Annotated in this window: 61 protein-coding genes, 1 pseudogene and 1 riboswitch (1 of these 63 running past the window's edge); of the genes and pseudogenes, 34 read left to right on the top strand and 28 right to left on the bottom strand. The window is 64.3% G+C overall.

Translation table 11 applies throughout. The features are described from left to right. Positions 1 to 726 carry the start of a tripartite tricarboxylate transporter permease gene (locus NKI15_RS09235; RefSeq protein ID WP_352886041.1) on the bottom strand. It extends 1,233 nt beyond the left edge of the window, so the window shows 726 of its 1,959 coding nt (coding positions 1-726); it begins with the start codon at positions 724 to 726; its stop codon lies off the left edge, out of view. Next, on the bottom strand, positions 726 to 1,778 hold the full coding sequence (locus NKI15_RS09230) for a Bug family tripartite tricarboxylate transporter substrate binding protein (RefSeq protein ID WP_023754659.1): 1,053 nt from the start codon (positions 1,776 to 1,778) through the stop codon (positions 726 to 728). Before NKI15_RS09230 ends, NKI15_RS09235 begins: the two co-directional genes overlap by 1 nt. Positions 1,779 to 1,988: 210 nt before the next feature. Here NKI15_RS09230 and minC point away from each other — a divergent pair, with 210 nt between their 5' ends. The 8 genes from minC (at position 1,989) to NKI15_RS09190 (ending at position 8,618) form a co-directional block, all read left to right on the top strand. Continuing rightward, positions 1,989 to 2,828: a septum site-determining protein MinC gene (gene minC / locus NKI15_RS09225; RefSeq protein WP_352514257.1), complete on the top strand. Its 840-nt coding sequence runs from the start codon at positions 1,989 to 1,991 to the stop codon at positions 2,826 to 2,828. A gap of 49 nt (positions 2,829 to 2,877) precedes the next feature. Further along, entirely contained in the window at positions 2,878 to 3,693 is an 816-nt protein-coding gene (gene minD, locus NKI15_RS09220) for a septum site-determining protein MinD (RefSeq protein ID WP_023670342.1), read from the top strand. After that, complete coding sequence (minE, locus tag NKI15_RS09215; protein WP_023684809.1) at positions 3,690 to 3,962, top strand: cell division topological specificity factor MinE; 273 nt, start codon at positions 3,690 to 3,692, stop codon at positions 3,960 to 3,962. The genes minD and minE overlap by 4 nt, the downstream gene beginning before the upstream one ends. Before the next feature lie 337 nt (positions 3,963 to 4,299). Then, a complete protein-coding gene (locus tag NKI15_RS09210) occupies positions 4,300 to 4,731 on the top strand; it encodes an ArsR/SmtB family transcription factor (protein WP_023749879.1) in 432 nt (143 codons plus the stop codon). Then, positions 4,728 to 5,264, top strand: coding sequence for an SRPBCC family protein (locus NKI15_RS09205; protein ID WP_023749880.1), 537 nt, complete (start codon positions 4,728 to 4,730; stop codon positions 5,262 to 5,264). The genes NKI15_RS09210 and NKI15_RS09205 overlap by 4 nt, the downstream gene beginning before the upstream one ends. Before the next feature lie 165 nt (positions 5,265 to 5,429). Continuing rightward, the gene (locus tag NKI15_RS09200; protein ID WP_031209893.1) at positions 5,430 to 6,011 is read left to right on the top strand and encodes a dihydrofolate reductase family protein; all 582 of its coding nucleotides are present in this window, start codon (positions 5,430 to 5,432) and stop codon (positions 6,009 to 6,011) included. 405 nt (positions 6,012 to 6,416) lie between these two features. After that, entirely contained in the window at positions 6,417 to 7,298 is an 882-nt protein-coding gene (locus tag NKI15_RS09195; protein WP_023693874.1) for an EamA family transporter, read from the top strand. Positions 7,299 to 7,442: 144 nt separating this feature from the next. Continuing rightward, positions 7,443 to 8,618, top strand: a complete 1,176-nt coding sequence (locus NKI15_RS09190) for a hypothetical protein (protein WP_023749882.1) — start codon at positions 7,443 to 7,445, stop codon at positions 8,616 to 8,618. A 90-nt stretch (positions 8,619 to 8,708) separates the two neighbouring features. Here NKI15_RS09190 and NKI15_RS09185 read toward each other — a convergent pair whose 3' ends face one another. The 4 genes from NKI15_RS09185 to dinB form a co-directional block, all read right to left on the bottom strand. Next, the gene (locus NKI15_RS09185) at positions 8,709 to 8,801 is read right to left on the bottom strand and encodes a hypothetical protein (RefSeq protein ID WP_023689018.1); all 93 of its coding nucleotides are present in this window, start codon (positions 8,799 to 8,801) and stop codon (positions 8,709 to 8,711) included. Positions 8,802 to 8,874: 73 nt separating this feature from the next. Continuing rightward, positions 8,875 to 8,973 (bottom strand): putative RiPP precursor, encoded by a 99-nt coding sequence (locus tag NKI15_RS09180; RefSeq protein ID WP_352515341.1) that lies wholly within the window; start codon positions 8,971 to 8,973, stop codon positions 8,875 to 8,877. A gap of 59 nt (positions 8,974 to 9,032) precedes the next feature. After that, positions 9,033 to 9,131, bottom strand: coding sequence for a hypothetical protein (locus NKI15_RS09175; RefSeq protein ID WP_023670351.1), 99 nt, complete (start codon positions 9,129 to 9,131; stop codon positions 9,033 to 9,035). A gap of 289 nt (positions 9,132 to 9,420) precedes the next feature. After that, entirely contained in the window at positions 9,421 to 10,662 is a 1,242-nt protein-coding gene (gene dinB / locus NKI15_RS09170) for a DNA polymerase IV (protein WP_023749883.1), read from the bottom strand. Between the two features lie 233 nt (positions 10,663 to 10,895). Between dinB and NKI15_RS09165 the strand changes: the two genes are divergently transcribed. From NKI15_RS09165 to NKI15_RS09155, 3 genes are all read left to right on the top strand, one after another. After that, positions 10,896 to 11,132, top strand: coding sequence for a hypothetical protein (locus tag NKI15_RS09165; RefSeq protein ID WP_023670353.1), 237 nt, complete (start codon positions 10,896 to 10,898; stop codon positions 11,130 to 11,132). Between the two features lie 153 nt (positions 11,133 to 11,285). After that, the gene (locus NKI15_RS09160; protein ID WP_023705174.1) at positions 11,286 to 11,690 is read left to right on the top strand and encodes a heme-copper oxidase family protein; all 405 of its coding nucleotides are present in this window, start codon (positions 11,286 to 11,288) and stop codon (positions 11,688 to 11,690) included. 266 nt (positions 11,691 to 11,956) lie between these two features. Continuing rightward, positions 11,957 to 12,178, top strand: a complete 222-nt coding sequence (locus tag NKI15_RS09155) for a hypothetical protein (RefSeq protein ID WP_023670355.1) — start codon at positions 11,957 to 11,959, stop codon at positions 12,176 to 12,178. A gap of 390 nt (positions 12,179 to 12,568) precedes the next feature. Here NKI15_RS09155 and NKI15_RS09150 read toward each other — a convergent pair whose 3' ends face one another. Continuing rightward, on the bottom strand, positions 12,569 to 12,898 hold the full coding sequence (locus NKI15_RS09150) for a hypothetical protein (protein WP_023705173.1): 330 nt from the start codon (positions 12,896 to 12,898) through the stop codon (positions 12,569 to 12,571). Positions 12,899 to 13,058: 160 nt separating this feature from the next. Between NKI15_RS09150 and NKI15_RS09145 the strand changes: the two genes are divergently transcribed. The 4 genes from NKI15_RS09145 to NKI15_RS09130 all read left to right on the top strand — a co-directional run bounded on the left by NKI15_RS09145 (position 13,059) and on the right by NKI15_RS09130 (position 14,676). After that, positions 13,059 to 13,361, top strand: coding sequence for a hypothetical protein (locus NKI15_RS09145; protein ID WP_023684824.1), 303 nt, complete (start codon positions 13,059 to 13,061; stop codon positions 13,359 to 13,361). A gap of 340 nt (positions 13,362 to 13,701) precedes the next feature. Continuing rightward, on the top strand, positions 13,702 to 14,031 hold the full coding sequence (locus tag NKI15_RS09140) for a DUF1236 domain-containing protein (RefSeq protein WP_023670359.1): 330 nt from the start codon (positions 13,702 to 13,704) through the stop codon (positions 14,029 to 14,031). Between the two features lie 97 nt (positions 14,032 to 14,128). After that, entirely contained in the window at positions 14,129 to 14,344 is a 216-nt protein-coding gene (locus NKI15_RS09135) for a hypothetical protein (protein ID WP_023670360.1), read from the top strand. A gap of 92 nt (positions 14,345 to 14,436) precedes the next feature. Beyond that, a complete protein-coding gene (locus NKI15_RS09130; protein WP_023705172.1) occupies positions 14,437 to 14,676 on the top strand; it encodes a DUF2934 domain-containing protein in 240 nt (79 codons plus the stop codon). Positions 14,677 to 14,832: 156 nt separating this feature from the next. On the opposite strand, the gene NKI15_RS09125 is transcribed toward NKI15_RS09130, so the two are convergent. Together NKI15_RS09125 and NKI15_RS09120 are read right to left on the bottom strand one after the other, a co-directional pair. After that, on the bottom strand, positions 14,833 to 15,084 hold the full coding sequence (locus NKI15_RS09125; RefSeq protein ID WP_023684826.1) for a hypothetical protein: 252 nt from the start codon (positions 15,082 to 15,084) through the stop codon (positions 14,833 to 14,835). 249 nt (positions 15,085 to 15,333) lie between these two features. Then, positions 15,334 to 15,723 (bottom strand): annotated as a pseudogene (locus tag NKI15_RS09120) (GSU2403 family nucleotidyltransferase fold protein); the annotation flags it as partial. Between the two features lie 210 nt (positions 15,724 to 15,933). Further along, positions 15,934 to 16,046, top strand: a riboswitch (TPP riboswitch). Here NKI15_RS09120 and NKI15_RS09115 point away from each other — a divergent pair. The 4 genes from NKI15_RS09115 (at position 16,037) to NKI15_RS09100 (ending at position 19,526) form a co-directional block, all read left to right on the top strand. Continuing rightward, a complete protein-coding gene (locus tag NKI15_RS09115) occupies positions 16,037 to 16,645 on the top strand; it encodes a YkoF family thiamine/hydroxymethylpyrimidine-binding protein (protein ID WP_023705169.1) in 609 nt (202 codons plus the stop codon). Its footprint overlaps the riboswitch before it by 10 nt. Positions 16,646 to 16,900: 255 nt before the next feature. Next, on the top strand, positions 16,901 to 17,743 hold the full coding sequence (locus tag NKI15_RS09110) for an ABC transporter permease (protein ID WP_023705168.1): 843 nt from the start codon (positions 16,901 to 16,903) through the stop codon (positions 17,741 to 17,743). Further along, the gene (locus tag NKI15_RS09105) at positions 17,740 to 18,522 is read left to right on the top strand and encodes an ABC transporter ATP-binding protein (RefSeq protein ID WP_023705167.1); all 783 of its coding nucleotides are present in this window, start codon (positions 17,740 to 17,742) and stop codon (positions 18,520 to 18,522) included. The genes NKI15_RS09110 and NKI15_RS09105 overlap by 4 nt, the downstream gene beginning before the upstream one ends. Then, a complete protein-coding gene (locus NKI15_RS09100) occupies positions 18,519 to 19,526 on the top strand; it encodes an ABC transporter substrate-binding protein (RefSeq protein WP_023705166.1) in 1,008 nt (335 codons plus the stop codon). Before NKI15_RS09105 ends, NKI15_RS09100 begins: the two co-directional genes overlap by 4 nt. 167 nt (positions 19,527 to 19,693) lie before the next feature. Here NKI15_RS09100 and NKI15_RS09095 read toward each other — a convergent pair whose 3' ends face one another. From NKI15_RS09095 to NKI15_RS09085, 3 genes are all read right to left on the bottom strand, one after another. Next, positions 19,694 to 20,356: a LexA family transcriptional regulator gene (locus tag NKI15_RS09095; protein WP_023689008.1), complete on the bottom strand. Its 663-nt coding sequence runs from the start codon at positions 20,354 to 20,356 to the stop codon at positions 19,694 to 19,696. A gap of 260 nt (positions 20,357 to 20,616) precedes the next feature. Continuing rightward, on the bottom strand, positions 20,617 to 20,817 hold the full coding sequence (locus tag NKI15_RS09090; RefSeq protein WP_023709399.1) for a hypothetical protein: 201 nt from the start codon (positions 20,815 to 20,817) through the stop codon (positions 20,617 to 20,619). An 88-nt stretch (positions 20,818 to 20,905) separates the two neighbouring features. Next, on the bottom strand, positions 20,906 to 21,151 hold the full coding sequence (locus NKI15_RS09085; RefSeq protein WP_352886040.1) for a hypothetical protein: 246 nt from the start codon (positions 21,149 to 21,151) through the stop codon (positions 20,906 to 20,908). A gap of 230 nt (positions 21,152 to 21,381) precedes the next feature. On the opposite strand from NKI15_RS09085, the gene NKI15_RS09080 reads away from it, so the two are divergent. Next, positions 21,382 to 21,588, top strand: coding sequence for a hypothetical protein (locus NKI15_RS09080; RefSeq protein WP_352886038.1), 207 nt, complete (start codon positions 21,382 to 21,384; stop codon positions 21,586 to 21,588). A 272-nt stretch (positions 21,589 to 21,860) separates the two neighbouring features. Then, a complete protein-coding gene (locus NKI15_RS09075) occupies positions 21,861 to 22,460 on the top strand; it encodes a DUF6456 domain-containing protein (RefSeq protein ID WP_023705164.1) in 600 nt (199 codons plus the stop codon). Between the two features lie 67 nt (positions 22,461 to 22,527). Here NKI15_RS09075 and NKI15_RS09070 read toward each other — a convergent pair whose 3' ends face one another. Continuing rightward, positions 22,528 to 22,836, bottom strand: a complete 309-nt coding sequence (locus NKI15_RS09070) for a hypothetical protein (RefSeq protein WP_023708679.1) — start codon at positions 22,834 to 22,836, stop codon at positions 22,528 to 22,530. Between the two features lie 203 nt (positions 22,837 to 23,039). On the opposite strand from NKI15_RS09070, the gene NKI15_RS09065 reads away from it, so the two are divergent. Further along, complete coding sequence (locus NKI15_RS09065; RefSeq protein ID WP_352886037.1) at positions 23,040 to 23,924, top strand: NmrA family NAD(P)-binding protein; 885 nt, start codon at positions 23,040 to 23,042, stop codon at positions 23,922 to 23,924. A 57-nt stretch (positions 23,925 to 23,981) separates the two neighbouring features. On the opposite strand, the gene NKI15_RS09060 is transcribed toward NKI15_RS09065, so the two are convergent. Together NKI15_RS09060 and NKI15_RS09055 are read right to left on the bottom strand one after the other, a co-directional pair. Then, a complete protein-coding gene (locus NKI15_RS09060; protein ID WP_156933462.1) occupies positions 23,982 to 24,749 on the bottom strand; it encodes a COG3904 family protein in 768 nt (255 codons plus the stop codon). 147 nt (positions 24,750 to 24,896) lie between these two features. After that, on the bottom strand, positions 24,897 to 26,171 hold the full coding sequence (locus NKI15_RS09055; protein ID WP_352886036.1) for a DUF763 domain-containing protein: 1,275 nt from the start codon (positions 26,169 to 26,171) through the stop codon (positions 24,897 to 24,899). Between the two features lie 243 nt (positions 26,172 to 26,414). Between NKI15_RS09055 and NKI15_RS09050 the strand changes: the two genes are divergently transcribed. Next, a complete protein-coding gene (locus tag NKI15_RS09050) occupies positions 26,415 to 27,407 on the top strand; it encodes an HNH endonuclease (protein ID WP_023727021.1) in 993 nt (330 codons plus the stop codon). Between the two features lie 50 nt (positions 27,408 to 27,457). On the opposite strand, the gene NKI15_RS09045 is transcribed toward NKI15_RS09050, so the two are convergent. Next, a complete protein-coding gene (locus NKI15_RS09045) occupies positions 27,458 to 29,413 on the bottom strand; it encodes an acyltransferase family protein (RefSeq protein ID WP_352886035.1) in 1,956 nt (651 codons plus the stop codon). 461 nt (positions 29,414 to 29,874) lie between these two features. Here NKI15_RS09045 and NKI15_RS09040 point away from each other — a divergent pair, with 461 nt between their 5' ends. Then, the gene (locus NKI15_RS09040; RefSeq protein ID WP_023824440.1) at positions 29,875 to 30,228 is read left to right on the top strand and encodes a cupin domain-containing protein; all 354 of its coding nucleotides are present in this window, start codon (positions 29,875 to 29,877) and stop codon (positions 30,226 to 30,228) included. A 715-nt stretch (positions 30,229 to 30,943) separates the two neighbouring features. Here NKI15_RS09040 and NKI15_RS09035 read toward each other — a convergent pair. The 4 genes from NKI15_RS09035 to NKI15_RS09020 all read right to left on the bottom strand — a co-directional run bounded on the left by NKI15_RS09035 (position 30,944) and on the right by NKI15_RS09020 (position 34,821). Continuing rightward, positions 30,944 to 31,771 (bottom strand): metal ABC transporter permease, encoded by an 828-nt coding sequence (locus NKI15_RS09035; RefSeq protein ID WP_352515350.1) that lies wholly within the window; start codon positions 31,769 to 31,771, stop codon positions 30,944 to 30,946. Beyond that, the gene (locus NKI15_RS09030) at positions 31,755 to 32,549 is read right to left on the bottom strand and encodes a metal ABC transporter ATP-binding protein (protein WP_352515351.1); all 795 of its coding nucleotides are present in this window, start codon (positions 32,547 to 32,549) and stop codon (positions 31,755 to 31,757) included. The genes NKI15_RS09035 and NKI15_RS09030 overlap by 17 nt, the downstream gene beginning before the upstream one ends. A 26-nt stretch (positions 32,550 to 32,575) precedes the next feature. Continuing rightward, positions 32,576 to 33,457 (bottom strand): metal ABC transporter solute-binding protein, Zn/Mn family, encoded by an 882-nt coding sequence (locus NKI15_RS09025; protein ID WP_352515352.1) that lies wholly within the window; start codon positions 33,455 to 33,457, stop codon positions 32,576 to 32,578. Between the two features lie 302 nt (positions 33,458 to 33,759). Next, positions 33,760 to 34,821, bottom strand: a complete 1,062-nt coding sequence (locus NKI15_RS09020; protein ID WP_352886034.1) for a maleylacetate reductase — start codon at positions 34,819 to 34,821, stop codon at positions 33,760 to 33,762. A gap of 309 nt (positions 34,822 to 35,130) precedes the next feature. On the opposite strand from NKI15_RS09020, the gene NKI15_RS09015 reads away from it, so the two are divergent. From NKI15_RS09015 to NKI15_RS08990, 6 genes are all read left to right on the top strand, one after another. Beyond that, positions 35,131 to 36,015, top strand: a complete 885-nt coding sequence (locus NKI15_RS09015; protein WP_352515354.1) for an AraC family transcriptional regulator — start codon at positions 35,131 to 35,133, stop codon at positions 36,013 to 36,015. A gap of 229 nt (positions 36,016 to 36,244) precedes the next feature. Continuing rightward, entirely contained in the window at positions 36,245 to 37,309 is a 1,065-nt protein-coding gene (locus tag NKI15_RS09010; RefSeq protein WP_023672498.1) for an ABC transporter substrate-binding protein, read from the top strand. A gap of 151 nt (positions 37,310 to 37,460) precedes the next feature. Continuing rightward, entirely contained in the window at positions 37,461 to 38,285 is an 825-nt protein-coding gene (locus NKI15_RS09005) for an ATP-binding cassette domain-containing protein (protein WP_352510886.1), read from the top strand. After that, on the top strand, positions 38,282 to 39,541 hold the full coding sequence (locus tag NKI15_RS09000) for a sugar ABC transporter permease (protein ID WP_023672500.1): 1,260 nt from the start codon (positions 38,282 to 38,284) through the stop codon (positions 39,539 to 39,541). Before NKI15_RS09005 ends, NKI15_RS09000 begins: the two co-directional genes overlap by 4 nt. Before the next feature lie 28 nt (positions 39,542 to 39,569). Next, on the top strand, positions 39,570 to 40,298 hold the full coding sequence (locus tag NKI15_RS08995; protein ID WP_023685460.1) for an SDR family oxidoreductase: 729 nt from the start codon (positions 39,570 to 39,572) through the stop codon (positions 40,296 to 40,298). A 133-nt stretch (positions 40,299 to 40,431) separates the two neighbouring features. Beyond that, on the top strand, positions 40,432 to 42,039 hold the full coding sequence (locus NKI15_RS08990; protein ID WP_023693833.1) for an FGGY-family carbohydrate kinase: 1,608 nt from the start codon (positions 40,432 to 40,434) through the stop codon (positions 42,037 to 42,039). Positions 42,040 to 42,049: 10 nt separating this feature from the next. Here the strand turns inward: NKI15_RS08990 and NKI15_RS08985 are convergent, their stop codons facing one another. From NKI15_RS08985 to NKI15_RS08960, 6 genes are read right to left on the bottom strand one after another with little or no spacing between them, the layout of a single operon-like run. Continuing rightward, entirely contained in the window at positions 42,050 to 42,979 is a 930-nt protein-coding gene (locus NKI15_RS08985) for a phosphatidate cytidylyltransferase (RefSeq protein WP_031201228.1), read from the bottom strand. Between the two features lie 39 nt (positions 42,980 to 43,018). Then, complete coding sequence (locus NKI15_RS08980) at positions 43,019 to 43,687, bottom strand: lysophospholipid acyltransferase family protein (protein WP_023672504.1); 669 nt, start codon at positions 43,685 to 43,687, stop codon at positions 43,019 to 43,021. Between the two features lie 3 nt (positions 43,688 to 43,690). Further along, positions 43,691 to 44,125, bottom strand: coding sequence for a hypothetical protein (locus NKI15_RS08975; protein WP_023693832.1), 435 nt, complete (start codon positions 44,123 to 44,125; stop codon positions 43,691 to 43,693). 10 nt (positions 44,126 to 44,135) lie between these two features. Beyond that, complete coding sequence (locus NKI15_RS08970) at positions 44,136 to 45,491, bottom strand: phosphatase PAP2/dual specificity phosphatase family protein (RefSeq protein ID WP_023807771.1); 1,356 nt, start codon at positions 45,489 to 45,491, stop codon at positions 44,136 to 44,138. Between the two features lie 4 nt (positions 45,492 to 45,495). Continuing rightward, complete coding sequence (locus tag NKI15_RS08965) at positions 45,496 to 47,277, bottom strand: bifunctional alpha/beta hydrolase/class I SAM-dependent methyltransferase (RefSeq protein WP_031208640.1); 1,782 nt, start codon at positions 47,275 to 47,277, stop codon at positions 45,496 to 45,498. A 41-nt stretch (positions 47,278 to 47,318) separates the two neighbouring features. Beyond that, the gene (locus tag NKI15_RS08960; protein WP_023703071.1) at positions 47,319 to 47,921 is read right to left on the bottom strand and encodes a CDP-alcohol phosphatidyltransferase family protein; all 603 of its coding nucleotides are present in this window, start codon (positions 47,919 to 47,921) and stop codon (positions 47,319 to 47,321) included. Positions 47,922 to 48,159: 238 nt separating this feature from the next. On the opposite strand from NKI15_RS08960, the gene NKI15_RS08955 reads away from it, so the two are divergent. From NKI15_RS08955 to NKI15_RS08945, 3 genes are read left to right on the top strand one after another with little or no spacing between them, the layout of a single operon-like run. Beyond that, positions 48,160 to 49,143, top strand: coding sequence for a sugar phosphate isomerase/epimerase family protein (locus NKI15_RS08955; RefSeq protein WP_023695492.1), 984 nt, complete (start codon positions 48,160 to 48,162; stop codon positions 49,141 to 49,143). Between the two features lie 13 nt (positions 49,144 to 49,156). Next, positions 49,157 to 50,032, top strand: coding sequence for a MurR/RpiR family transcriptional regulator (locus NKI15_RS08950; protein WP_023730361.1), 876 nt, complete (start codon positions 49,157 to 49,159; stop codon positions 50,030 to 50,032). Then, positions 50,029 to 50,919, top strand: coding sequence for a ribokinase (locus tag NKI15_RS08945; protein WP_023695490.1), 891 nt, complete (start codon positions 50,029 to 50,031; stop codon positions 50,917 to 50,919). The genes NKI15_RS08950 and NKI15_RS08945 overlap by 4 nt, the downstream gene beginning before the upstream one ends. 140 nt (positions 50,920 to 51,059) lie before the next feature. Here NKI15_RS08945 and NKI15_RS08940 read toward each other — a convergent pair whose 3' ends face one another. Next, positions 51,060 to 51,560 (bottom strand): hypothetical protein, encoded by a 501-nt coding sequence (locus NKI15_RS08940; protein ID WP_023713519.1) that lies wholly within the window; start codon positions 51,558 to 51,560, stop codon positions 51,060 to 51,062. 95 nt (positions 51,561 to 51,655) lie between these two features. Next, on the bottom strand, positions 51,656 to 52,603 hold the full coding sequence (locus NKI15_RS08935) for a LysR family transcriptional regulator (RefSeq protein WP_352515355.1): 948 nt from the start codon (positions 52,601 to 52,603) through the stop codon (positions 51,656 to 51,658). Between the two features lie 106 nt (positions 52,604 to 52,709). On the opposite strand from NKI15_RS08935, the gene NKI15_RS08930 reads away from it, so the two are divergent. Continuing rightward, entirely contained in the window at positions 52,710 to 53,720 is a 1,011-nt protein-coding gene (locus NKI15_RS08930) for a zinc-dependent alcohol dehydrogenase family protein (protein ID WP_352515356.1), read from the top strand. The last annotated feature ends 306 nt before the right edge of the window (positions 53,721 to 54,026 follow it).

Below are 54,026 nucleotides of genomic sequence, written 5' to 3'. Positions count from 1 at the left end.
GATCGAGTCGTTCGCGTTTTCCAGGCCAGCCGCTTTTTCAAGCTGCAATCTTTTTCGCCACGAGATGATTTCAGAAACGGTGAAAAAGCCAAGCAGCAGCGCGACCATGTCGACGCCGTCGAAGAGAGCGATGCTCCCAAACGTCCAGCGTGGTTGGCCATAGGTCGGATCAGTTCCGACAAGACCGACCAAAAGCCCCAGCAGCGCCATCGCCAGCGCTTTCAGACGGGACGCGCTTGGAACCGCAATGATCGTCGACAGGCCCCACACGCCGAGCAGCACGTATTCAAACGGTCCGAATTGCAGGATGAACGGCCGAATGATCGGCATGAGCGCTATGAGGACGAGGACGCCAAAAAACGATCCGACGGCCGAGGCCGTTGCCGCGGCGGCTATCGCGGTGCGAGGCAGGCCGGCCCTGGACATCGGATGGCCGTCGAGCAGGGTTGCCGCGCTTGGCGCATTGCCCGGTATGTTGAAGAGGATAGCCGTTATAGATCCCATGAAGGTCGCGCCGCCGGTAAGGGCGCCAAACAGCAACAACACCGATACCGGATCCCAATGCACGGTTGCGACCAGCAGAAGGGTTGCAAGGCTGGCGCCGCCAATCCCTGGAAGAAAGGACGTAGCCATGGCAACCAAGGTGCCAAGCACCGGGATCAGTATGTTCGGCCAGGAGAATACATTGCCCAGTCCAGTGCCGAGGGCAGCCCAATATCCGGTCATCAGCGCGTTGCTCGCGCATCCCGCTCGAGTTCCGGGTGTTTTTTCAGATACGCTTCCGCCTCATGGAAGGCACTGAGCATATCGTTGATCACGATGACGGTCTGGTCAGCGTCGCGCGGCTCGATTGGACGTTTCTGAGCTTCAAGCGCCACCTTGAACCCATCGCTCTTGACCGCGGCGGAGACGGCGTCACGAAGACAACCTAGCGATTTCTGCTCCATGTCGGCAGGGGCAAAAAATCCCCGCGCTGTCGCCGAAGCTTTCGCGACGGCGATGGCCAACCGCAATCGTTCTTCCTGCTTCTCCTTGGAAAGGCCTTGGCTGCGCTGCCACACCAACCCTCCTTCACCCGCCAGGAAAGCCACGCCTGGCGCGTTCGGGTCAGGTCCCTCCGTGAGAACCAGACCGACTTTGGCTTCGCCTGCGGCGGTCGAGCGCAAGCCTGTCGTCAATGAATTGGATGTCATATCGCCTTCGCCACGCAGGAGCGCGGACATGAGTGCGCCGCTGCCTTCATAGCCCGAGACCACGTCGACCTTGATATCGAGGAGGTGCGCGGTGAGCACTATCGGCAGGATGCCGGCTTCAAGCGACGAAACCGACGCGACCAGATGTTTGGCGCTTTGCAAATCGACATCGTTCCGAACGATCCACGCTTCGGGATCGATGTGAATCAGTCCTATCGGATTTAGCCGATTCATCCAGTTGTCGACGCCAGCCGGAATGTCACCTTGCGAAATTATGTCGGAGACGCTTTCAATCATAAGGACCAGTTCGTCGGATGGCGCATTGGTTACACGCTTTAGCGCCGCAAATCCGCCTGCCGCGGGCATATTCACGACCCTGACATCGAGCTCGGTCGTGCTGGCAAGGGCCGGCGCAAATGCACGGGCATAGGTATCATAGCCGCCGCCGGCAGCGTTGGGGACAACGAGGGTGATTCGCCGGCCGGCGTAGGTGGTTGCGCAAGCGATCTCGCCGCCGCTTGCCGCGGACGGCAGGTAGATTGCCGCGGCGGTGATTGCCGCCAACGCCACACGAAAGAACTTCATCTCGCCAAGCCCCAGATTTCACCCAGTGGTGATACTTTAGATAGCCCTTGCAACGCCAGCGTTGTTCCTTAGCAATCGCGCTTAGTTTCGTGAATGTCGCGGTCTGTGTCGCCAATTGGCGTCCGATCTGCCATGCGGTTATTCAGTTCATTAACCTTTCATTAACCATACCACGGCTAGCGTTTACCTCTCAGTAAGGAATCGCCCGCCGTGACCTTTGCCGCTCCCCTCGAGGCCAAATCCATTCGCTTTCGCGCCCGCTCCTTCGTCGCGTTCACGCTGACGCCGGAGGCGCCTTTGGATGTTTGGCTGGAGAGCCTCGATCGCTGGGTCGGCAACTCGCCGGGCTATTTTGCCGGGCGCCCGGTGGTGCTCGACCTGAACGTGCTCAAGCCCGATGTCGTGGCCATCGAAGCGCTGGTCGATCTACTCGGCCAGCGCGGCATTCGCATCTATGCCATCGAGCTCGACGGCGGCACCGAGCTTGGCGCGCACCTGCCGCCGGTGCTGGTCGGCGCCAAGGAGGCGACCACCGATGGGCTGCTGCAGCCGAGCCGCAAGGCGGGCAGGGCGGAGGACGCCACGCCGGCAGGCGATACGAAGGCGGCCGGTGACATCAAGACAGAGGCCGGCGATTTGAAGGCGGGCGATTTGAAGACGGGCGATCTGAAACCGGCGAGCGATGCCAAGACGCAGCCTCGAGACACCAAGGCCCCGGACGCCGGCACGTTGATGATCCGCTCGCCGATCCGTTCGGGCCAGCTGATCTTCCATCCGCATGGCGACGTCATCGTGCTGGGCTCCGTCGCCTCCGGCTCCGAGATCGTCGCCACCGGCTCGATCCACGTCTATGGCACGCTGCGCGGCCGCGCTTCGGCAGGCGCTCAAGGCAACACGGCGGCGCGTGTCTTCTGCCGCAGGAACGAAGCCGAACTTCTCTCGGTGGATGGCTGGTATTGCACCGCCGAGGAGATGGACCCGTCAGTCCGGGGCAAGCCTGTGCAGGCATTTCTCGACAACGGCATGCTGCGCATCGCCCCTTTCAGCTAATGCGTCTCGCCCGACAACGACATAACGAACAACAATGGAGGCTTTATTGATGGGCAAGGTAGTGGTGGTCACCTCGGGCAAGGGGGGCGTCGGCAAGACGACCTCGACCGCGGCTCTGGGGGCGGCGGTCGCCAAGACCGGCAAGAAGGTGGCGCTGGTGGATTTCGATGTCGGCCTGCGAAACCTCGATTTGATCATGGGCGCCGAGCGGCGCGTGGTGTTCGACCTCGTCAACGTCATCCAGGGCTCGGCAAAGCTGTCGCAGGCGCTGATCCGCGACAAGCGGGTCGAGACTTTGTTCCTGCTGCCGGCCTCGCAGACGCGCGACAAGGATGCGCTGACCGAGGAGGGCGTGGCCGAGGTCATCGGCAAGCTGCGCTCGGTGTTCGACTATGTCTTCTGCGACAGCCCGGCCGGCATCGAGCGCGGCGCGCAACTCGCCATGCGCTTTGCCGACGAGGCGGTCATCGTCACCAATCCGGAAGTGTCGTCGGTGCGCGATTCCGACCGCATCATCGGCCTGCTCGATTCCCGCACCTTGCGCGCCGAGGAGGGCGAGCAGATCGCCAAGCATGTGCTGGTCACGCGCTACGATGCGGGACGCGCCGCGCGCGGTGAAATGCTGTCCATCGACGATGTGCTGGAGATACTGTCGGTGCCGCTGCTCGGCATCATTCCGGAAAGCCAGGATGTGCTGCGCGCCTCCAACCTCGGTTCGCCGGTGACGCTGTCGGAGCCGCTCAATGCCGCTGCCAAGGCTTACATCGACGCGGCCAAGCGGCTCGAGGGCGAACAGCTGCCGGTCATCGTGCCCTTCGAGCGCAAGGGCTTCCTCGATCGTCTTTTGGGAAGGAGGGCGGCATGAACCTGCTCGACATCTTCAAGCGGCGCACCAGCGCGCCGGTGGCGCGCGAACGGCTGCAAGTGCTTCTCGCCTATGAGCGCCGCAACCGCAGCCAGCCCGATCTCGTCTCCATCCTGCGCGAAGAGATCATGGCGGTGATCGCCAAGCATGTGCAGATCGACCAGGATTATCTGCAAGTCTCGATGGACCGCGGCGAGACCATGTCGACGCTGGAGATCGACATCCAGATCCCCAACAAGAGCGCAGTGCCGCTGGCCATGGCTGGGTGAGATTGAAGCTGCTGATCTCCCCCCTTGTGGGGGAGATGGCCGGCAGGCCAGAGGGGGGCACTGTCCCGCTGGCCTGTCAATTACATGTAGCAACGGCTTTGCCGAAGATCTGGATTCGCTGAGAGGTAGCGATCCTTCGCGCCCCCCTCTGTCCTGCCGGACATCTCCCCCACGAGGGGGGAGATTGCGCTCCTCGCGCTCGCCTGCGCCAAGCACCCCCGCCCGGACCTACGGTCCGACCTCCCCACAAGGGGGAGGTAGGGGGCCAGCGCCTCTCCCCAAAAAACATTCAACCAACTAGTTGACTATCTAAAATCTCGCCTCTATATTCAACTACATGGTTGAATTAGAGACGCCCCAGATGGACCAGGTTTTTCACGCCCTTGGCGACGCCACGCGCCGGAACATGCTTAACCACCTCGCCGGCGGCGAGCGTACGGTGAGCGAGTTGGCGCAGCCCTTTGCCATGTCGCTGGCCGCAGCCTCCAAGCACATCAAGGCGCTGGAGCATGCCGGGCTGATCCGGCGCGAAGTGCGCGGGCGCACCCATGTCTGCCGCCTCGAGGCCCGCCCGCTGGCCACCGCCTATCAGTGGCTCGGCCAATACGCGCGTTTCTGGAACAGCCGCCTCGATGTGCTCGAACAGCTTTTGCGCGAGGAGGCGGGGCGCAAAACGCCGGCAGCGCAGACAACGCCGGCACCGGCAAATCCAGAACCATCGAAGCCGGAATCACCCAGGCCAACACCTTCCAAGGGAGACGACCGATGAACCAGATGAACAGCTTCGACGGCTACGCCCAGCTGATCCAGCCGGCCACTTTGAGGATCGAACGGCTTTTGCCCGGAACCAGGGAGCGCGTCTGGGAATATCTGACGCAGAGCGATCTGCGCCGCAAATGGCTGGCGGCCGGCGACATGGAGATGGAGGAAGGCTCTTCCTTCGAGCTGGTCTGGCGCAACGACGAACTGACCGATCCGCCCGGCGACAGGCCGGCCAGCTTCAGTGGCGGCGAGCAGCGGATGCACAACCAGATCGTCGAGTGCGATCCGCCGCGCAAGCTCACCATCACCTGGAACGGCAGCGGCAATGTCACCTTCGAATTGGCGCAGCGCGGCGACGACGTTCTGCTCACCCTGGTCCACCGCCGCCTGCCGGACCGCTCGAGCCTGATGATGCATGCCGCAGGCTGGCACGTGCATCTCGACCTCCTGGTTGCCCGCGTGGCGGCCGAGAAGCCCGAACCGTTCTGGGACAGCTTTAGCCGTATCGTGGCGGAATACGACCGGCGCCTGCCGGCCTGACCTGACCTAACGCATCGCCCGGTCCAACCGGGCACCATCGATCCCTTGCGCCGGATGCCGGCGCAAGGGCCGGCGAAACACGCGCCTTCGCCAGATACCGCGGCGCGTCATCGGAAGTGAAACCAGGCAACGTGCTTGCATCCCGCAAGCCCGAAGGAGGAAGTCATGCGTAAATTGATCACCGGAATGAAGATCTCCATCGACGGCAAGATCGAAGGCCCCGAAGGCTTCGCCGACTGGGTCGACAACTGGTCGGAGGAATACGGCCTGATGCCTGAGATCGACGCCTGCCTGCTCGGCGGCGTCATGTATGCCGGTTATGAGCGCTACTGGAGCGCGATCCAACAGAACGAGCCGGACCAGCCATTGCCGATGACCGGCAGACTGGTCGACCCGGCCGAACTCGAATGGGCGCGCTTTGCCGCGAAAACCCCGCACTATGTGTTGTCGAACACCATGACGACGGCAGCCTGGGCCTCCACGCGCTTGCTGCGCAGCCTCGACGACATCGCGGCGCTGAAGCGCGAGCCCGGCAAGGACATCTACCTCATGGGCGGCGCCCGCCTCACCGCCAGCCTGATCGAGGCGGGGCTAGTGGATGAAATGCGGCTCATCGTCTACCCGCTGCTCGCCGGCGACGGCAAGGCGCTGTTCGGCACGGTGCACGCCCGGCACGGACTGGAACTGCGCAAGGCCGAGGCGCTTTCGGATGGACGTGTGAGCCTGGTGTATCGGCTGGCGAGCTAGCCTCTTTTCCTCTCCCTCCGGAGGGGAGAGGTGGCGCCGCGAAGCGGCGACGGAGTGGGGGAAGGCGCTCATGAAACCCACGGTCGCCGCCTCCGGCAAGCAGGCAATCGGGCGGATGTGATGGACGGTCGGCCCCCCCGCCCCGGTTGGGGGGCACGCCCCCCACAAACCCCCCGGCCGCCTCCCCCGCCACCCACCCACTCGGGGGTTTGTCTGGCCCGGCCCCCCCCCCCCCGGTCGCGCTGCGCGCCCCACCTCTCCCCCGATCGACGGGGGAGAGGAAATGCGTCGGCGTTCGCCTTCCACGTCTTGCCCCATCAACAGTCTGCCCGTGCCACACGACAGCCAGGCCTATTATCCATATCTCGGGCCAACGCTGCGGCGCACCGCGCGGAGGGACTGGAATTGACGTCGACGCAGATTGCCGCAGCTGAAGCGAAGGGCTTGCCGATCGGCGCGTTGCTTGGCGCCATGGTGTCGATCCAGATCGGCGCCACCTTCGCCAAGGGCCTGTTTCCACTGATCGGCGCCAATGGCACCACGGCGCTGCGGCTGGTCGTGGGGGCGCTGATGCTGGCGGCGGTGCTGAGGCCGTGGCGGGTGCGGCCGTCGCGCGCCGTGCTGCCCTGGCTCATCGCCTACGGCGTCAACCTCGCGGCGCTGAACCTTTTGTTTTACGCAGCGCTCGCCAGAATTCCGCTCGGCGTCGCGGTGGCGCTCGAATTCTGCGGCCCGCTGCTCGTGGCGACGCTGTCGTCGCGGCGCGCCACCGACTTCGTCTGGGTGGTGCTGGCCGTTGCCGGCATATTGCTGTTGTCGCCCTTCATCCACTCCGGCAGTGCACTCGACCCGATCGGCGTGATGCTGGCGCTGGCCGCCGGCGGCTGCTGGGCGCTCTACATCGTCTTTGCGCAAAAGGCGGGCGCCGAGCTTGGCAGCCAGACCACGGCTTACGGGCTGGTCATTGCCGCTGCTCTCGCCCTGCCGTTCGGCCTAGCCGAGGCGGGTACCGGCCTGATCGCACCCGCGATCCTGGTCAGCGCGCTGCTGGTCGGGCTGTTCTCCAGCGCCTTGCCGTTCTGGCTGGAGATGGTGGCGCTGACCCGGATGCCGGCCAGGCTCTACGGCACGCTGACCTGTCTGGAGCCGGCGCTGGGCGCGCTGGCCGGCTTCCTGTTCCTGCACGAGACCCTGAGCCCGCTGCAGTGCGCGGGCGTCGCCGCCGTGGTCGTCGCCGCCTTCGGCGCCGCGCTGACCACCAAGCCGCCGGTGCCGTCGCCGGAATAGTTGCCCGAGATGGGTATATGAGGCCGACGCCATGTCCGCCGGTCCCGTGTCCGGTTGCTCAAGCGCCTGCAGCATCGATATATGGATCGATGTATGTGCAGGAGATCCAGATGAGCAGGGCCGACAGCATTGCTTGAGCCGTCCGTGATCAAGGCAATACTCCTTGTCGGGTTCGCCGCTGTCGTTGCGGCTCTCGCCTGGCGGCTGGCGCGGTCTCGTCTCAGAGCCCGGCTTCGTGAAGATCCGGCCAACGACTACGCCGTGCGCCGGGACTGGTCGGGCAACCACGGCAAGCTCAATCATTCGTCCTTTGTCTATTTCGATGCCGATCGCGACGGCCGCTACGGGCTCGGCGACCGCCCGATGGCCGGCATCATGGTCAGACTGCATGATGGCGACGGCCGCTTCGTCGCCGCGGCGCGGAGCAACCGCGGCGGCTTTGCCAATTTCCTGGCGTCGGCGAAACGTCGGGCCGCGCCCATCCATGTGCCGGGCAGCTACCGCTTCACCGTGTCGGTTCCGCCCGGCTGGCGCTCCAGCAGCGCCAACGAGGTCCAGTCGCAGCACCTCCGGCCGCTGCCGGGCTCGCCCACCGGGCTGGCCTCGGAAGCAATGCTGCAGCCGGTCGGCCTGTTTGCGATACGCCGGCTCAGCGGCCGCGTAGCGGACGGTGCTTCGGCGAGCATCTCGGTGATGGCGAAAGGGCAAGAGGTGGCGGTGCATCCGCTAAGTGCTGGGGCTGACTTCCGTCTCGATCTGCCCGATGACGCCGACGCGATCGAAGTCACCGGCGATGGCATGGAACGACGACTGGCCTTGTCCGCCTACCCGACCGAGCTCGGCCTGCTGTCGCCCGAGAACGCGGCTGTCGACAGCGCCGCGTCCTTGCAGGCCATCGGTTTCGACGATGTCACGACGCGCGGCCTGCGCAAGGTGCCGTCCGGTTATGCCGGGTTGACCTGGTTCAACCTGAACGCACTGGCGCGCGATCATACCGAAGGCAGCGAAGGCTACGTCAACGGCAATATCTCGGGAGACCATGTCTGCTATACGAGCAGCGGACACCCGGCCGAATTCTCGAGCGACAAACCGTTCGGGTTCCATTCCGTGATGCTGACAGCGGCATGGTTGAAGTCCGAAGGCGAAACCGCACTGGTCGAGAGCTGGCTTGGCGACCGGCTGATCGCCAGCGACACGATCGTCCTGTCGGCACTGGCGCCCGTCCACTATGCGCCGATGCTGGCGGCGGTGACGCGCGTACGCCTCTCCACGAGCCACTATTGGCAGCTAGTGCTCGACGATCTGGTGGTTGTGCGCTGAACGGTCCCGCCGCCTGCGGGAGATCATGCTCCGGAAACGATCAAGCCGCCCGACTCTGCCAGGAGGATCTCGATCTACCGGGGAACGAGTTTAGCCCGGAATAGGAGCAGAAGCGCCGTTCGCGGTGATCTGCGAGAGCTTGCCCTTTTTTACCAGCACTGGCTTGGAATAGGTCTTCCTCATTTTCCACTCTCCACGTCGGGCACCCAAAGCCCCGTTCCCGGCCAGACGGCACGAGGCGTCGGATAATCGGCTGCTAGACGGCGACCGGCCCGGAGCCGTTACCATTATCGGCTGTAACCTGCGAGAGCTTGCTTTTCTTGACCAGCACCGGCTTCGAATAGGTCTTCTTCATGCCGCATCTCCAGTGTCAGGCGAGGCCGCCAGATCAGGCGACAGTCCGACTCAACGACTTCACTCGATCGGGCCGGAACCCGCTCCATTGGCGAGCGCCGTAACCTGCGAAAGCTTGCCTTTTTTGACCAGAACAGGCTTCGAATAGGTTTTCTTCATAGTGAATCCTCCAAGCTTACGCGATAATGCCAGACGGATCGGCACTGTCAACCTTCGCGGCGCCGTTGTCCCGTCCCGGGTTTTCTTGGTCCCGATGCACTAACTGCAAGTCCACCTTCATCGACAAAGCGTTGTTCTTGGGCGTGCATGGCGTGGCCGGGTTGCGGTGCGAAAAATGTCCGAAACTGCGGCGGGTCTGGCCTGGCTGGTCGGCCTGCTCAGGCAGACCGGAAATGCAGCGCTATCTTCGGGTGCCGCGTAAGCATTGGCCTGGCCGTCGCGGCGGTCCTCAAAGCTCCTTTTCCGCCAGTTCGCGGAAGGCATCGGGAACCGAGCGCCGGGCTTCCAGCGCCACGGCGCCATAGCCGACAGCCTCTCTGCCAAAGCGCTGGCGGATCTTGTCGATGGCGCGGTCGGCGCCAAAGCGCGCTAGGCCTTGCCTGCTGCCGGGCCGCTGCTTTTCATCGGCAAGGCCGAGCGGCAGCTCCAGCTGCAGCTCGGCACTTTCTTCTAGCTGCGACACCGAGATCGCCAGCAGCGAGATGGTCTTCTCCCGAGGGTTGGCGGCCAGCACGCCGCGCACCAGCTCCCCGGCGATTTCGGCCAGCATCGCGGTTGCCGAAATCGGCTGATCGAGCGTCAGCGAGCGTGTGACAGCGTGCAGATCGGCGAAACGCACGCGCACCGTCACCGTGCGCCCGGGCCGTGATTTCGCCCTGAGCCGGCTGGCGACCCGGTCTGCCAGATGCAGCAGGACGGGTCCGAAGATACGCGCCTCGGCCGGCCGTCTGCCAAGCGCCGACTGCGCGCCGGCGGAATGCGACGGCCTGTGGGTTTCGAGCTTTCGCGGGTCGCGGTTCCATGCCAGCGACGCCAGCTTTTCGCCGGCGGCGGGCCCGAGCAACCTTCGCAGCGCCCCGCTATGCGTTTTTGCCAACTGGCCGATGGTCTCGATGCCGATCTCGGCCAGCCGCGCTCTGGTCGCCGGGCCGACGCCCCACATCAGCCCGACCGGCAGATCATGCAGGAAGGCAAGTTCGGTGTCCGGATCGACCACCACCAGCCCGTCGGGCTTGGCCACCTGCGAGGCGATCTTGGCCAGATGCTTGGTGCGCGCCACGCCGATCGAGATCGGCAGGCCGAGCTCTGCCCGGACGCGCCGACGCACCGTGGCGGCGATCTCGGCCGGCGGCCCGAACAGATGCGTGCAGCCGGCGACGTCGGCAAAGGCTTCATCGATGGAAATCCGCTCGACCAGCGGCGTGAAATCGTCGAGCACCTTGATGGCGGCGTCGCCCAGCCGCTGATAGTCGGCGAAATGGCCGCCGACGAAAATCAGTCCGGGGCAAAGCTCGCGCGCACTTCGTCCGGGCATGCCGCCGCGCACGCCGAAAACCCTGGCTTCGTAGGAGGCGGCAAGCACGACGCCGCCGCCGACGGCGATCGGCTTGCCCCTGAGCGCCGGGTCGAGCAACTGCTCGACCGAGGCGTAGAAGGCGTCGAGATCCGCATGCAGGATGGTGGGCTCCATCCCGACCGTTCCCTTTGCGGCGTTGCAGCATTAGCCGCGTCTGTTGTGAGAGGCGTTTTTGCCGAACAAATAGAGAACAAACAGGGCCTATTGTCAAGCGAAGCGGTTGTCGTCGGCCGGCCCGTTCCAGGTCGGGCTGTCGAGTGCTCCGCCTGGGCATCGGACCTGCGGAACATTGTCTCTCGCCTCGGCGTTCATATCCGCGACGGGACGCTGTTTTTGTGGAGGCCGGTATGGGCCAGTTCGAGATGATCGACCTCGTCAGCGTCATTGACGCCTGCACGAGCGATCGCGTTGCCGGGCACTGCGTGTCAATGGCCAGGGCGGTGGAGGAGTTGCGAGTGCTGACCGGTGATTTCGTATCGCCGGACGAGACGGTGGCCAACGCGCTGTCGGCAGTGGCGCTGGGGCGCGGCTGCGCGGTGGTGTTCGACGAGCGAGCGGGCGCCGACATCTTGCTGACGCCGTAGCGGGGCGGCGCCGGGTTGTGGCAGCCAGAAAAGTCGAACAGCGTGCAAAAAGCTGTGCAGGCATGGCCCATAAGCGCGGCGTGGAAAATTTCTGCGCGTGGGTGTATTCTCCAGGACGCAAGCGGTCGCAGACCGCATAGGGGGAGAAATGACATGCCGAGGATTTCGGAACTCTTTTTCAAAACTGCCATCTTGTTCCTGATGTTGGGGATTGCGGCCGGCCTGCAGATGGCGATCTCGGGCGACCACGCCGCTTTTCCGGCGCACGCGCATATCAATCTGCTCGGTTGGGTGACGAGCGCCATCTTCGGCGGCTACTACGCGCTCAATCCGCAAAAGGCGGCGCGTCGCGTCGCCATGATCCACTACGGGCTCTACACTCTCGGCTTGGTGATCATGCTGCCGGCGCTGTACGTGATGCTGCAGGGAAACCCGGCGCTTGAACCGATCGTCGCCGGCGGCTCGCTCATTATCGCCGCTGCCGTTCTGGTTTTTGCTTTCGTGGTGTTTTCGCCCGAAACGCGCTCGGTGTCCGGCGTGGTTCCGGCCTCTCGCTGACTGTTCGCGCGCGGCGATCAAAGTCCGACCCGCGTTCGCGACCCGCGACACGGGTTGGCCAGGCCGATTGCCGCAGCCGCTTGCTGCGGTGTCTATCTCCGCGTCGGCGCTTAACATACCCGAGTCCCACCACGTATTATTTCGTGACTATTTGGCGCCGGAACCTTCCCAGATATCGCGCGTTGCGGCGACTGTATTCGCGCTGCCTTATATATAGGCAGCCTTGAGTACGTCCACAGCATGGGTTGGGGGAGGAGCAGGACACCATGTCGAACAGAGAAATCGGAACGTCGGCCTCCCTGGGCCGACGCATCGCCGATCTGAAAGCCAGGATGCGAGACGCCAGCGTTACTGAACACGAGATGCAGACCTTCCAGAAGGTCGCAGCCATCATGGGAGGTGTCGAAGGCTCCCTACGCCTCGACGCCGACGACCTGATCGCGGCGTCCTTCGTCACCGAGGCGCTCGGCGATCCCGGGTCGAATTGAAGGTCAGAGCCCGTCGGCACCCAAGTGCCGGCGGTCGATGGCCCGGTTCGCAGCGCCGCGATGCCGGAGCGTGTCTGCACCGCCCGCGGCGGGGATTTCTTGCGCACTTTGAAGATTTCAGGCGAGCGGCCTCGACGGCGCTTGAAATATTGGGCTTCGCGTTCGTGCTTCTCGGCTGCTTCTCGGCTGTCGAAGGTGCCGAGATTGTCGCCGTCCAGCCCTTGACCACAAGGGCTAAGCCAAACCGCCAAGGCGGCTTAACGAAGGATCCGGCCAGCCGGATCCTTCGAAAAATCGCGATGCTCCGGCATCGCCTTCAGCTCATCCTTGGTCCAACTGGTGACGGCGTGGACGTCCCGGGAAACCTCTCGAAAGTCCGCGGTCGCTGCCTTACACGTCGTCGAACGGGCCGCCGCGCCTCGCCAGGTCGTGACCAATGGCGGCTTCCTCGGCGTCGTCGGGCAAGGCATCGTCACTGTCCTGGTAGGGGTTGTCGTCATCCTCCTCGGGCAATTCGCCTTCCTTCTCGACACCGGTGGTGTCCGGCAGGCTTTCCTCATCTGCTCCGTCGGGCAGGACCGTTGCGCCACGCAGCGCATCCCAATCCTGCCGGCGCGGCGTCGGCGCTTCCACCTCGTCATTGGCGATCCTGTCGCGGGCATCGTTTTTGCTCGGTGGCGCCTCGACCTCGTCATTGGGTTTTCTGTTTCGTTCTTCCATGATTGCCTCCTCCGGGCGGCTTTGCGTCGAGAAGGTGGAACTCACTTCCGGCTGTCAGGTTCCGGCAACCACTCCATCTCCGTGGAACCAATTGCCGCCAGTCTGCTTTGCCAAGGACTAGTCTGCTTTGCCAAGGAGATGAATCCAGAGGAGCTGGACCATGAAGACTTTCCCCCTCATCCCATGCGTGCTGCTCCTGGCGCTGGCCGACCCGGCGGCTGCGCAGGACAATGGCGACCAGCACGGCCCTGCCGCGCCTTGCCAGGCGCAGCCTCAGGACGATGGTCAGAAGCCGCCGGTCGCCAATGGCGGCGGCGAATCGACCAGCACGCTCGGTCCCTGCGGCGGCGTGCTGCAGCCGCCGCCCAGTGGTGACCAGGGTATGACGCAGCCGCCGCCGGATCAGGGCAAGACGCCGGTGATCAAGCCTGGCGAGGTGCCTGCGCAGCCGCCGAAGCAATGACCTTTGCTTGAAACTTCACGGCGTGGCACGAAGGCGGTCGGTTCCGGTCTTGGCCGGGCGACGCGGTCACCGGATCAATGCCGGCGCCGGCCGCAATCGCCACCGGAATTGGAGCCGTGCATCATCCATGTCGAAGGTCTCCTGAGGGATTGTGCTTCAATGCGAATCTTGCGGGTGCGGGTTCTGCTGGCATGACCGGAAGCCGATCAATTTAGTCTCCGCTTGCGGAACAAGACCGTACCGGCTGCGTTTGCCTCCAGGAGCCCGCCACCTCGATCTGCGCTGTTTTCGCCTTATGCGGGAACACGGCGGAGCTCGCCAACAACGACAGGAGACGAAGATGAAAACCATCCTTATTCCCGCCGTCGCCGGGCTCGCCATGATCGCTGGTATCGGCATTGCCGCCGCCGACGAGGTCATCGTCACGCAGCCGGCACAGCAGCAGGTGATCATCACCCCGGAACAGCGCACGGTCGTGCACCAATACGTAAAGAAACATCCGCTTGCCTCGGTCAATCTGCTCGGCGTCGAATTGAATGTCGGCACTGCCTTGCCTGACACTGTCGAGCTGCAGGAGGTTCCCGACGTTCAGTACAGATACGCCGTCGTCGACAACCATACCGTGTTGGTCGACCCCAGCACGCGCAGGATTGTCGAGGTGGTCGAGTAACGCTCGACAACCTAACCATTCATCGGTGATACGGCCCTGTCGTTCTTCCTAAAAGGGCGGCAGGGCCGAATGATGAACATGATGAAGGAGAATTGCCATGTTGCCGCATGTCGAGACCCCGAACTCCGCCAATGTTGCGGCGTGTTGCGACAAGTTGCTGGCCGAGCGCAACACGGCGCTGTTATCGATGAAGGAAGCGATCGCGCTCCTGCGGGAGCGCACCGGCACCGATCGTTCGGATGCCGACCTCGCGGGGCTGATCGTCAAGAAGGCGGCGCTGCTCGGCGTTGCGGTGATTTCCGACCCGCGCTGAGATGTCTCGTCACTCAAGACGCCGGCCGAATTTTCGGCTAATGTTTTCGTGGAATCTGGACCAACCGACCGGACCCAACCACGGAGGCTTAAGTGACGGACGACAAACAGGACCGCATTCGCCAGCGCGCGCACGAGATCTGGGAAAAGGCCGGCCGGCCTGAAGGCGCGCATCAGGAACACTGGGAGCAGGCCACGGCTGAATTTGATGGCGCGGTCGCCAAGCCCAAAAAGGCGGCGAAGAAAGCTGACGCCAAGCCCGCCAAGGCAGCCGCCAAGCCAAAGGCCGCGAAGCCTGCCGCCGCAAAGTCCGGCAAAGCCAAATCGAAATAAGGCCAGAAATAAGGCCAGTCGAAATAAAGCAAGGCCGGAATTCGCTGGCCGGGCCATCCTTGGCGCCCGCCGTTCAGGCGCGCCCGAGCCTCTCAACCTGACGAATTGCGCCTGCGACGGGCAGCGCAATTCCTTGTGTTTGGCGACAGCCGCCCCTCATGCCTCCCAGGCATAACTCGACAGCGCAAAGCGAATCCCGGCAGCTGTCATAGCCAGTTCGCATTCGGTGATCTGGCGCAGGTGGCGCAGATAGCGCGTTACAGTCTGTGGCAGCCAGCCGGCGCAGGCCTCGACATAGGCGCGGCTGTGAACAAGGGTGCCGGTCGACAGCCTCTCGTCCTTCTCGGCAACGACTTTCAGATATTGGCGGATGAAGCGGATGTCGTCGGCGATGTCCTGGCTGGCCATTCGCCAGGCCCCGGCGAGGCGTTGGCACTGATCGAATGACAAGGGCAACAAAGGGGGCGGCAATAAAGGCGGCGGCAACGACGGAGATGACTGCAAAGGACGAGAGAGATCGGCGAAGGCAACATGGTTCGCTGTGCTCAAGGACATTCCTCTCTGAGAAAAGAGATATCGTACTTTATGTACGAATAAGCGTCAAGCCAATTCGTACAGTTGGGACGATGGAAATGAATATAGCAGCGGTCGCTTCAGCTAATCCCGCATCGTGAATCCTTCAGGAGTCGCACCAATTTCGCGGAGGGATTTCCCCAGGATGGTGTTGACTGTTTCCCTCGTGGCGGCGTCGAACAGGTTCAAGCCGCCCCGGATCGTCTCGCGCCAGTTTTCGCCCCTCTCCCACGCTTCCATGAAGGCGAAGGCAAGGTCGTCCTGGCGACGCGTGGCTTCGAGCACTTGGGTCAGCAGGCGCGCTTGATGGAGATCCTTCTCCCGCTTGGCGCCAGCGCTCGGCCCGCGTCGCGAGGCGACGATCAGCTTGTGGATGGCGTGGCGCTGGGGCGAGGGGACCAGCACAGGCAAGCCCGAGCGATGCAGGAGCACAGTCCGGATGGGGTCGCGGATAAGGAGATCCAGAAACCGTAAGGGCTGCGCGGAGTCTCTGCCGTTTTCTTATAATTACGTTTATCAGCTTGAATTCCAACGCAGTTATAAGAAGTTCGTGGAAACCTTATAACGCAACGAACTGACGAGTCGTCTGTTAACGCCCAGGCGCCCGGCACGTCTGGCCTAAAACACTTTGCCGCAGTGCCTCAACAAACGGCTTCCCCAATGTCTCGAACAATGCTTTAACCCGCCCATCCACAGGGGTGCTCCGTATCGTCGGGGCTGAGATGAGGGCGGCAAGCCTTCGGACCCTAAAGCTGATCTGGATAATACCAGCGGAGCGAGGCGGGCGATGTTTTCAGGCGCACAGATTTCCCTTTATCCCATGACCGACGATTTCGTCGGCGTCATCCTCGGCGCGCTCGGCGCGCTCGATCCGTGGCGCGACCGGCTGCGGATCGAAACCGATGACATCTCGACCCTTACGGTCGGGCCGCCCGAGGTGCTGTTTCCCGCTATGCGCGACCTGTTCGTGGCGGCGGCCAAAAGCGGCAAGCACTGCGTGCTTTCGGCGGCGGTCTCGCGCGGCTGTCCGGGTGAGCCCGACGATCCGATCTGCCGCTCCGACGAGACCGGCGGCCCCGCCATTCCGCTGGACGAGCGCAAGATCGCCGCGATCCGCGCTGTCCAGGCCACGCCGTCGACCGGCCAGCCGGTGGCGGCGCAGTTCTCGCTCTACGTTATGGGCACGGGCGACCATATGGACGAGATCTACGGCTGCATCGATTTCCTGAAACAGTCCGGCGTCTTTGAGCGCTCAAAGAACTTCTGCACCAAATTGCGTGGCGATGCCGGTGCCGTGTTTGCCACGCTCAACGAGGCCTTCTGCCGCTTCGGCCCCGGCGCCGGCCACGTCACCCTCGACATCACGATCTCGGCGAACAGCCCGAGCGCCGTCTGAGCCGCGGCTCAAGCGTCGTTCCTTGAGGATATTGCCGTGGCTGGTTTATCTGACCCATTGCGTGGAGGAGATGCCTCTGACCCCTCAGCACAAAGAGGAGGGGAGCCATTGGCGATTGGCGAAGACCGCGATGCCCACGAATCTCCCCCCTCGAGCGGGAGATGGCTGGCAGGCCAGAGGGGGTCCCAGCGCGTGGAGCGCCGACGTCCTTTTCGCATCGGCAAGGCGTGGGCGCTCTATGCGAGACGACCCCCTCTGTCGCCTTCGGCGACATCTCCCCCTCGAGGGGGGAGATTAGCCGCCGGCATCGCCAAGACCATCCCCGCCGCCTTCGCCTTCGCCCTGCTCCTCGCGGCCTGGGAGCTCTACGCCCGCTACGGCGGTGTCGCCCCCACCGTGCTGCCGGCGCCGTCGCGCGTGCTGCAGCAGGCCTGGGAGCATCGCGCCGCCCTGGCCGACAACACGCTGCCTACCATCCGCGCCACATCAGCCGGCTTCGCCTGCTCGTTGGTCGCTGCCTTCGTGCTTTCGGCGCTGGTCGATTTCTTGGCCCCGCTGCGCCGCGCGCTGTTTCCGCTGCTGATCGTCAGCCAGACCTTGCCGCTGGTCGCGATCGCGCCGCTCATCGTGCTGTGGTTCGGCTTCGGGCTGATGCCAAAAATCCTGCTTGTGGCGCTCGTTACCTTCTTCCCGATGATGGTGGCGCTGGTCGAGGGTTTTGCCGCGACCAGCAAGGCGATTTCGCAGATGCTCGCCACCATGGGGGCAGGGCGCTGGCGCATCTTCTGGCTGGCGCGCCTGCCTTCGGCGCTGCCCTATTTCTTCGCCGGGCTGCGCATCTCCATCACCTACGCCGTCGTCGGCGCGATCTTCGCCGAATATGCGGGGGCGGCGAAGGGGCTGGGCATCTACATGCTCAATGCCAAGAACAACTTTCGGCCCGATCTGGTGCTCGCCGCGGTCGCCGTCAGCGCCGCGCTCACGCTTGTCTTGTTCGCCATTGCGGTGCTCGTCCAGCGCTTCGCCATGCCTTGGGAGAATGCAGGGAGCGAAAGCCGCGACGGCAAGGTTGAAGCTGCAGAAGAGAACCGTCAATGACGCGGCTCGAACTCCGGGACATCAGGAAGAACTTCGGCGCGCTTGAGGTGCTCGCCGGCATTTCGCTTCATGTCGCGGCCGGCGAGTTCGTCTCCATCCTCGGCCCTTCCGGCGCCGGCAAGTCGACGCTGTTCCAGTTGCTGACCGGCGCGCTGAAAGGTGAGGGCGACATGCGCTTCGACGGCGCGCCATTGCAGGGCAGCCCCTTCGCCTTCATGCCGCAGCGCGACGCGCTGATGCCGTGGCGACGCGTCATCGACAATGTGACGCTGGGGCTGGAGGTGCAGGGCATGAAGCGCCGCGAGGCGCGCGCGTCCGTTGCGCCATTGTTCGCTGAGTTCGGCCTTGCCGGTTTCGAGCGCGCCTGGCCGGCCGAGCTTTCCGGCGGCATGCGCCAGCGCGCCGCCCTTTTGCGCACCGTGGTGCAGCAGCGCGACATGCTGCTGCTCGACGAGCCCTTTGGCGCGCTGGATGCACTGACCCGCGCGGGTATGCAGCGCTGGCTGGAAGGCATGTGGCAGCGCCACCGCTGGACCGCGCTGCTGATCACCCATGACGTGCGCGAAGCCGTCTACCTCTCCGATCGAATCTATCTGATGTCGGCGCGGCCGGCCCGCATCATCGGCGAGATTGCCGTGCCGCTGCCGCGCCCGCGCACCACCGGCAGCGATGCCGCGCGCCAGGCCGCCGCGCTCGAAGCCGACATCCTCGACACGCTGCTCAATCCCGGGACTGACCGGGGCTTGTTTCCGCAGACCGCTCAAAGGAGTTTTTCATGACCGAATTCACACGCCGGCAGGCTTTGCTGCTGACGCTGGCCGCCGGATTGCCGCTGGCCTCGCGCGCTCATGCGGCTGCGCAAAAAATCACCGTCGCGCTCGACTGGACGGTCAACACCAACCATGTCGGCCTGTTCGTTGCCCGCGACAAAGGGTTCTACCACGAGGCCGGGCTCGATGTTGAGATCCTGCCCTATGGCGATACTGGCGCCGGCACGCTGGTCGCCAACCGCATCGCCGATTTCGGCATTGCCGGCGTCGGCCTGTTCACCCAGCGGGCTGCCGGCGCCGATCTCAAGGCGGTCTACGCCGTGGTCCAGCAGGAGACCGGCCGGTTGGTCTTCAACGCGGATCGCGGCGAGATCAAGAGTCCCAGGAATCTCGACGGTCTGACCTATGGCGGCTTCGGCAGCGCCTGGGAAAACACGCTGATCTCGACCATCATCCGCCACGATGGCGGCAAGGGCGTTTTCGAGACGGTGACATTAGGCACCTCGGCCTATGAGGCGCTGGCCAACGGCTCGGTCGACTTCACGCTGGAGGTCTCGACCTGGGAAGGCGTCGCTGCCGAGTTGAAAGGCGTCAGGCAGCGCGGCTTCCGCTACGCCGACTACGGCGTGCCCGACGAGCACACCACCTTGATCGCCTCCAGTGATGCCTATCTCCAGGCAAATCCAAAGGCGGCGTCATCCTTTCTCGAGGCGACGCGCCGTGGCTATCAGTTTGCGGTCGATCATGCGCAAGAGGCTGGCGACCTGCTGATCGCGTCCAACAAGGACGCGCTGACCGACCCGGCGCTGATCCACGCTTCGCTGAAGATGCTCGTCGACGGGCACTTCCTCAGAAGCCAGGCCGGCGTCATCGGCACCATCGACAAGGCCAAGATCGAGGCGATCGGAACCTACCTCTTCAGGGCCGGCATTCTGCTTGACGCCGATGGCAAGGGGCTGAAAGAGCGGCCGGATTTCGGGGGGTATTTTACGAACGAGTTTTTGGGCGCGTAATCTCCCCCCTCGGGAGATGTCGCCGAAGGCGACAGAGGGGGTCGGTACGTCCTGACGCGACTTCCTATCGCGGACAGAGGACGTCAGCGCCTTACGCGTGCGACCCCCTCTGGCCTGCCGGCCATCTCCCCCTCGAGGGGGGAGATTGCGCCTCACCGCCTTCTCCCTCACATATCGATCATCGAGCGCTTCACCCGGCCGATGATGGTGATGGCGCCTTCGAGCGCCGGCGGCGGGATGTCCATGTAGGAGGCCGGCTGGAAGGGCGGGTTCTCGTTGGGGCGGTAACGCTTGTAGGTGGCCTGGCCGGATTCGTCCGAAATGACGTAGCAGCCATTGGTCACCAGCCGCTTGTCCCTGAGGTTGACGAAGATGATCGAATCCGGTGGCGAGATCTTGTTCATCGACGGGCCGTCGACGCGTAGCGCAATCCATTGGCCCTGCTCCAGATCGGTGGTGGGGATGGTCGGATAGTCGCTGAGATTGACCACCATGTCCTGGCTGCCGAGTTCGCCGGCGCTGATCCATGAGACGATGGGCACGTCGACGGTGGCCAGCGACGGCATCGGGATCTGCCGGCCCGACTCGTCAAAGCCGAAATGGCCACCCGAAAGGCTGCCGCCGTCGCCGTTGAACAAGAGCCAGCCGGGATCGACGCCGAACAGGCGGCCGTATTTCTCCGCCGCCTTGCGCGACAGCGGCCGGTTACCGTTCTCGTGACTGATCAGCGTGTTCTTGTTGATGTCGCGCAATGCCCGCGCAGCGTCGCTCGGCGAGGCATAGCCCGCCTCCGCCCGCGCCTGCTGCAATCTGTGCCTCGGTTCCTGCATCGTACAAATTGCCTGAAATTTATCGTCCAATATGTACGATTTCGCTTGCGTACGTTTCGTACATATCGTACGCTTAGCGCATGATCGAACAAATCGCAAGCGTTTCCGCAGACATCCTCAGCTTTCTCCCATCGTCCGGGCTGTCCTCCTCCCCGGTCCGGACGCAAACCGGGGCTTCTGCCCCGGATCCGGTCGAACCGTCGTCCCCCCGATCGACCGGAACGGCCGGAGCCGCTCCTCTCCCGGCTCCGGCCACCTCTTCAGCCCATGGCGCCGCCGGTGCGCCAAGGGCTGTCTCCGGCGGGCAGGGTATTTCCTGCATCCGCACGGAAGATGGCACCGTCATCCTGTTCGACCGGCTGACGGGCAGGGCGGTTTCCGCCCTCACCAAAGCGGCCGCCGAAGCCGCCTTGCGGCATCTCGCCGGCTCGCTGCCGGCCGCCAGTATCGGCTGACCGCACCGACCATCCGCTCTGATTTTTTCCCGTGGGCCCTCGGGGCCGGCGCTCGGCCTTTGCGCGCGCAATCAATGGATACCGACATGACTGCCTATACCGACACCGAATTGCAGGAGATCGCCGTCTGGCTGAGGGATGGCCTGTCGGCCACAGGGATCGCCGTCCGCTTCACGGCGCTGCGCGGCAGTCCGGTCTCGCGCAATTCCATCATCGGCATCGTCCACCGCAACAGCGCGTTGAAGACCATCGGCTTCGCCAACCCCAGAGGCGGCAGGTCCGGCGGCCGACCGAGGAAGAATGCGACGGGGAAGACTGCGGCAAACGAGAATACCGCCAAGAGGAATCCGCCGGCGCAGCCAAGCAAGCCCGTAAGGGAAGTAGGAGTTTCGAAGCAGGCCGCGCCGGTCAAACCGGCCGCCAAACCGACCCGTCAGCCATCGGCCAGGCCTCTGTTGCCAGCCCGTCCGGCGCCCTCGATCCCGGGTGAAGGACGGCTGGTGGTGGACGGCGAAATCTACCGCTTCAATGTGCCGGCGCCGCGCCCTGCCTCGCTCGGGCGTCAGCCGCATGTCGCCGCCATGCGCTTCATCGACTGCCTGTTCGACCGCTGCCGCGCCGCTCGACCTGACGCTGGAGGAAGACCCCGACAACGATGCTCCCGGCAGCCGGCCGGGGCTCGAGATGCTGTGCTGCGGCCTGCGCACAAGGGCGCTGAAAAGCTACTGCGAATACCACCAGGCGCGCTTCCACCGGCCTGTGGCGGAGGTGGTGTGAGCGGCTGGGCTCCGTTCCTCGCCTCCGGACGACCCCACCAATGATCGAAAGCCGGCGGGACAGCGCCCCCCTCTGTCCTGCCGGCCATCTCCCCCTCAAGGGGGGAGATTGGATGTCACCACCGCATTTGCCAATCGCCGGCGTTGCAAGTCAGCGACGTGACCGAAGCTGCCAATCTCCCCCCTTGAGGGGGAGATGCCCGGCAGGGCAGAGGGGGGCGCGAAGGATCTCAACCTTCCGGCTCAACAACCCAATCCCACAAGGATCCCCCGATGAGCAAAAAAACCGCGCAGAAAGCCAAACCGCCGAAATTGCCTGCGGGCGAAGCCGAGCAGGTGCGCATCCGCCGCGAGATCGGCCATGATTTCGCGCTGAAGGACGATCGCTTCGGCCGCAAGCGGCTGAGCGTCGGCACCGAAGAGGCGCGGCGCGTCTACGAGGTCTCCAATGACGGCTACACCGCGACCGGCGGCATCGTGCGGGTGCGCAATGTCGATCCGCTGGTCGGCATCACCTCGCTGACCCGCCAGCAGCGTGAGGCCGGCCAGCGGTTTCGCGACGATTTCGAGCGCGCCTCGCGTGACGGGCTGCGGCCGATGCCGTGGGAAGAGCGCATTGACGGCGGCCGCATCAATGGCGGCATCCCCGACCGCGTGCTCAACGCCGGCCGCGCCCACACCCATGCCATCGCCGCCATGGCCCACTGGGAAGTGGCGGAGGTGGTTCGCAAAATCTGCCTCGAAGGCCAGTCGGTGAAGGCGCTCGCCGAACGCACCGGCGAGGGACGAGATGTGGTGGTGAAGCTGTTGAAGGTCGGGCTCGACCTTTTGGCCGTGGATTACGGGATGATGCTGATGCGGAAGCCGCGATAAGGCCGGCAGCCGCGTAGTGAAGCGGCCGGCCGGCAGATGCCGGCCGAACCGGTTTCACCCTATCGGATCACCGTTCGCAAACGCGAATTTCCTCGACGATCCTGTGATGATGGCGCCAATGCTTGACCAACTCTATACGGCAATGGCGATGGTGCCTGTGATACCTGTGGTACCTGAAGCCGTTGTCGTAGGCATCATACTGGTAGTAGGGGCGAGGAGCGTAGCGATCGTAATAGTCGCCATAGCTGTCATTGTACTCATCGTCATAGTAGCCGTTGCCGATGCCGATCACGACGCGCCCGCCGGCATTCGCCGGGGCGATCATCGCCGCCGCCGCAGTGATAGCGATAGCCGAAGCAAGCAGGAGCTTTCTCATAGCTGCCTCCTATTCAAGGTTGCGCTAATATAACTCGCTGGGCACGACCTCGTTCCATAATTTTGCAAGATGCGAACGACCCCTGCGCCGTGCATTGCGAGGAAAGTCAGCGTCACCTCCTGTCAGCATCGTCCCCCGATTTTTGAACCCTTCGCCGCCCCAGCCATTAATCCGGCATGAATCAGCAAGGGAAGGACGAGACCATGCATGTCATTCTTGGAGGTACCGGCCATGTCGGCTCGGCGGCGGCAATGGCGCTGTTGCGGCAGGGCGAGGATGTCACGGTGGTGACGCGCGACGAGGCGAAGGCCGCATGGTTGGTTGAACAGGGCGCGGAGGCTGCGGTTGCCGATGTGCTCGATGTCGAGGCACTGCGTGAAATCTTGCGGCGCGGCAAGCGGGCGTTTCTGCTCAACCCGCCGGCCGATCCATCGACCGACACCGACGCCGAGGAGCGCAAGACGGTTGCCGCGATTGCGGCGGCACTGGAGGGCTCCGGCCTCGAAAAGCTGGTGGCGGAATCGACCTACGGCGCGCAGGCCGGCGAGGGTGTCGGCGATCTCACCGTCCTTTACGGCCTCGAGCAGAAGCTGAAGGCCCAGGCCATTCCGGCAAGCATCAACCGCGCCGCCTATTACATGAGCAACTGGGATCAGGCCCTGGAGACAGCGCGGCGCGATGGCGTCATCACCTCCTTCTTCCCGGCGGATTTCGAGCTGCCGATGGTGGCGCCGCAGGATCTCGGCGAGGCCGCGGCGAGGCGTCTTCTGGAACCGGCGGACAAGACCGGCACGCACTATGTCGAGGGTCCTCGGCGCTACTCAGCCGCCGATGTCGCCGCAGCCTTCAGTGCGGCGTTGCGCAAAAACGTGCGCGTGGTCACGGTGCCGCGGGAGCGCTGGACAGAAACCTACGAAAAACTCGGCTTCTCCAAAGCGGCGGCCGAGTCCTATGCCCGCATGACCGGGGCCACGCTGGACAAGCCGATGCAGCCGGAAAACCCGGAGCGCGGCACGACCAGCCTGGAAAGCTATATTGCTGCGCTCGTCGAGGGCCGGCCGGAAGACCTGTTGAAGGGTGCCGCGTAAAGTGAAGGGTTGCTGTTGAGAAACAGGCGCTTCGACGACCTACGTGGCCCGCTATTCCTATTGCCTGACCGTTCGGCAGTTGCCCGCCGGCGGCGTGGTCTTGCAGATATCGATGGAGGTGCGCGTGTCGCCGTGACCGGTTTCGGTTATCAGATTCAGGTCCAAAAGTTCGTATGTCACGAGGTATCGTATGCTGTCGTCGGGTATTTTTTGCATGGCCGATACGATCCACGAACCTGCTTTCATCTCGGTGAAATAGCTGTCGACCTTGCGTTCATACCATTTGGGTATCGGAACGAGGACGATGGTCTTCTTGCCGTGGATTTTCTTGGCGGTCGGCAGCATGATCCGGTGAATGCCGACAAAGGCGCGGCTGTCTGCCAGGCGCCGTACGCCGCCCGCAAGAACCATCGTACAAGCTGACGAACAGACTGCGCCGACGGGGTTGGCGACGCCGAAGCGGAGGTCGCCCGGCCCGCAGGCTTTTGTGTCTGGCGCGCATTCGGAGAACTCCGTCTTGCCAACCATCGTGTCGAGCCCGCTGGCGCGGATCATATGGCCAAGCGCCATCGCCGCATCGGTCTCGCCGCCCGGGGAATTCAACGCCAAAGGCAATTTGCGGGGGCCGAGTTTTTTCAGCAAGGCCTTCAGCAAAGCTGGCGTGCCGGCCACGATGTGACCTTCCGCCGAAATCCATTCCGGGCATGTCGGCTCGCATCCTGGCGTGCTGTTGCGTACAACGACGAAGTGCATCGGCGGTGTATATGCCAGTATGGCAGGCTCAGGCGTCGTTTGGGCGATCGCGCCGCCAATCGCCAGCAGCACGAAAACCGACGTCCATGCGAATGTCTTCATGCCGAGCCTCGCCTGGCAGAGCATCACTTGAGAAATGGGTCTTTGCAAGCATTATCAAAACAAGCCGAGCACGTGTTTCTATCGGCCGCGCACTATCTCTGCATGATGGACAGGCCGCTACTGGCGGCCCCTGTCTGAACCGTCGTCGCTTTCCGCCGCCGTCTCCCACCCAAACACACTGCGCCCGCCAAGCAGGTGCGACTGGTCGAACTCGCCGGCGACGATCTCCTTAAGGCTCGGCCCGGTGACGTAGCGCTCCAGCCGCCGCGCTTCGCCATCCAGCCGCTTCAGCGCGCCAAGCTCTTCCTCGCGGCCGAGCTTGGCCTTGCCGACGGCCGATTTCAGCACCGCGATCGTCTCGTCATAGACTTTCAGCGGCACCGGGAAGGGATGCCGGTCCTTGCCGCCATGGGCAAGTGAGAAGCGCGCCGGATCGGAGAAGCGGCAGGGCGCGCCATGCACCACTTCCGCCACCATGGCCAGCGCCCGCACCGTGCGCGCGCCGACGCCGGGCACCAGTAGCAGCTCGGGAAAATCGGCCGGCCCGCTTTCGATGGCGGCGGAAATGTTGCCGTGCAGCCGGTGCATGACGATGTCGCTCTCGCGCACGTCATGATGCGCCGGCATCACCAGATTGGGCAGCATCGGCTGCGCGGATGATTTCGCGGCCGGTGATTTCGGCGGCGGCTCCAGCACGGCAAGCTCGTCGAGGATCCGCTCCGGGCTCATGGTCTTCAACAGGTCGATCTGGCCGCTACGTGACGGCGCGGCGCGATGGTCGGTCAGGTTGACGATCTCGCCCTGCCGCTCGCCCTCGATCGCCGCATGCGGCTGGTCGACGAAGCTGGTCAGCCCTTCCGACAGCCAGTGATAGCGCCGCGCCTGGCGGCTGTCGCCATTCATGCCTTGCTGCACCACCACCCAGCGGCTGTCGTCGGTGACGATGAAGCCGTGCAGATAGAGGTCGAAGCCGTCCTGCACGGCCGCACTGTCCACCTTGGCGACCAGGCGGCTAGCGGTGGCGAGCGCCGCGCCATCGATGCCGACACGCTCGCCGATGGCGGTCAGTTCCTGCGGCGTCTTGCGCGAATGCGCGCCGCGCCCGCCGCAGACATGGATGCCGAGCTCGCGCGACATCGGGTTTAGCCCGCGCTTCAGCGCGCCGACGACCGAGGTGGTGATGCCCGAGGAGTGCCAGTCCATGCCCATGACGGCGCCGAAGGACTGGAACCAGAACGGATGCGCCAGCCGCCGCAACAGCTCGTCGCGGCCATAGTGATGGATGATCGCCTCGCACAACACCGCACCCAGCCGCGTCATACGATCGCCCAGCCATTTCGGAACCCGCCCGCCATGCAGCGGCAAGTCCGCACTGCCGCTTCGCTGCGTCAAGTGAATGCTCCGTGGATGCCGCGCACCGGCGGTGCGCCTGTGATGTAGATGGCATTTGGGGGGCGATTTGCAAGCGGGGTGGGGGCGGCGACTATCGTCGCCCTACGCTCTTCTTGGTGTCTCGCCGAAAGATGCAGTTACGCCGCCTGTCGCACCTGGCAATAAGGTCGGCTCCCTGCTTGAAGGCGAGACAGGTCTCGAATAGAGCTTATCCAGCCGACGGCAACTATTAAAACCAAAACGATGTCGCAATTCTGGTGGGTAAATCACAGTCAGACCGCCCGCCAAGAGATCGACGGCCAATATCTCTGGTCGCCCAAAACTCAGAAGAATGGGGCACGCAGCGAGTTCTACAAAAATATGCGTCGGGCGACACCTGGTGACCTCGTGTTGTCTTTTTTCGGTCAAGCCGTGCGCTATATTGGTCGGGTAGCGGAGTTTGCATTCACAGCACCGAAACCACCGGAGTTCAAGAACACTGGAGCCAATTGGAACGAGGAAGGTTGGCTTCTCCCGGTGTATTGGGCGCCGCTCCTGCCGACGGTGCGCCCGTCGGACATAATTGGCGAATTGGGTCCGCTTCTGCCTCCCCGATACTCGCCCATCGACCCAAACTCCGGATCAGGCCGTCAAAACGCCTATCTCGCGAGCGTATCGCAAGAGGTGTTTCACACCATTGTCGCGGGTACAGCTTTCGACCGCGAAGCTCTGAGGCGTGGTGGCGCAAACAGTCTCACTTTCGAAGTCGTCAATGAAATTTTAGAGGACGTCGTTGAGCGCCGTATCCGAGATGACCTCCAACTCGAGGACACTGTAAAGACGAGCGTCATTCAAGCTCGTCGCGGCCAAGGTAAATTTCGTTCCAATGTCGAAGCCATGGAGCGCTCGTGCCGACTCACAGGGGTCACCAATCCCTCGTTGCTGATTGCAAGCCACATCAAGCCTTGGCGCCTATGCGCTTCCGCGCAGGAGCGCTTGGACGGCATGAACGGGCTGCTCCTCACGCCTGATGCCGACCACCTCTTTGACCGTGGCTTCATCAGTTTTGAAGATAGCGGGCAGGTCCTCATATCCCAGCGCGTCGACAAGACTGATTTGCGGCGGCTCGGTTTCGAGCAATTGGTGATGCAGAGTTTCGGCTTTGCCGAAGCCCCCGCCGTCTGGCGCACTAGCACCTTCACCCCGCCGCAGCAGGCTTACCTCGCTCACCATCGAGAGGATGTGTTTGTGGCATAGCTCCCATCAACTGAGCGGTCAGCCGTCAGGTCCCCCTACCTCGCCGCCCCCTAAAACACCGCCTTCTCCAAGACCGGCTCCAGTGATTCAGCAAATGGCGTCGCCAGGTGGTGCCGGTCGCGGAAGGCGAGTTGGCCGTTGATGAAAACGTGGCAGGTTTGGGCGTCGCAGAACTGGCTGGTCAGGTCGACATAGGTGGCGCCGGGCACGCTGCGCACGACGTCGCGCTCGGCCGCGGCGATGTCGTCGTTCGCCGCCGCGTCCCTCGGCGTGTCGCAGACTTCAGGCACCTGCCCGCGCCACAGCGCCCGCGCCACGCATTTGTCGGCATAGCTTCCATTGTAGGGAACGTCCCGGATTACCGCGACCTTGATCCCGGCCCGGCTGAATGCCGCCAGCGTCCAGCGCAGGCCGGCCTTCCACTCCTCGTTCCAATCGGCGTGCTTCAGTTCCTCGGGTGATTCCTTCATCACATTGCCGATCGAGAATTCCGAGATCACCACCATGTGCGGGTGCAACGCGATAATGTCCTTGACCGATTGCTCCCGCCACTGGTCGCATTCGGTGTAGTCGCGCTTCAGCCGCCAGTTCCAGGTCGTCACCCGCGAGGCACGGCAGGACGATTTGAGATAGGTGACGAGGCGATAATTGTTCTTGGCCGCCGCCTCGATCAGCGGCGTCGACCAGTGGTCGGCATGCGAATCGCCGAAGAGCGCAATCGAGCGCCCGGCGTCCTTGTTGCCGAACACGCAGGCCTTCGGCGGCACTGTCTCGAAGGAGAGAATACAGCCGGCCGCGCGCGCCGTGGAAGGCTGCGCGGCGCTGGCGGCAATGCTGCGCTGCGCAGGATCGAGATCGTGGACGGCGAGCCTGGCATTGGCATAAGCGGCGACGACGCCGGTACCGGTCAGGAGGACGGCCGGCACCAGCGCCCGCGCCGCACTGGCCATCAGCCAGCCATTGCGGCGGATCGGGTTTTCGATGACATGATAGGTGAACCCCGACAGCGCCAGCGTCAGCGCAAAGCAGCCGAGCCGCTGCAGCGGCGAAAGTTCCGGCGTCAGCATCGTGGCATACACGATCACCGGCCAGTGCCAGAGATAGAGCGAGTAGGAGAGTTTGCCGACCCATTGCAGCGGCGCCAGCGCCAGTGCCTTGATGGGGCTTTTCTTGGCGCTCTCCTGCTGCGCGTGCGCCGCTCCTGCCAGCAGCAACAGCACGGTGCCGGCCACCGGCACCAGGGCGAGGAAACCCGGGAAGGGCGTTTCGTCGCTGAAGGAAAGATAGGCGCTGGCAATCAGCGCCAGGCCGAGCCACGCCAGCGGCGTGGCGAGCCGCGGGCGGTTTTGCCAGACTTGTTGCGGCACCATGCTGGCCAGCCCGCCGGCGGCGAACTCCCAGGCGCGTAGCGGCGAGAAATAGAAGGCCCAGGGCTGCGAGACCGTGGTGAGCCACGCGCAGACGGCGAACGAGACGAGGCCGGCAATGCCGATCACCAGGATCGCGCCGCGCTTGCCGGGGCGCAGCCATGCCGCGAGCACAAGCAGCGCCGGCCAGGCGACATAGAACTGCTCCTCCACCGACAGCGACCAGAAATGGACAAACGGGTTGCTGGCCGCATCGGCGGCGAAATAATCGAACGACCAGCGGATCAGCCACAGATTGATCATGTAGGCCGAGGCGAACATGGCGCCTTTGGAATAGAGCGATTGTTCCTCCGGCGACAGGATGAAGGCGCCGGCCACCAGTGTGGCGAGGATGACGAACAGCGACGCCGGCAACAGCCGCCGAGCGCGCCTGGCATAGAAGCGCCACAGGTTGAGCTGCCCGGTCTCGGTGATTTCGGCAAGCAGGTGTTTTGTGATCAGATAGCCCGAGATGACGAAGAAGATGTCGACGCCGGTGAAGCCGCCGGGCAGGCCGGTGAAGCCGAAATGAAAGGCGATCACGCCTGCCACCGCCAAGGCACGCAGTCCTTCGATATCGGGCCGGAACGATGCTGACACGATTTGCCACCTCGTGCTGGTGCATGACCCCGCCTCGGCGAGTAACGATCGCGCCGGGATCATACGTGCGGCAGCTTTGCGCCCAACGGGACACGGCGCTACAACCGTTGACAGTCGGACCAAGACTCCGCCCTATGGGTCGATATCGCAATGCAACAAATCTAACGCAGTGCAACATTGGAGGAGGCGACGCCGCTGATCTCCCCCCTTGAGGGGGAGATGGCCGCGAAGCGGCCAGAGGGGGTCGTCTCGCGTGAAGCGCCAACTTCCGTCTGGTGCAGGGCGCCGCGTCCAGTCGAACCGACCCCCTCTGTCGCCTTCGGCGACATCTCCCCCTCGAGGGGGGAGATTAGCGCGCGCCGTTCGCCAAATCTCCGACATCCGGGGTCGGCCCTTGCGTTGCCCCCGTCACACGCATCGGCTATCCAACCGGCAGCCATGCAATTCAAACGGAGCCTCCCATGACCAACACCACCATTTTCAAATTCGGCGCTGTCGAGCATGCCGAGGGCGGCGACTTGCCGGGCTGGATCGTTGTGGCGGGCCGGCCGACCATGCAGACCGCCGTGCAGCACACCACCGCCGACGGCAAGGTGCTGTCGGGCACCTGGCGGGCCTCGCCCGGCACTTATCACGCCACCTACACCGACTATGAGTTCGTGCACATGATCGCCGGCCGCATCATCATCACGCCCGATGGCGGCACGCCGGTCGAGGTCGGTCCGGGCGATGCGTTCGTGGTCGAAGCCGATTTCAAGGGCACCTGGCAGATCATCGAGCCGGTAACCAAGCACTTCGTCGTCAAGCTTACTTGATCGACGTCGTCAAGCTTGCTTGATCGCGTCGTCAGGAGTGCCTGATCGGTGCCGATACACCTCGGCCGGCGCGGTTCATCGCCAGCGTCCCCCTCGCCCAGCAGGGGAGGGGGACGTAGCGAAGCGAATATCGGTTAAGAGGGCGTCACCTCGTTCGCTTCGAACCGATGCGGATCGAAAAGCTGAGACGATGGCGTTCTGCGGAGCCTGGTCGAGAGAACGCAGGCCAGGACTGCTGCCGGGTCGCCGGCGCGTCAGCCAAGAGCGAGCGGCGCACTTCGAGAGTGCATGCCGCCCGTCCGGCGCCGGGCCGTCAATGCTGTTGTTACGAAACCCCCCAGCCCCGTCTCAACCGCCACGGCCATGGCGTGACCCATGGCTTGCTATACGCATGCAGCACCGCGGTCTGTCAACGCCGCCCGCAATGGCCGCGGGAGGTCCCTTTTGCGCCTCCCGACCAGCTTTCCAGCCGGCCTCGCGCAAGCCATTCGCCGCTGCAAAATGCGCTTGAAATGGCGGTTTTCCGGGTGTTCCGGCCGCTCCGGAGCGGACCTTTGGCGCGGCAGAGGTCGCGATCTAGGCGATTGGATGAATTTGTCTTTCGCGGCTGAAACGTTTCAGGAGCCGGATTGTAGACCTGACTTTTTTTGGGTGTATTTCCCTCACGTCAGTTTTGCACCCCAGCCGGCCCGATCGACCCGCCGGAGGGCAAGCCTCAGGGGCCGGCGTCGGCGCTCTGAGTCTCTCGGACCGACGGGCGCCGGACCATGCCGCTGACGACATAGGCCGCCGCGCCCAGCGCCGTGATCCAGAAGCTCGTCGGCCAGTCGGTCAGGAAGGCTAGCGTCAGGCTGATCCAGGCGATGATCACGGCAAGCGCGATGGACGCCAGCACGCCGGCTCCGACGCCGCTGGTAAGCCTGAGCGCAGTGGCTGCAGGCGCCACCATCAGCGCGAAGACGAGCAGCACGCCGACGATCTGCACCGCCTCGGACGTGGCGACGGCGACCAGCACCATGAACAGGGTCGAGACAAGAGTGAGCGGCACGCCGCGCGCTTCGGCGAGTTCCGGCTGCAGGCTGGCGAACAGCAGCGGGCGCGCGATCAGCACAAGAGCTAAGAGGATCGCCACCGCCAGCACCGCAAGCACGATAACGGTGCGCAGGCTGATGCCCAGCACATTGCCGAACAGCACGTTGGTCGCCTGCGAGGCGAAGGCGGTGTAGAAATGCAGAAACAGCAAGCCCAGGCCGAGCGACAGCGTCAAAACGATGCCGATGGCGACGTCGCGATGCGCGCGCTCGCCAAGCAGGCCGATGCCGATGCCGGCGGCGACGGTAAACACCGTGAGGCCGAGAAACGGCGACAGCCCGATCAGGCCGGCGCCCGTGGCGCCGGGAAAGCCGACATGGGAGAGCGCATGACCGGCGAAGGTCTGGCCCCGGAGCACGAGGAAATAGCCGACGGCGCCCGAAACGATGCCGACGATGGTGCAGGCATAGAAGGCGTTGCGCATGAATTCATAGTCAAAGATCGTGGACATGCGCCCCGCTCTCCAGTTCGACATCATCGGCCATGACGAAGATGCGGCCGGCAACCCGCACCACATTGATATGCGTGCCGTAGAGTTTCGACAGCACCGGACCGCTGATGACCTCGTCGACGGAGCCGATCGCCGCCTTGCCGTTGCCGAGATAGAGCACGCGGTCGACGGCGCGCAGCAGCGGGTTGATCTCGTGCGAGCAGAACAGCACGGCAATGCCGAGCCGCTCGCCGATCTGATGCACCAGGTCGATGATCGCGCGCTGATGGCCTGCATCAAGACTGATCAGCGGCTCGTCGAGCAGCAGCAGTTGCGGATTGCCGATCAAGGATTGCGCGATCAGGATGCGCTGGCGCTCGCCACCGGAAAGCTCGCCCAGCGGCCGCCGCGCAAGGTCGCCGGCGCCCACCTCTTCAAGAGCCTTCCACGCCGCCTCCTTCTCGGCAGCCGATGCGACGGGCCAGCCCCAGCGATGCCCGCCGGCGGCACTCAGCACGAAGTCGAGGCCGCTGACGCCGACATCGCCAAGCGCGCGCCGCGCCTGCGGCATATAGCCGATGTCGGCGTTGCCGCGCGTCGGCGATTTGCCAAGCACCGAAATGGCGCCGCCGGCCGGTTTGATCAGGCCGAGAATGGCGCGCAGCATCGTCGTCTTGCCGGCGCCATTGGCGCCGAGCAGGCCGACAAAGGCGCCTTGCGGAATCGAAAAGGAGACGTCGGATAAAACCCGGCGTCCCCCATAGGTCAGCGTGACCTTGTCGAATTCGATTGCGTTCATTTAGTCACATTCATTCGCAGTCACGTTCATTGCGTGCGGGCGGCGAGCGCCTTCTGGACCGCGTCGATCTGGCCGCCGAACCAGGTCTGGATCGTCTGGCCCGCCGGTTCCGTCTCGGTGACGCCGATGACCGTGACCTTGTTCTGCTTGGCGATGTCGAGCAGCCTTGTCGTTGCCTCGTCGGTCACCTGCGAATTGTAGAACAGGATCTTGGCCGAGCCGTCCTTCAGGCTGTTTTCGAACGCCGCCACCTGCGTGGCGCTCGGCTCCGCATCGTTCATCAAGGCCACCTGGAAATCGTAGTTCAGCATCTTGAGACCGAGCGCTTCCGCCATGTAGCCGAAGACCGGCTCGGTAGCCGTCACCTCGGTGCCGGCATAGGTGTTCTTGACGCCGGCGATTTCCTTGTCAATGGCCTCGAGCGAGGTCTGGAATGCCTTCAGGTTCGCCTCATAATGCACGGCATTGGCCGGATCGCGCTTGGCAAGATCGGCGCTCAGCGCCTTGGCGATGGCCGGCAGCGTCGCCGGGCCGTACCACAGATGCGGATTGTCGCCCGACTTCTTGCCGATCAGGTCGGCGGCGACGATGGTCGTGCGATCCTTGGCTGTCGAGGCCGACAGCAGCTTGTCCATCCACGGATCGTAATCGGCGCCGTTGTAGATGACGATCTTGGCGTCGGCGATGGTGCGCGCCGTCGACGGGCTGGTCTCGAACAGATGCGGATCGTCATCGGGATTGGCCAGGATGCTGGTGACGGTGACGTTGCTGCCGCCGATCTGGCGGGCAAGGTCGCCATAGAAATTCTCGGCCGCCACGATGGTCAGCTTGTCTTCGGCGCGGGCAGCCGTGCCGGTCAAAAGCGGCACCGCGACGAGCAGCGCGGCGAGAAAGGGAATGCGACGCATCCGTGGTCTCCTTGCAGTCTGAAAGGTATGTCGCCGGAGAGGCGGGCTGTGTAACTGTATAACAGTAATAATATAACGTTTGCGTCGAAAATACGGCTGATGTCAATGGGCTTTTCGAGCCGCGCAGTTTTTCACGCGCACAAAAGCGTGAGCGGCCTGCGCCGACCAGGCGGAGCCACTCATGCCTGTCGGCTATATGCGAAAGGGCAGGCGATCGCCGGCACCGCGAGGCCGCCGCGAGCACACCGGTCGTGGCGGTATCCTGATGAATTCGCGGCGGGTAAGTTCCTTGCTTGTTGCCGTCAGTTTTGCGGACGCCTTCCCTCCCACGCGTCCTGCAACAGGGCGCGGATTGCGGCGCGGTCGAAAGGCCGCGGATTCCAGTATGGGTTCCTGGTCGCAATCTCAGCGGGGCGGTCGAGATCGGCCTGCTTGAGGCCGAGTTCTTTCAATGTAAGGGGCGCGCCGACCGCCTTGGCGAAATCGTGGAGACCGCTACCGGCGCTGCCGCCAAACAAGTCGGCGACCGGCTTCAACAAGTCGGGCACCGCGACGGCGTTGAAGCCGATCGTGTGCGGCAACATCACCGCATGCGTCTCGGCATGCGGCATGTCGAAAGAGCCGCCGAGCGTATGACAGATCTTGTGATGCAGCGCCATGCCGACGGCGCCGAGCACCGTACCGCACAGCCAGGCGCCGTAAAGCGCATCGCCGCGTGCATCGATATTTCCAGGCTCCTTGGTCAACACCGGCAGCGCCGCCGTCATGGCGTGCAATCCTTCTTTCGCCATCAGGGTGGAAATCGGATGGCGATCCTGCGCGTAAAGCGCTTCGGCCGCGTGCGCCATGGCGTTGAGTCCTGACGCGACGCTCATCGCTATCGGCAGGCCGACGGTCAGCTCTGGATCGTAGATCACCACTTCCGGCAGGATCCTTGCGTCACGCATTGTGGTTTTTTCGCCGTTCTCGGTCTGACCGAGGATCGGCGTCACCTCCGAGCCGGCATAGGTGGTCGGGATGACGATCTGCGGCAGGTCGGTGCGCCAGGCGATCGCCTTGCCGAGACCGGTGGTCGAGCCGCCGCCAAGCGCGACAACGCAGTCAGCGTTGACCTCGGTCGCCTTGGCCATTGCCGTTTGGGTTACCTCGACCGGCGTGTGCATGGCGGCGCCCGAAAAGGTGCCGGCCGCCAGCGCGCCGAGGGATTTGGCAAGCGCCTCGCCGTCGGCAGCCCGATGCGGCGTCGACAGCACCAGCGCGCGATTGCAGCCGAGTTTTTCGATCCAGGTGCCCACCTCGGACGACGCGCCATTGCCGAAGACAATATGCGCAGGGCTGCCGGAGTAGGTGAACGTCCTTGTCATGCCGATCCGCTCCCTTTGCATATTGTCACTGTGACGGAGCCGAAATCGAGCGACCAGCTCTCGCCGCCGGCGACATCGTTTGCGTCGTCACCGTCTCGCAAGCGGGGCCTGATCTCTCCCGCGTACTCGCAAACGTATCGCCTTGACCACAAAAACGTCAAAAAAGTATCAGTGAGGTGGACACACCGTGGTGGCGGCTGCATGAATTGCCGCCTAAGCTTCGATCACTGCAGAGAGCGGCAAACGCGGCCTGCGGGAGATGGCACTGCAACTGGTCGCATGACCGGACCGGCGCCGGGAGGAACTGACATGAATCCGGACTTGGAAGTCGTCCAGATCAGACGCGGCGAGTCGTTCAAGGCCTGGGCCCACGGCTACCCCTTCCACACGGTGCGCTGGCACTTCCACCCCGAATACGAAATCCATCACGTCGTCGCCACCACGGGCCATTATTTCGTCGGTGACTTCATCGGCGAGTTCGAGCCCGGCAATCTCGTGCTCACCGGCCCGAACCTGCCGCACAACTGGGTCAGCGACGTGCCGGCAGGCGCCAGCGTGCCGCTGCGCGGCCGCGTCGTGCAGTTCTCGCAAGAGTTCATTGCCGACGCCACCGCCGCGTTGCCGGAACTTGCCGGTTGTGAAAACATTCTCGAGCTCAGCCGCCGCGGCGCGCTGTTCTCCATCGCTACCGCCAAGCTCACCGCACCTGTGCTGGCCGAACTGGTCGAAGCGCAAGGCGTTCGCCGCATCGCTTTGTTCATGGAGCTGGTCGATATTCTGAGCCGCGCCGCCGATGTGCGGACGCTCACCAGCGCCAGCTATCTGCCAGATCCCTCAGGCTTCATGTCGGCCGGCGTCAACAAGGCGCTTGCCTATATCAACGCCAACCTGACCGAGCCGTTCAGCGAAAGCGATCTGGCGGCGATCGCCGGCCGCAGCCCGAGCGCGTTTTCGCGCAGCTTCCGCCGCCATACCGGCATGGCGCTGGTGCAGTATGTCAACCGGTTGCGCATCAACCTCGCCTGCCAACTGCTGATGAGCGAGGCCGACATGCCGATCACCGAGATCTGCTATGCCGCCGGCTACAACAACATCTCGAATTTCAACCGCCAGTTCCTGACCCAGAAAGGCATGTCGCCTTCGCGCTTCAGGGCCCTGCTGGCGGAAAACATCAGCGCGGAGATTGCCGCCTAACAGGGAGGACCGGGAGGAGCCTAGACATTTACTGAGGTAAGAACGCGGGGTGCGTTGGAGGCGCCCCGTGCTGGAGATCGCTTGTCCCGAAATCCAGAGATATCAAGAGGATGCGCAGCACGGATCAAGTGCTCCGTTGTTCCTCGCAACAGCCCGACTGCTGTCAAGGCCCGGCGCCATGTGGTGTCCAGGGCTTCATGAAACCATTCCTTGAAACGGAGCTATCGAAATGACCAGATTTGCCTGGAAATCGACGGGAGCCATCGCGCTCACTCTTTCTCTTCTTGGCGGCACCGCTGCCTTTGCCGCCCCGGTTACCGACGCCACGGTCGCCTTCTTGATGCCCGACCAGGCCTCGACGCGCTACGAGCAGCACGACTATCCCGGCTTCGTCGCCGAGATGAAAAAACTCTGCCCCGGCTGCAAGGTGATCTACCAGAACGCCGATGCCGACGCCTCGCGCCAGCAGCAGCAGTTCAACTCGGTGATCTCGCAAGGCGCCAAGGCGATCGTGCTTGACCCTGTCGACTCGACTGCCGCCGCCTCGCTGGTCAAGCTGGCGCAGAGCCAGGGCGTCAAGGTCATCGCGTATGATCGCCCGATCCCGACCGCACCTGCCGACTTCTACGTCTCGTTCAACAATGAAGGCATCGGCAAGGCCATTGCCGACTCGCTCGTCGAACACCTCAAGGCGCTGAAGGTCGACCCCGCCAGCGGCGGCCTGCTGCAGATCAACGGATCGCCGACCGACGCGGCCGCCGGGCTGATCAAGAAGGGCATCCATTCCAGCCTCGACAACAGCGGCTACAAGATCCTTGCCGAATACGACACGCCGGAATGGGCGCCGCCGAAGGCGCAGCAATGGGCAAGCGGCCAGATCACCCGCTTCTCCACGCAGATCGTCGGCGTTGTTGCGGCCAATGACGGCACCGGTGGTGGCGCCATCGCCGCCTTCAAGGCCGCCGGAGTCGATCCGGTGCCGCCGGTGACCGGCAATGACGCGACCATCGCCGCCCTGCAGCTGATCATCGCCGGCGACCAGTACAACACCATCTCCAAGCCGAGCGAGATCGTTGCGGCGGCTGCCGCCAACGTCGCCGTCCAGCTTCTGTCGGGCGAGACGCCGAAGGCCGAAATGACCCTCTACGACACCCCGTCGCAGCTGTTCACGCCGGCGGTGGTGACGCAGGAAAACCTCAAGGCCGAGATCATCGACAAGAAGATCAACACCGCCGAAGAGCTTTGCGTCGACCGCTATGCCGAAGGCTGCAAGAAGCTCGGCATCACAAAGTGACAATGCAGGTCGCCCAAAATCGCGCAGCGGTTTTGGGATAACGACATGCATAAAAGATGACCTAGAATCCTGATCCTGCTTTCCGGCCGCCCTTGCGGCGGCCGGAAGTCCGCAGTCACTCTTGACCGCCCATCCGGAAAGGTTTGCCACCATGTCTGACATCTCTGACGGACCGGTTTCGGCAGGCGAGCTGGTGCTCAGCCTGCGCGGCATCTCGAAGAATTTCGGCGCCGTTTCGGCGCTCACCGATATCGATCTCGATGTCCATGCCGGCGAGGTGGTGGCGCTGGTCGGCGACAATGGAGCCGGCAAGTCGACGCTGGTCAAGATTCTGGCCGGCGTTCACCAGCCGAGCTCGGGGACCATCAATTTCCGTGGCAAGCAAGTGACCATGCCTGACCCGAGTGCGGCGCTGACGCTCGGCATCGCCACCGTCTTCCAGGATCTCGCACTGTGCGAAAACCTCGACGTCGTCGCCAACATCTTTCTCGGCAAGGAGATCAACCCGCTGCGGCTGGACGAGGTGGCGATGGAAATTCGCGCCTGGACGCTGCTCAACGAATTGTCGGCGCGTATTCCAAGCGTCCGCGAGGCGGTCGCCTCGCTGTCCGGCGGCCAGCGCCAGACCGTGGCGATCGCCCGCTCGCTGCTGCTCGACCCCAAGGTCATCCTGCTCGACGAGCCGACCGCCGCTCTTGGCGTCGCCCAGACGGCGGAAGTGCTGAACCTCATCGACCGGGTGCGCGAGCGTGGGCTCGGCGTGCTGATGATCAGTCACAATATGGAGGACGTGCGCGCCGTCGCCGACCGCATCGTGGTGCTCAGGCTCGGCCGCAACAACGGCGTCTTCGAACCCGACGCCTCGAACCAGGAACTGGTCAGCGCCATCACCGGCGCCGCCAACAATGCAGTGTCGCGCCGCGCCGAACGGCGCAAGGCCGCCGAACAAGCGAACAATCAGGAGCAGCGGCCATGAGCGCGGAGCCCAAGCAGGACACCTCCTCATCGACGGCCCTCGACCGCAGCGACGTGCGCGTCAAGCACCAGGCCGGCGTTGGTGGCGCCATCAGCGCCTTCTTCGACCGCGTCCGCTCCGGCGACCTCGGCTCGTTGCCGGTCATCGTCGGCCTGGTCATCATCTGGAGCGTGTTCACCGCCCTCAATCCGGTCTTCGTCTCGTCGAGCAATCTGGTCAATCTCCTGTTCGACTGCTCGACCGTCGGCGTCATCGCGCTCGGCATCGTCTGTGTGCTGATGGTCGGTGAGATCGACCTGTCGGTCGGCTCGATCAGCGGCTTTGCCTCGGCCATGGTAGGCACGCTGTGGGTCAACCAGGGCTGGCCGGTGGCGCTCGCCATCCTCGCCGCAATTGCCGTCGGCGGTTTCATCGGCGCGCTCTATGCCTTGCTGTTCAACCGGCTCGGCATGCCAAGCTTCGTCTCGACGCTCGCCGGCCTGCTCGCCGTGCTCGGCCTGCAGCTGTATATTCTGGGCTCCACCGGCTCGATCAATCTGCCCTATGGCTCGAACCTGGTGAATTTCGGCCAGTTGCTGGTCATGCCGGACTGGCTGTCCTATGCACTGGCGGCATTGCCCGGCATCGTCATGCTGATCAGCGGCCTGCGCACCGTCAGCCGCCGCCGGGCCGTCAATTTGTCGGCGCCGTCTGTCGGCGGCCTCATCGTGCGCGTCGCCGCCCTGACCATCCTGCTCGAACTGATCGTCGGCTATCTCAACCAGGCGCGCGGCATACCGTGGATGTTCGGCCTGTTCGTCGGCCTGGTGGTGGCGATGAACTATGCGCTGACCCGCACCCAATGGGGCCGCTCGATGACCGCCGTCGGCGGCAACCGCGAAGCGGCGCGCCGCGCCGGCATCAAGGTGCGCTCGATCTACCTCAGCGCCTTCGTCATGTGCTCGATGTTTGCCGCCCTCGGCGGCGTGCTGTCGGCGGCGCGACTGGCCTCGGCCAGCCAGCAGGCCGGCACCGGCGACGTCAACCTCAACGCCATTGCGGCGGCGGTCATAGGCGGCACCAGCCTGTTTGGCGGCCGTGGCAGCGCCTATTCCGCGCTGCTCGGCATCATCGTCATCCAGTCGATCGCCAGCGGGCTGACCTTGCTCGATCTGTCATCGTCGCTTCGCTACATGATCACCGGCGCCGTTCTGGCAATTGCGGTCATCGTCGACTCCCTGGCACGCCGCTCGCGGGTTTCCCACGGCCGCGCCTGAACGCAACCGCAATCGATACGAGGATAGAATGGCTCAGGATTTGAGTGGAAAGGTCGCGGCGATCACCGGCGCCGCGTCGGGCATAGGCCTGGAATGCGCGAGAGCGCTGATTGCCGCCGGCGTTCGCGTTGTGCTCGTCGACCGAGCCGAAGACGCGCTGAAAAGCGTCTGCACCGAACTCGGTCCCGACGCGATCCCGCTGGTGATCGATCTGATGAAGCCGGCCAGCGTCGCGACGATGATGCCGCAAATCCTGGACAAGGCCGGCCCGCTCGATATCTTCCACGCCAATGCCGGCGCCTATGTCGGCGGCCCGGTGCTCGAAGGCGACCCCGATGTGTGGGACCGCATGCTGAACCTCAACATCAATGCGGTCTTTCGTTCCATCCACGCCGTGCTGCCGCATATGGTCGAACGCAAGACCGGCGACATCATCGTCACGTCTTCGATCGCCGGACTGGTGCCCGTGGTCTGGGAGCCGATCTACACAGCGTCGAAACACGCCGTGCAGGCCTTCGTCCATACGGTGCGCCGCCAGGTCGCCCCGCACGGCCTGCGCGTCGGGGCGGTGCAGCCGGGGCCGGTGGTGACAGCGCTGATCAGCGACTGGCCGAAGGACAAGCTTGAGGATGAACTGGCCAAGGGCGGCCTGATTCAACCGGTCGAGGTCGCCGAAGCCGTGCTGTTCATGCTGACTAGGCCACGGAACGTCACCATCCGGGACCTGGTGATCCTGCCGCAGAGCAATGATTTGTGAGGCAGTAGGCATTAGGCAGTAGGGAATGGGGAGAGGCTCTTGCAACTGGCCGTTCACTGCTGACCATCTCGCCTACTGCCTACTGCCTACTGCCTACTGCCTACTGCCTACTGCCTAACTTCTGAGGTTTCCCATGTCCCACTTCCTCGGCATCGACGTCGGCACTGGCAGTGCCAGGGCGGGGGTGTTCGACAGCAAGGGCACCATGCTTGCTTCGGCGAAGCGCGACATCGCTCTGTTCATCGAGCCCGGCGAAATCGCCGAACAGTCGAGCGAGGACATCTGGCGCGCGGTTTGCGCCAGCGTGCGCGAGGCGGTGACGGAGTCGGGGCTTGCCGGGCGCGACATTGCCGGCATTGGCTTCGACGCCACCTGTTCGCTGGTCGTGGTCGGCCAGGATGGCGCGCCGTTGCCGGCCGGCAGTTCCGGCGACAGCCAGCGCAACATCATCGTCTGGATGGATCACCGCGCGCTCGACCAGGCGCAGCGCATCAATGCCGGCAAGCACGCCGTGCTCGACTATGTCGGCGGCACCATTTCGCCGGAAATGGAAACGCCGAAGCTGCTGTGGCTGCGCGAGAACCTGCCCGCCACCTTCGATGCGGCCGAGCATTTCTTCGACCTGACGGACTATCTGACCTGGCGCTCAACCGGCAGCCTGGCGCGCTCGATCTGCACGCTGACCTGCAAATGGACCTATCTCGGTCATGAGCGGCGCTGGGACGATGCCTATTTCCGTGCCATCGGCCTCGGCGCGCTCGCCGATGAAGGCTTTGCCCGCATCGGCACCGAAATCGTCGAGGGTGGCACGGCACTTGCCCAAGGCCTCACTGAGGCCGCCGCGGCCGATCTCGGCCTGCTGCCGGGAACGCCGGTTGCGGCCGGCCTGATCGATGCCCATGCCGGCGGCGTCGGCACGGTTGGCGGGCAGGGCTCGGTCGGCACCTTGCAGTCGCGCATGGCCTATGTGTTCGGCACTTCGGCCTGCACCATGGCCAGCACCAGCGAGCCGGCCTTCGTGCCCGGCGTCTGGGGTCCGTATTTTTCCTCGATGGTGCCGGGGCTTTGGCTCAATGAAGGCGGGCAATCGGCGGCGGGTGCTGCAATCGACCACCTCGTCGCTTTCCATCCGGCCACGGCTGAGGCATCCGCAAAAGCCAAGGCGGAAGGTCTCGGCCTGACCGCTTGGCTTGGTCAGCAGGCGGCGAAGCAGTCCGCCGACCTGTCCGCCGTAGCGCACCTGGCCGGGAGACTGCATGTCGTGCCGGAATTCCTCGGCAACCGCTCGCCCTTCGCCGATCCCGAGTCCAAGGCCCTGATCGCCGGGCTTGGCATGGACACGTCCCTCGACAGTCTGGTCGCCCTCTATGTCGGCGGCCTGCTGGGCATCGGCTACGGCGTTCGCCAGATCCTGGCGGCGATGGCCAAAAAAGGCATTGCCATCGACACTATCGTCGTCAGCGGCGGTGCGGCGCAAAGCGAGCTGGTACGTCAGCTTTTGGCCGACACGACGGGGCTGACCGTCGCCGGTTCGACCTCGCCCGAACCGGTGCTGCTCGGCTCGGCCATATTGGCGGCGGTGGCGGCGCAAAGATATCCCGATGTGATCGCGGCGATGACCGGCATGTCGCGCATCGGCGACATCTATCGCCCGGCCGGTGGCGACCTCGTGCCCTGGCACGACAAGCGCTTCGCCGCCTTCGAATTGCTGCAGCAGGCAGGCCGCGCCATCCGCGATTGAACGGCTTGGCTCACGTCCAGAAATAGCGGACGATGTGGAAGAACACCGGTGCGGCGAAGACCAGGCTGTCGGCGCGGTCCATCATGCCGCCGTGACCCTCGATCAGGTGACCCCAGTCCTTGACGCCCTGGTCGCGCTTGATCGCCGACGCCACCAGCCCGCCAAGGAACCCCATCAGGCAGGCGATGAAGGCGACGCCTGCCGCCGCGAGCGGCGAGAACGGCGTCAGGAACGACAGCAGCGCGCCGAGCAGGCTCGATGACACCAGCCCGCCGATCAGCCCTTCCCAAGTCTTTGATGGCGAAACGGACGGCGACAAAAAATGCCGGCCGAACAGCTTGCCGAAAATGTATTGCAGCACGTCGCTGCCTTGCACGGTGATGATCAGGAAGGCGATGAGCAGGAGGTTGCGGCCCTCGAAACCGGGCACGTTGAGCGTCAGCAGCGCCGGCACATGGCTGACGCAGTAGACCGAGATCATGACCGCCCATTGCTGCGCCGACACCCGCTCGAGGAAGCGCTCGGTGTCGCCGTTGAGCGCAGTGATCGCCGGCATCAAGAGGAAGCAGTAGACGGGGATGAAAATGGTGAAGAGCCCGTACCAGGCGGTCCACACCAGCCAGTACTGGAAGGGAATGATGATGCCGAACATGCCGAGCAGCACCCAGTGGTCGCTGCGCCGGCTGTGCGTCAGCGTCACGAACTCGCGCAGCGCGGCAAACGAGATCAGCGCAAACAGGATGGTCATGCCGGTGCGGCCGAAGAAGAACGCGACGGTGATCGCCAGCACCATCACCCACCAGGCGTTGATGCGCTGGTTCAAGTTGACGAGCGTCGAGGGCAGCGGCTTCGGCGCCCGCCATGAGAGGATACCGGCAACGATGCTCGCCATGGTCAGCACGCAGATCAGGCCGGCCAGCAGGATGACGGTTTCATGCATTGGCGGCAGTGTCATACGAAGTCTCTTTGCCTGGTCATGCTAGTGGTCCCGATCGGGACGCGGGTTGAGCGACAGCAGCGTCTGGCGCGCGCGCTCGAGGAAGGTGCGGCGTTCTTCGCCGGGCGCGATCGCCACCGGCGGACCGAAGACGACGCGGCACAAAAGCGGCACCGGTAGGAACTGGCCCTTGGGCAGCACGCGCGACATGTTCTCGATCCAGCACGGGATGAGTTCGACATCCGGCCGCGCCATCGACAGATTGTAGAGGCCGGAGCGGAACGGCAGCAGATCCGCCTCCGTCGTGTTGCGAGTGCCTTCGGGAAACAGGATCAGCGAGTGGCCGTCGTCGAGCACCGACAGCATGATCGAGATCGGGTGTTGCGTTTCGTCGGTCCACTGCCGGTGGATGAGCACGGACGACAGCATGTCCTGCGCGATGAAGCGGCGCAGCCGCGACTTGCCCCAATATTCGGCCGCCGCGATCGCATGGGTGCGGGCGCGCACTTTCTCGCTCAGACAAGCCGACAGCAGGATGAAATCACCATGGCTGGCATGGTTGGCGAAGTAGATGCGCTGCCGCTCCGACGGCTGGCTGCCGTTCCAGATTGGTCTGACGCCGGTTACCACCCAGGCCGCCGCCGACAGGCCGACCGACGTCACCGTCTGCAGCAAGGTGAAGGTGTTGGCGCGCAGGTGAAGTTTTGTCATGGCTCAAACAAATGCTGCGAAAAGGGATGCCGCAGCAAACATGGCGAGCGCCATGCGCTGCCTTGTCAGCAGGCGGCGCGTGCCTGCCATGCGATGGTCGAGCGAGCGGCCGCCGGCAGTGGTGGATTTCAGGCGCATGCGCGCCAGCACATCGTCGACCGCGGCACCTCCGGCGGCCTCGCTGGCGTGGCTTGCCATCAGCCGGAACAGCAGCGCATCGAACAAAAGCAAGGCCGAAAGAGCCAGCGTGGCCACGGCGCTCGCCGCCGCGACCAGCCAGGCCGCCGCGGACAGCGCTGTCGTCTGCGGTCCGGCCACCAGGCCGATGACCGGCGCTGCCATCACAGCCGCGACCACCAGCAGGATCGGCCACACCGCCTGCACCATCAGCCCGGCGGCGAATATTTCGGCCTTCTCGGGAAAATTGTCGCCACTCATGCCGGCCAACTCATGTCGGTTCTTCCAGCCCCGGTTCATCCAGCCCGATCTGAAGGTGCACGGGCCTGCCCGACGCGGCGAGTTTCTTGCGCGCCTGTGCAGCTGTGTACGAGCGCCCCGTCACCACCAGCCAGTCGGCGACGACGGCTGCACTGCGCTGGAAGCCGAGCGCGCAGCAGACCAGGACGGTGCCGCGCCGGCGCGCCAGCTCGATCGCCGCCACCGCTCGCTCCAGCCTGTCGTGAGGCGGCGCCACGAGGTCGAGCATCGCGTAGCTGATCCAGCGGCAGGTCACGCCGCGCGGCCGTTCCATCTCGCCGGCAAGGTCGATCACTGTGCCGAAGCGGTTGGCCTCGTCGGCACTCGGAAACCGGCCGAGGAAAACACCGTCGGTGATCTCCGCTTGCGGCGCCAGTTGGCGGGTCCATACCCACACATTGATCCGGGCGCCAAGCCGGTAGGGCAGGAGCAGGATGCGGCTGGCCAGTGAGACACTGGCATCGGCCGCCTTCTGGAACACTTTGGCGCCGGCCCCGGCATAGGCGAAGGCGACGATGGCCAGCGCCAATGCCGGCCACAACAGGATGAGAAAATCGGCGGAGACAAACGCTCCGCCGGCAGCGCCGGCCAAGGCAAGGGCGGCGCCCAGCGCGTAGTAGCCCGCCAGCCGCCGCGCCTTGGGGTCGGCGGTCAGACGAAAACCCCAGAAAGGCAATTCGCCCTTGAACGGAAACAGCCATAGCGCAAACAGGCCGAGCAGCGCGCCGGTCGGAATGTCGATGAAATGATGCTGCCACGTCGTCAGCACCGAGGCGCCGATGAGAAAACACCAGACGTGCCAGACGGGGCGGAGAATGCCGCCGAGACGGTGACGTGCCAGAACGTGACGCCAATGGTCCCAGATGATCACCAGGAGTGCGATGTGCAGGGATGGCGCCTGGTTGAACGGCTTGTCGAAACCACCGAGCACTGCAAACAGGAAACCCGGCAGGCCGGTGGTTTCCGGCCGCACGAATGTCGCCGTCAGCGGGAACGCGATGAAGCAGGCGACGGCAATGATCTGCGCCGAGAGATAACGGCCGGCGAGCCGGTCGACACCGCGCCTGGTCGTGTTGAGCAGCAACGATAGGCCGTAGAACAGATTGATCGACCAATAGGGCACGATCGTCCAGGCGACGAAAGGGATGGCGTGTTCCCAGGCAAACACGATGCTGCCGACATGGTCGCGCCGCGACGCCAGCCAGTTGGCAAAGCCATAGGTCGAATAGAAGAACGGCGCCAGCAGCGCCAGCCAAAGGGCGGCCCTCAGCACGATGCCCAAATAGGGTTCCCGCGCCGGGGCAGGGTCAGTGACAGGCAGGGCCATGGTCTCAGACGCGCCGTGCGACCGAGACGGTGAAGATGCCCCATTGGTCGATGCGCTGGTCGATCTTTTCGAAACCGGCAGCCGTCACCAACTGGTCCATCTCGCCCTGCGTGCGCCGCCGCATCACCCAGGCCTGGCCGCCGCGATGCGAGGTCAGGCTGCGCGCGATCATCTCCAGCTGCGGATGCCATGGCTGGTTGGTGTAGACGAGCAGGCTGCCGGACTGCATGGCGCTGGCCAGCCCGCCGAGCGAGCGGGAAATCATCGTGTTGTCGGCGAACAATTCGTAAAGCCCGGAGACGATGGCGAGGTCCGGCGCCGGCTTTTGCCCGGCCAGCATGTCGGCATCGAAGGCGTCGGCCTGGTGGAAGCTGACGCTGGTCGGCAGACGCCGCTCGGCGATCAGCTTCGAACCCAACCCGACATTGAGCTCGGAATAATCCTGCAGCCGCACGCTTGCTGGTGGTTCAGTGCATTTGGCGACGGCATCGAGCACATAGCGGCCGTGACCGGCGGCGATGTCGAGCATGTGGACGGGACGGCCGGCTGCCTTCAGGCTGGCGGCGGCGTTGCCGATCAGCTCTTCCAGATGCAGCTTGCGCTGGCGGATGCCGCGCCAGCCGATGGCGTCGAGGAAGGTGCGGTCGACCATGCGGCCGATGAAGCCGGTGCCGCGCGCATCGTTCTCGTAGACATAGTCGAGCGTCGAGCCGGAATCGAAGCCGGTGGCGATGCCGATCTTCATGCCCGAAGACAGCCAGGCGCCCATGCGGATCGAGGCGCGACTCATCGCCCAGAAAATACCCTTGGGCGACAGCAGCGTCAGCGGCGAGGCGAGCCTCTCGGCCTCGTCGCGGGTGTAGCCGGCGCGGTCGGCCTGAAGCAAGTCGATGGTTCTCCCCGGCGTGGCAAATTGCTTTTCGAGGAATGGCCGGATCAGGTCCAGCGCCTGCTGGCGATCGCGCTCGCCCAGCGTGTCGTGGAAGAAGCCGGGCAGCACATGCCGCTCCTTGGCGCTGCTGCCGAGATTGACGAAGAACTCGTGCTGCGGTCCATGCCGCACCACCCAATCGCTGCCGGAGATCAAGAGCTGCGTCGGCGCGGTGATGGCGCGCGCGTCCGAGACGATGCGGGCAGCGTGGTCGTAAAGCTCGACCAGGATGTTGGAGGCGATCGGTCGCGTGATCAGCGGATCGGCGTCGAAGGAAGCGATGCGCTCGGCATCATGCGTCAGGAACTTCGCCTTGACGTAGGAATTGACGAAGAAGCGGCCCTTGAGCTTCTGCCACAGCGCAATGCCCTCCTTGGCGAAGGGCACGTAGAGCTTGACCGAAAAGGCCGGTGAAGCCACCACCAGCGCGCGGATGTCGGGCGCATAGTCATGCACCCAGGCAGCAGCCAGCACGGCGCCGAAGGACTGCGCGATCAGCGCGATGTCGCGCTGGCCAAAACCATCCCGGCCGATCTCGCGCACCAGGCAGTCGATATCACGCACCAGGGCGGCAAAGGACGGCGCATAGCCGCGCTCGCCGGCCGATCGGCCATTGCCGCGGGCGTCCCAGGCGTAGAAGGCATGGTCGGGCATGGCGAGCTCGTCGACCAGATGCGCCATGCGGCCGCCATGCTCGTGGCCGCGATGGAACAGCAGGATCGCACCCTTTGGCGCCGACCCGGCGGCCGGCCAGTAGCGGTAGAAGATCTCGGTGCCGTCATGGCTCTTGAACGTGCGCTCCTGCGCGATGCGCTCGAGGCTTGCCGGTGCTAGGGCGGCGATGGTCTGGTGGATCATGGTTTCCCTCTGGCGGTCGGGTGCCTGACGCTTTGGCATCAGGTGCCGCCCGCTCTAAGGCCGCTGCGTATCCGGTTGATGGCGGTTATCCCCGACAGTGTAGCCATGATCGGAAACACAAATGGCGCGATCCCCGCCACCCACAGGCCGCAAGCGAGGAGAAAGCCGATGACGCCGAGCACCAGGGCTCGGTCGCTCTTGCCGAACGGCCCGGCATAGTTGCGCCCGCTGCCTGCGGCAACGCCAAGCACGCCGGCGAACTCGACAAGCATGGCGGTAATAGCGAAGGCGACGACACCCCAGGCCGGGAACAAGGTGGCAAAGGCCAGGATCAGCGCCAGGTCCGAGACGACGTCGCAGAGTTCGTTGAGAAACATGCCGAGTTTTGATGCTTGCCCATGTTCCCTGGCCAGCATCCCGTCAATGGCGTTGAGCGCCATGCGCACGAACAGCACCACCGGCATCAACAGGAAAACCAGGGGATGGTAGGCAAAGGCCGCGACCACCAGGCCGGTGGCGATGGAGAGCGCCGCGGCGAGAAGCGTGATCTGGTTGGCGGTGACGCCGGCATCGGCCAGCCGGTCGGCCAGCGGCCGCAGCCTGGCCTGAAAGGCCGGTTTCAGTTGATAAAGCGTTGGCATGTGCGATCCCCCAACCGCGGCTCATGACAGTGTCGGCGAGATTGGTCAATCGGCAGGCAGGGCGCAAGGGCTTGCACCAGCATCCGCACCGTTGCGGGATTCGAAACTCCCGGCATGGATGCAGAGGCGCAGCCGAAGATCTCGGCCAAGCAGGATGTTGCGCGCTACAAACCGCCTCGCAAATGAGAACTTTACAAATATTCGTATTTATATGAAGTAAATCACTGAAAGGTCCATCATGACAAACAGTCGCTTCGCCACCCGCCTGAATTCCTTCGCCTCGCGGCCGCAAGCCGAATGGCCTGATCTTACCGGCAAGCCGTCCATGCTGCAGATGGCAGCCCGCGCGGCCAAGGTCGACGGGCTGACCGACCTTGATCTTAATTTCCCCGACCATGTCAGTGAAAAGCCGGCTGAAATCGCCCGAAAGCTCGGTGATTTCGGGCTTTCCATCAATGGCTTTGCCATGCGTTACTACTCCAATCCGGCCTTCAAGCTCGGCGCCTTCACCAATCCGGACCCGGCGGTGCGCCGCGAAGCCATCGACTTGACCAAGGCCGGTATCGATGCGGTGCGCGCGGCCGGCGCCAGTCTGATGACGCTGTGGCTGGGCCAGGATGGCTTCGACTATGCATTTCAAACTGACTATGCGACGCTCTGGCAGCACGAAATCGAGGGGATTCGTGAAGTTGCCGCGCATGATCCCGGCTGCCAGATCAGCCTGGAGTACAAGCCTAACGAACCGCGCTCCTACTCGCTGATGCCGGATGCGGCGACCACCTTGCTGGCGATCCGCGAGGTCGGCCTACCCACTCTCGGCGTCACGCTCGATTTCGCCCATGTGCTCTATGCCGACGAACAGCCGGCCTTCGCCGCGGCGCTGATCGCTCGCCACAGCAAGCTGCTCGGCGTCCATCTCAACGATGGCTATGCCAAGCGCGACGACGGCCTGATGGTCGGCGCGGTGCACACGCTGCAGACCATCGAACTGCTGCGCCAGATCCGCCGCGACGGCTACGCCGGCGCCATCTACTTCGACACCTTCCCCGACATGACCGGGCTCGATCCGGTGCGCGAATGCGAAGTCAACATCGCCACCGTCAAGCGCCTGCTGCGCGTTGTCGACCGGCTGGAGAAGGATAACCGCCTGTCCGCCGCCATGGACAGCCAGGACGCCGTGACGTCGCAGGCTATCGTCCAGGAAGCCATGCTCGGGTCGTGACGAGGGGACGTGGATGACGTTGAGCAATCTCGATCTGAAAGCCGTGGGGCCGCGCATCCGCATGATGATGCCGCATCTCACCCCGCTTGAGGCCAAGGTGGTGGAAACCGTCTTCGGCCGGCGCGGTTTCGACGAGACCATTCCGCTCAAGCAGATCGCCGAGGAGGCCGGCGTGTCGGAGGCGATGGTGGTCAAGATCGCCAAGAAACTCGGCTTCTCCGGCTACCGCGACTTCCGCACCGCCGTCTATGAATACAGCCGCCTCCCGACCGCCGAGATGCACCAGGAACTGTCGGTCGACGACAGCTCGGCCGAGATCGTGCAGAAAGTGTTCCGCACCTCGATCCAGGCGCTGGAGGAGACGCTCGCGATCCTCGACATGGACGATTTCGACCGTGCCGCCGATCTGCTCTACCGCGCCAGGAACCGCGATTTCTATGGTGTCGGCGGCTCCGCCCAGATCGCCCGCGACGTCTCGCACAAATTCCTGCGCATCGGCATCCGCGCGTCTGTCTATGACGACTCGCACATGATGCTGATGTCGGCCTCGCTGCTCGGCGCCGACGACATCGCCGTCGGCTTTTCGCATTCCGGCAACACGTCGGCCGTCATCGACGCCATCCATCTTGCCCGCAAGAGCGGCGCCCGCACGCTGGCCATCACCAACTACGACAACTCGCCGCTGGCCCGGATTGCCGACATCGTGCTGTGCTCGACCGCGCAAGGCTCGCCGCTGATGGGCGAAAACGCAGCGGCGCGCATCGCGCAACTCAACATCCTCGACGCTTTGTTCGTGGCGGTGGCGCAGCGCGACTACCAGGCGGCGGAGCGCAATCTCGGCCGCACCATGTCGGCGGTCACCTCGAAACGAAAAGACCGGGGCACATGACGGTTCCGCTGGTCACCGTCTTCGGCAGCCTGCACTACGACATCATGGTCGACGCGCCCGACCGTCCGCGCAAGGGCGAGACTGTGACCGGCCATGCCTGGCAGCCGAAATGCGGCGGCAAGGGCGGCAACCAGGCGGTCTCGGCGGCACGCGCCGGCGTGCGTGCGGCGATGATCGGCGCCGTCGGCGACGACGATTTCGGCACGGCGCTGCTGGCCAATCTCGATCGCGCCGGCGTTGATCGCCGCTTCGTGCGCGTGGCGGCAGGCGCAGGCTCCGGCATCAGCGTGGCGATCTTCGACAGCGATGGCGACTATGGTGCGGTGATCGTCTCCGGCAGCAATCTCACCCTGGGCAGTGATGACATCGCGGCTGCGGGCGAGGTGGTGGTACAGACGGCAGTGCTGTTGCTGCAGAACGAAGTGCCCGATGCCGCCAACATCGCTGCCGCGCGCGCGGTGAGGGCATCCGGAGGCCGCGTCGTGCTCAACGCCGCACCGGCGCGAACACTGTCGGCCGAATTGACCGCGCTGATAGACATCGTCATCGTCAACGCCATCGAAGCGGAATTTTTGGCCGGCGTTCCGGTCGTCGATACGCTCGCCGGCGCAACCGAAGCCGCGCGGCGGCTGATCGATGCCTACCCCTCGGCGATCGTCACCGCCGGCGGCGAAGGTGTCGCCTATTGCGACCGGACCGGCGCGGCCTTCGCACTGGCGGCCGTCCCGGTCAAGGTCGTCAGCACCCATGGCGCCGGCGACGAATTCGTCGGCGCCTTCGCGGCAGGCCTCGCCCGTGGCCATCCGATGGAAGCGGCGATCGCCACGGCCAATGCCGCCGCCGCCTCGCTGGTGGCGACACCGGAGGGAAAGCGCAGCTCGCGTTGAAAACTCAGGCCGCATATTGCCGCCTCCAAACCCGTGCCCCCGTCGATGAGCGAAACGGCAAACCGGGCGCGGCGAGAACCTGCTTGGCTTTGCCCTGATGGAGGCGCGGGACCAAGCTGCGTGGTCGAAAGTAGGGAGCTTCAGTCCGCTTCGCCGGCCGAACTTTTGCCGCACTGCGCCAGCACCTTACCGATCGCAGCGCTCGAGCCCGTCAGCGGAAAGCTGTTCTCGCCATATTTGTCGGCCGTAACCGTGACGTCGCCCTTGCCGCGCAACAGGCCGAGCAGTGGATCGTCTTTGCTCAGCTCAGCCGTGAAGTAATTATACATGGCCTCGAGGTCGAGCTTTTTGGTCACGCTCTTGTCACCGCCCTTGAAGGTGAAGGAAGCGCTGATGCCGGGTTCCAGCTGCTGGCCGGCCGCACCCAGATCGTAGCTCAGCACCGGCTTGTCGAAACAGACGAGCATCAGATGCGCATCGGCCTTCGGTCCGCCGCACACCGAAGCCGTCAGCACGCTGCCGCCTTCGTCTTCTTCCATCTTGGCGCTCCAGTTGCAGGATGCGGCAAAAGCCGGCTGCGCGGCTTGCAGCGCGGCCAGAACGGAACCTGCCATCATGAACTTCGCCAATGCACTTTGCATGATCCCCTCCCAAGCTACATTCAACGAGATCATACAGGACAAAAGGCCTGGTGACAGCGGCATATGCCGTCTTAGCCCCCGGCGCGCCCCATTGATCAAGCCTTTGAGACCGGCCTCGACGTCCAGGGCGGCTCCGGCGCGAAGCGCTTACCGATCCAGTCGGCGAAGGCGCGTGTCTTGGCGGCTTGTCCCCTGGCCGAGGGCATGACGACATAGACAGCGCCTTCGTCGGCCAGCGTCCAGTCCTCCAGCAACGGCACCAGCCGTCCGTCGGCGAGTTCGCGCCCGACCAGCCAATCGGTGCTCATCATCAGGCCGAGGCCTTGCACCGCGGCTTCGACCAGCACTTCGGCATCGTCGCAAACCATCGGCCCCGAGACTTCGACGTTAACGCGGCGGCCCGAACTGTCGGTCATCTCCCAGTTGGGAAAGGTCTGGAAGCCGGAGAAGCCGAGGCAGGCGTGTTCGGTCAGCGCTTCCGGCGTTTCCGGCGCGCCCCTGCGGGCGAGGTAGGAGGGAGCAGCGCACAGCAACCGCCGCCGTGTCGCGATCTTGCGCGCCACCAGGCGCGAGTCCTCCAGCGCGCCGAGACGGACGGCGACATCGAAGTTCTCTGCAACGAGATCGACGAACCGGTTGGAGAACTCGGCCTCGATGCGGACATCCGGGAACGTCGCTAGAAAGTGCGGCAACAGCGGCCCGATCCACATACGCCCAAAGGTTCCCGGCAGCGCCAGCCGCAGCAAGCCGCGCGGCGTCCCGCTGGCATGCGCGGAAGCAGCAGCCTCGGCTTCGTCTACCGAGGCCAGGATGGCGCGGACGCGTACCAGGAACTCCGCTCCCGCCTCCGTCAACGATACGCTTCGGGTGGTCCGGTGCAGCAGCCGCACGCCGAGCCGCTGCTCCAGCGATTGCAGGCGGCGTGACAGAACCGTCGAGTCGCGCCCGACGCGCAACGCTGCCTTGGTGAAGGAGCGCGCTTCGGTGATGGCCGCAAAGGCGGCCATTTCGGCAAGGCTGGCGGGGTCGTGTGATTGCTGCATAAAGCACAGGACTCAAATGTAAAAATTCCGGATTATCTGCTTGTAGCGCAGCAGATAGCTTCACTCAATCCTGACGATTGACCCCTTAAGCAGGAATGCGTGAGCCATGAAAGCCATCGAACTGACCGCCGCCAAGCTGGACGCCTTTCGCGCCACCACCATTGCCACGCCTGAACCGCAGCGCGGCGAAGTGCTGATCCGCCAGCGCGCCGCGAGCCTGAATTTCGTCGATGTGGCGGTGGCCAGCGGCAATTATCGCGTGCCCGGCTTTCCGCTCATTCCCGTCGCCGACGGCGCCGGCGAGATCGTCGCGCTGGGGGAGGGCGTTACGGATTTCGCCGTCGGCGATCGCGTCATTGCCCATGCCAAGCCGCGCTGGATCGGCGGTCCGCCCCGGCCTAACGAGATGACACAGATGCGCGGAATTTCGCTGCCGGGGTCGCTCGCCGAATATGTCGCGCTGCCGGCCAACTCGCTCGTGCCGGTACCGGCTCGTCTCTCCTTCGAGGCGGCGTCGACGCTGCCGATCGCCGGGACCACCGCCTGGAACGCCGTCCGCGCCGCCGATGTCGGGCCGGGCTCGGTCGTCGTGCTGCTCGGCACCGGCGGCGTTTCCATCTTCACCCTGCAGCTGGCGAAAGCCGCCGGCGCAACCGTCATCATCACTTCTTCGTCGGACGAGAAGCTGGAGCGGGCGAAGGCACTCGGCGCCGATCATCTCATCAACTACCGCGCGACGCCCGACTGGGACGGCAAGGTGCTGGAACTGACCGGCGGCCTCGGCGCCGACCTCGTCGTCGAGACCGCCGGCACCGCCACCTTCGCCCGCGCCGTCAACGCCACCGCGCCTGGCGGCACGCTGTTCACCATCGGTTTCGTCACCGGCGCCGAGGCCACGGTCGACCTGCTGCCGATCATCATCAAGGCGCTGAAGGTGGTCGGCAACAACACCGGGTCGGTATCTGACCTTCGCGCCGCCGTCCGCGCCATCGCCGCCGCCCGGATCGACCCGGTCGTCGACAAGGTGTTCAGCCAGGAGCAGGCGGCCGAAGCCTACGCGCACATGGCGGCAGGCGGGCAGCATTTCGGCAAGCTTGCCTTTTCGTTGGAGTGGTAGCCCACGGCTGGTGCGACGTTTTGGGTTGGCGAAAGCGGTTGAGCGCGTAATCTCCCCACTCGAGGGGGAGATGGCCGCGAAGCGGTCAGAGGGGGTCGGTCCGACCGGGCTCGACCTACTGCGGCGGAAGGAGGTTGGCGCTCTACGAGAGGCGACCCCCTCTGTCGCCTTCGGCGACATCTCCCCCTCGTCAAGGGGGGAGATTACGCACGTGTCCGAACCGGATAGATAGGTAACAGAATGGACCGATAGCATGGGTGACAGTTTTCTTGTCCGCCGGAGGACCGGCGATGGTTTGGCGAGAGA

Origin of the sequence: Mesorhizobium sp. M0862, from assembly GCF_040319795.1 — a bacterium.
Lineage (GTDB): Bacteria > Pseudomonadota > Alphaproteobacteria > Rhizobiales > Rhizobiaceae > Mesorhizobium.
This window is presented reverse-complemented; position numbering and strand designations above follow the sequence as displayed.

Excerpts from the sequence above, each read along its gene's own strand:
- NKI15_RS09230 (WP_023754659.1), bottom strand. The coding sequence starts at position 1,778 with ATGAAGTTCTTTCGTGTGGCGTTGGCGGCAATCACCGCCGCGGCAATC.
- minD (WP_023670342.1), top strand. The coding sequence starts at position 2,878 with ATGGGCAAGGTAGTGGTGGTCACCTCGGGCAAGGGGGGCGTCGGCAAG.
- minE (WP_023684809.1), top strand. The coding sequence starts at position 3,690 with ATGAACCTGCTCGACATCTTCAAGCGGCGCACCAGCGCGCCGGTGGCG.
- NKI15_RS09210 (WP_023749879.1), top strand. The coding sequence starts at position 4,300 with ATGGTTGAATTAGAGACGCCCCAGATGGACCAGGTTTTTCACGCCCTT.
- NKI15_RS09205 (WP_023749880.1), top strand. The coding sequence starts at position 4,728 with ATGAACCAGATGAACAGCTTCGACGGCTACGCCCAGCTGATCCAGCCG.
- NKI15_RS09200 (WP_031209893.1), top strand. The coding sequence starts at position 5,430 with ATGCGTAAATTGATCACCGGAATGAAGATCTCCATCGACGGCAAGATC.
- NKI15_RS09185 (WP_023689018.1), bottom strand. The coding sequence starts at position 8,801 with ATGAGGAAGACCTATTCCAAGCCAGTGCTGGTAAAAAAGGGCAAGCTC.
- NKI15_RS09180 (WP_352515341.1), bottom strand. The coding sequence starts at position 8,973 with ATGAAGAAGACCTATTCGAAGCCGGTGCTGGTCAAGAAAAGCAAGCTC.
- NKI15_RS09175 (WP_023670351.1), bottom strand. The coding sequence starts at position 9,131 with ATGAAGAAAACCTATTCGAAGCCTGTTCTGGTCAAAAAAGGCAAGCTT.
- dinB (WP_023749883.1), bottom strand. The coding sequence starts at position 10,662 with ATGGAGCCCACCATCCTGCATGCGGATCTCGACGCCTTCTACGCCTCG.
- NKI15_RS09165 (WP_023670353.1), top strand. The coding sequence starts at position 10,896 with ATGGGCCAGTTCGAGATGATCGACCTCGTCAGCGTCATTGACGCCTGC.
- NKI15_RS09160 (WP_023705174.1), top strand. The coding sequence starts at position 11,286 with ATGCCGAGGATTTCGGAACTCTTTTTCAAAACTGCCATCTTGTTCCTG.
- NKI15_RS09155 (WP_023670355.1), top strand. The coding sequence starts at position 11,957 with ATGTCGAACAGAGAAATCGGAACGTCGGCCTCCCTGGGCCGACGCATC.
- NKI15_RS09150 (WP_023705173.1), bottom strand. The coding sequence starts at position 12,898 with ATGGAAGAACGAAACAGAAAACCCAATGACGAGGTCGAGGCGCCACCG.
- NKI15_RS09145 (WP_023684824.1), top strand. The coding sequence starts at position 13,059 with ATGAAGACTTTCCCCCTCATCCCATGCGTGCTGCTCCTGGCGCTGGCC.
- NKI15_RS09140 (WP_023670359.1), top strand. The coding sequence starts at position 13,702 with ATGAAAACCATCCTTATTCCCGCCGTCGCCGGGCTCGCCATGATCGCT.
- NKI15_RS09135 (WP_023670360.1), top strand. The coding sequence starts at position 14,129 with ATGTTGCCGCATGTCGAGACCCCGAACTCCGCCAATGTTGCGGCGTGT.
- NKI15_RS09125 (WP_023684826.1), bottom strand. The coding sequence starts at position 15,084 with ATGGCCAGCCAGGACATCGCCGACGACATCCGCTTCATCCGCCAATAT.
- NKI15_RS09115 (WP_023705169.1), top strand. The coding sequence starts at position 16,037 with ATGTTTTCAGGCGCACAGATTTCCCTTTATCCCATGACCGACGATTTC.
- NKI15_RS09105 (WP_023705167.1), top strand. The coding sequence starts at position 17,740 with ATGACGCGGCTCGAACTCCGGGACATCAGGAAGAACTTCGGCGCGCTT.
- NKI15_RS09100 (WP_023705166.1), top strand. The coding sequence starts at position 18,519 with ATGACCGAATTCACACGCCGGCAGGCTTTGCTGCTGACGCTGGCCGCC.
- NKI15_RS09095 (WP_023689008.1), bottom strand. The coding sequence starts at position 20,356 with ATGCAGGAACCGAGGCACAGATTGCAGCAGGCGCGGGCGGAGGCGGGC.
- NKI15_RS09080 (WP_352886038.1), top strand. The coding sequence starts at position 21,382 with ATGTCGCCGCCATGCGCTTCATCGACTGCCTGTTCGACCGCTGCCGCG.
- NKI15_RS09075 (WP_023705164.1), top strand. The coding sequence starts at position 21,861 with ATGAGCAAAAAAACCGCGCAGAAAGCCAAACCGCCGAAATTGCCTGCG.
- NKI15_RS09070 (WP_023708679.1), bottom strand. The coding sequence starts at position 22,836 with ATGAGAAAGCTCCTGCTTGCTTCGGCTATCGCTATCACTGCGGCGGCG.
- NKI15_RS09065 (WP_352886037.1), top strand. The coding sequence starts at position 23,040 with ATGCATGTCATTCTTGGAGGTACCGGCCATGTCGGCTCGGCGGCGGCA.
- NKI15_RS09050 (WP_023727021.1), top strand. The coding sequence starts at position 26,415 with ATGTCGCAATTCTGGTGGGTAAATCACAGTCAGACCGCCCGCCAAGAG.
- NKI15_RS09040 (WP_023824440.1), top strand. The coding sequence starts at position 29,875 with ATGACCAACACCACCATTTTCAAATTCGGCGCTGTCGAGCATGCCGAG.
- NKI15_RS09035 (WP_352515350.1), bottom strand. The coding sequence starts at position 31,771 with ATGTCCACGATCTTTGACTATGAATTCATGCGCAACGCCTTCTATGCC.
- NKI15_RS09030 (WP_352515351.1), bottom strand. The coding sequence starts at position 32,549 with ATGAACGCAATCGAATTCGACAAGGTCACGCTGACCTATGGGGGACGC.
- NKI15_RS09025 (WP_352515352.1), bottom strand. The coding sequence starts at position 33,457 with ATGCGTCGCATTCCCTTTCTCGCCGCGCTGCTCGTCGCGGTGCCGCTT.
- NKI15_RS09020 (WP_352886034.1), bottom strand. The coding sequence starts at position 34,821 with ATGACAAGGACGTTCACCTACTCCGGCAGCCCTGCGCATATTGTCTTC.
- NKI15_RS09015 (WP_352515354.1), top strand. The coding sequence starts at position 35,131 with ATGAATCCGGACTTGGAAGTCGTCCAGATCAGACGCGGCGAGTCGTTC.
- NKI15_RS09010 (WP_023672498.1), top strand. The coding sequence starts at position 36,245 with ATGACCAGATTTGCCTGGAAATCGACGGGAGCCATCGCGCTCACTCTT.
- NKI15_RS09005 (WP_352510886.1), top strand. The coding sequence starts at position 37,461 with ATGTCTGACATCTCTGACGGACCGGTTTCGGCAGGCGAGCTGGTGCTC.
- NKI15_RS09000 (WP_023672500.1), top strand. The coding sequence starts at position 38,282 with ATGAGCGCGGAGCCCAAGCAGGACACCTCCTCATCGACGGCCCTCGAC.
- NKI15_RS08995 (WP_023685460.1), top strand. The coding sequence starts at position 39,570 with ATGGCTCAGGATTTGAGTGGAAAGGTCGCGGCGATCACCGGCGCCGCG.
- NKI15_RS08990 (WP_023693833.1), top strand. The coding sequence starts at position 40,432 with ATGTCCCACTTCCTCGGCATCGACGTCGGCACTGGCAGTGCCAGGGCG.
- NKI15_RS08985 (WP_031201228.1), bottom strand. The coding sequence starts at position 42,979 with ATGCATGAAACCGTCATCCTGCTGGCCGGCCTGATCTGCGTGCTGACC.
- NKI15_RS08980 (WP_023672504.1), bottom strand. The coding sequence starts at position 43,687 with ATGACAAAACTTCACCTGCGCGCCAACACCTTCACCTTGCTGCAGACG.
- NKI15_RS08975 (WP_023693832.1), bottom strand. The coding sequence starts at position 44,125 with ATGAGTGGCGACAATTTTCCCGAGAAGGCCGAAATATTCGCCGCCGGG.
- NKI15_RS08970 (WP_023807771.1), bottom strand. The coding sequence starts at position 45,491 with ATGGCCCTGCCTGTCACTGACCCTGCCCCGGCGCGGGAACCCTATTTG.
- NKI15_RS08960 (WP_023703071.1), bottom strand. The coding sequence starts at position 47,921 with ATGCCAACGCTTTATCAACTGAAACCGGCCTTTCAGGCCAGGCTGCGG.
- NKI15_RS08955 (WP_023695492.1), top strand. The coding sequence starts at position 48,160 with ATGACAAACAGTCGCTTCGCCACCCGCCTGAATTCCTTCGCCTCGCGG.
- NKI15_RS08950 (WP_023730361.1), top strand. The coding sequence starts at position 49,157 with ATGACGTTGAGCAATCTCGATCTGAAAGCCGTGGGGCCGCGCATCCGC.
- NKI15_RS08945 (WP_023695490.1), top strand. The coding sequence starts at position 50,029 with ATGACGGTTCCGCTGGTCACCGTCTTCGGCAGCCTGCACTACGACATC.
- NKI15_RS08940 (WP_023713519.1), bottom strand. The coding sequence starts at position 51,560 with ATGCAAAGTGCATTGGCGAAGTTCATGATGGCAGGTTCCGTTCTGGCC.
- NKI15_RS08935 (WP_352515355.1), bottom strand. The coding sequence starts at position 52,603 with ATGCAGCAATCACACGACCCCGCCAGCCTTGCCGAAATGGCCGCCTTT.
- NKI15_RS08930 (WP_352515356.1), top strand. The coding sequence starts at position 52,710 with ATGAAAGCCATCGAACTGACCGCCGCCAAGCTGGACGCCTTTCGCGCC.